The following is a 57,671-nucleotide window of genomic DNA, read 5'->3' on the forward strand; positions in this document are numbered from 1 at the left end:
CCTCCTATGTCATCGAGTACGGCAACGGCGATACAGATACCAACTACACTGCGGGCAAACCGGTCACCACCTACCCTCGTGAGCGTCCGCGGCAGACGGATACCAGCTACGCTTACCAGCGTTCCGGTAATTTCCATGCGTATGCGACCGTGCATTACACGGCTCGTTTCCGTGTGGACGGCGGCCCCTGGCAAATGATGGAGGTGACTCCGCAGGCGACCAGTGATCCGTTGCTGGTGCGTGTGTGGTGGGTTGATGTGGGACGCGTCGGCGGCACCTGCGATGAAGACGACACTCGCTGGGGCTGCAAGAATGACCCAACGATGGGCAAGAAGGATAACCCGAACCCGCGCCTACGCAAGGCCGATATTCGTACCGGTCAGCGCTGGCATCTAAACGACAGCGGTGACGGGGACACGGAGTATTCGTTGCACCGTGACTGGCCCGACATGTAAACCACTTCTAACCCAACATATAAATAACCGCAGCAGGCGGCCCCGGATACGGAAGTGTTCAGGGCCGCCCGCTTTTTAGACCGAGGTTTTCGATAGGTTAGTGCCTTCACCGTGGGTCTTTAACCCGCGGTGAAGACACTAACCTATCGACGAAAAGGCTAAGTCATAACCCATAACCGGCTCTCATCTACCTGGCGCAGCCGGAGATCCGGTCATGGGTTTACGGATTTGTGCCATAGGTTAGCGTCTTTGGTCGTAGCTAAAAGCCATGGCAGAAGATACTAAACCATGGCACAAATTCTGTACGGGTTACAGCCCCATAGCGAAAATTCTCGGCGCAAAAAGTCTCGGCATGAAAACCCATACCGCGTAACAACCCGTAATAATCCGTAACACCCCCTTGCGGCATACCCCCCTAGGGTATAGACTGGAGTCATGGAAACCACCAGCAACCAGTGCTGCCACAGCACATCCGACCAGGTCAGCACCGCATCCGGCACACCCGCCGAAAAACCCACTGAGGCGCACACTGGCGCATGCTGCAGTGGCGAGGCGCCCGAAACCCAGTACGGTTACACCTCCAACAAAGAGGCGCACCTCAAGCGCCTGCGCCGCATCGAAGGGCAGGTTCGCGGCATCGCCCGCATGGTCGATGAAGACAAGTACTGCATCGACATCCTCACCCAGGTTGCCGCGGTCTCCAAGGCGCTCCACGCCGTCTCCCTGAACCTGCTCGAAGAGCACATCGGCCACTGCGTGACCGGCGCCGCCGTCGAATCCGAACGCACCGGCGACCCGACCATCGCAGAGGCCAAGGTCAAAGAGGCAACCGCCGCGATCTCGCGCCTCATGCGCAGCTAAACACGCTGCCCCTAAACACCGGGCGGACCCAAGTTTTCAACCCATTACCGAAAGGAAATCATCATGAGCACCACCACCGTTAAGGCAACCGGCCTGACCTGCAACCACTGCGCTATGAGCGTCAGCGAAGAGGTCAGCGAAGTTCCCGGCGTGACCGGCGTGACCGTGGACGTCGTCAAGGACGGCGTCTCCACCGTGACCATTGAGCACGAGGGCACCCTCAACACTCAGGCTGTCGCAGACGCCATCGTCGAGGCTGGCTTCACCCCCGCCGTCTAGCACGGCAGCCGGCTCGATTAGGAGTCATCATGGCTTACCCTCCGCAGTACATTGCGATGGTTGTTGGCGCGGTCCGCACCCTTGTCGGCGCCGAAAACATGCACCTGCGCGACGCGATTGCCCGCGTTGCCAGGCAGATGAATCTGGATGCGGCGCTGGTCGATTCGTGGGTGAAGCAGAGCCCCGAATATACGGCGCGTGAAGATGCGTCCGGCGCCGCGCGACGTAGCGGCACGAGCGCGAATAAGCGTTCCGCCGAGCACGAGCAGGGCGTGAAGGCGCGCGAGAAGGCGAACGCTTCGCCGTTCCCGCGGGCTACCGTGAAACGTGCCTACGGTGTGTCTGATCGTGGCGCGAAGGTGACCGGTATTCGCCCGCATACGAGCAGGCCGGATGGGCTGCCCGGCGACCACTAAGCCGCCGCTTTCACAGCCGCAACCCTACGCTCGCCGCCGCGTTTACCGCCTCGCGGTTTTACCCGTGGCTTCACCCTCGCGCGCTCTCGACGCTGCACCCCTGATACTGCACCAAACACCGCCCGGGGCGGGGTCCTTCGAGGCCCCTCCCCCGGCTTGGTGTGTACCTTTTTCTACCCTCCCGTTTTTGAGTTTTGAGGAAGTATTGTGTCTTCTACACTCCAGAAGCCCTCATCACAGAGTGAGCGCTCTCTTTTTAATGCCGCCGGAACGACCGCAAAATCAACGGAGTCGACCCGAATTATCCACGTGGATATTCAGGGCATGACCTGCGCATCCTGCGTGGGTCGCGTGGAGCGTAAGCTCCGCAAAATCCCCGGCGTTGACCCGGCGGTGAACCTGCCCCTGGAGTCCGCGCGCGTCATCGTACCCGAGGGCGTGAGCGACGACCAGATCGTTGAGACCATCAACAACGCCGGCTACACGGCGCACCTCAAGAACGGGCCACGCGCGGGCGCTGGAACGAACGCGAGCGCATCCGGCGGCGGCAACCAGCACAGCACCCCGAGCATGAACGGCGGCTTCACTGACCGCATTATTTATGCGGCGATTTTGGGTGTGCCCATCTTCCTGATTTCCATGTTCCCGGCGTTCCAGTTCCCGAACTGGGGCTGGGTCGTGGCGATTCTGACCGCGCCGGTCGCGTTCTGGTGCGCCGCGCCGTTCCACCGCGCCGCGCTCATCAATGCCCGTCACGGCTCCTCCACGATGGATACGCTCGTGTCCCTCGGCGTGGTCGTGGCGTACTTCTATTCGCTGGCGCAGCTGCTCATGAACCCGGCGTTGACGGCGCACGTGCACCATGCGGGCGGCAGCTTCTGGTCGATGTTTACCGGCCACCATGCGCCGCTGTACTTCGATTCGGCGTCCATGGTGACGCTGTTCCTGCTGATTGGCCGCGCAATTGAGCACCGCACCCGCCACCGCTCCTCGGATGCGCTGCGCACCCTGCTGAGCATGGGCGCGAAGGAGGCGACCCTGCTGCGCACCGATAAGCAGGGCGTGACCAAGCAGGTGCAGGTTCCGGTGGAGGACCTCATGCCGGATGACCTGTTCCTGGTGCGCCCGGGCGAGAAGATTGCCACGGACGGCGTGGTGGTCGAGGGTACCTCCGCGGTGGATGCGTCCCTGCTGACCGGCGAGTCCGTGCCGGTTGAGGTGCATCCGGGTGATGCGGTCACGGGTGCCACGGTGAACACTTCGGGTTCGTTGACGGTGCGCGCCACCCGCGTGGGCGCCGAGACGACCCTGGCGAAGATGGGTGAGCTGGTGGCCAGCGCCCAGGAGACGAAGGCTCCTATTGCTCGCCTGGCGGACCGTGTTTCTGCGGTGTTTGTGCCGGTGATTTTGACGATTTCGGCGCTGACTCTGATCGGCTGGTGGCTGATTTCCGGTGACGGTGCGGCGGCGTTCAACGCGGCGGTGTCGGTGCTGGTGGTGGCGTGCCCGTGCGCCCTGGGCTTGGCGACTCCGACGGCTCTGCTGGCGGGTACGGGTCGCGGCTGGCAGTTGGGCATTTTGATTCGTAATGCGCAGGTGCTGGAGGCGACGAGCACGGTTGATCGTGTGGTTCTGGATAAGACCGGTACCGTGACGACTGGTGAGATGTCTGTGGCGTTCTACGGCACTTTTGACGACTATGAGTCGGCGGGTGACCTGGCCGGTATTTCGCCGGATTCCGCCGGTTCCAAGAACGAGCGTTCCCTGTCTGTTCTGCGTGATGCAGCCGCCGTGGAGGCGCTGAGCGAGCACCCGATTGCCCGCGCAATTGCCGGTTTTGCCCGCGAACAGGGCGTACTTGCTGAGGGTGCTTCGGCGCCGAGTGTGAGCGGCTTTGAGGGTGTTCCCGGAGGCGTGCGCGGCGTGCTGAGCGGCGCGGGTGACGGTGCCGAGAACGGCGCCTCCCGACTGGTTGTTGTGGGTACTCCCGAGTACCTGCAGGCGGCGGGTGCGCAGCTGAGCGAGGGCCAGTTGGCGCTGCTGGATCAGGCTCGCCGGGCGGGTCTGACGACCGTGGTCGTCGCCCGCGGCGAGGCTCCGAACGGTGAAGCCCCGAACAGCACCCCCGACCCGCAGCCGGTCGGCATGATTTCGGTTGCCGATACCCCCAAGCCGGAGGCTGCAGAGACCATGGCACAGCTGCGTGAGCTCGGCCTGGAGCCGATCCTGCTCACCGGTGACGCCCCGCAGGTTGCGCAGGCGGTCGCCTCGCAGGTCGGCATTTCGGCCGATAACGTGTACGCCGGCGTGACCCCCGAGGGTAAGTCGCAGGTGGTGCGCCAGCTGCAGGAGGCCGGTCACCGCGTGGCAATGGTCGGCGACGGCGTGAATGACGCCCCGGCGCTGGCTCTTGCGGAGCTGGGCATTGCGATGGGTTCGGGCACGGACGTTGCCGCGGAGGCTGCCGATATTGTGCTGACCCGCTCGGATATTGCCTCGGTGGTGACGGCGCTGCGCCTCTCCCGCGCTACGCTGCGCACCATTAAGTCGAACCTATTCTGGGCGTTCGCCTACAATACGGTGGCTATTCCGGTCGCCGTGGCGGGCCTGCTGAACCCGATGATTGCGGGTGCGGCAATGGCGTTTAGTTCGGTGTTTGTGGTGCTGAATTCTATGCGTCTGACGGCGTTTAGGAAGTAGCGAAACATAACGCGAAATTGCCCAAACATTAGCTATTGAAATAGCCTGAACGAAAAATTCAAAAGCATATCTCGCCGTGCTTTTCGCACGGTAAAAGATATAAAGAAATGCACCGCCCGTGTAAAGGCGGTGCATTTCTTTATATTCAGTTTTCACGGGCGGCGGCTTGAACGCCTAGCTTGAACAACGAGCTCAAAAGCCTGGCTCAAACGCCTCGCCCGAAAGCCCGAGCTCAACAGCACGAGCTCAGCAGCCCGGCAAAACCTCGCCGAGAACCGGGCAGAACCTTAGGCCCAGGTGACCAGGTCCTCGATGGAGCGGCGGCTCTTCGGGGCAATCTCGCGGGCACGGTAACCGAAGGTCACAGCCACGGACACGCCGTATTCCTCCGGGTCGAACAGGCCGGCAGAGACGAGCAGCTCGTTCACTGCTTCGTAGTTCATACCCTCAATGGGGCAGGAGTCGATGCCGAGCATTGCGGCGCCGGTCATCATGTTGCCCAGGGCGATGTAGGTCTGCTTGGATGCCCAGTCGAAGAGCGCGCGGTCGCTTTCCAGGACCTTCATGTCGTTCTTCTGGAAGTTGCCGTAGCGCTCGAGTGCGGCCTCCATCTGCTCCTCGGTGAGGTTGCGGCTTTCGAGAGTGCGGCGCATCCACGGGGTGTCGTAGCGCAGACCCTTCTTCGCCAGCAGTACGACCAGGTGGCTTGCGTCGTCGAGGGCACCCGCCATACCCCAGGCAATCGGCTTGAGCTTTTCACGCAGTTCGGGGTCCTGGATGACCAGGAACTTCCATGGCTCGGTGCCGACGGAGCTGGGCGACAGGCGCGCAAATTCGAGGATTGCGGCGAAGTCTTCGTCGCTGATGCGGCGGTCGGGGTCGTAGGCGCGGGTTGCGCGGCGGCGGGCGAAAATTTCGAGAGCTTCTTCGCGGGTTACGGTCACGGTTTCATCCTTTGCATGAGGGTTTCATTACCCTGTCATGCTACACCCGCGGAGGGTGCGGGCGGCGGAAAATGTGATTAGTTACGCCCGCAGGAAATACGCCCGCGAGCGGCGGGACCGTATTGCCGGTGTCGTATTACAGGGTGTACGAAGCCGGTGGGCTGGTACCCAAGGCGCCCAGAGCGCACCTGCCCAGCACCTCCTATGATGCCCCTACTCGGCACCGGCTTTCATCCACACATCCGAGCGGGCGCGGCGACCGAAAATGACCGCGCGGATTCCCTGGAAGTACAGAATATACGCGGCCCACAAGCCGCAATACCCGGCGAGCGCATCCATGGCACCGGCGCCGACCGCCCAGTGCAGGCCGAGCATGACCGGTACGTACATAACCAGCATGATGAAGCAGCCGATTGCCAGGTATTTCACGTCCTGCGCGCCCATGAGGATGCCGTCCAGGGCGAACACGTACGCGGCGATGGGCTGGCCGAGGGCAATGATGACGGTGGCGATGGTGAAGAGGAACGCCACCTGCGCGTCCTGCGTGAAAATCCAGGAGCCGAAGAAGCCGATGAGCGGGCAGATCAGGCCGGTGATGACGCCGTAGATGAGGCTCATGCGGAGCAGCCGGTTTTTCAGCTGGCGCACCTTTGCACGTTCGGATTCTACGTTGAGGTCGCGTTCGCCGAGTTCCTTGCCGAGTAGCGCCTGGGCGGCGATGGCGAGGGAGTCCAGGGCGTAGAGGAAGAGGTTAAATACGCCCATACCGAGCTGGTAGGCGGCGGTGTGTTCGGTGCCGAATCGTGCCACGACGAACACGGTCAGCAGGGAGGCGATGCGCATGGACAGGGTGCGCAGCATGAGCCAGGAGCCGAGCGAGAGCACCGAACGCATGCCGGCGACGTCGGGTGCCCAGCGGACGGCGTGTTCGCGGGTGCCGCGCATCATGACCACACCGAGCGCGGCCGCCATGCCCCACTGGGTGAGGGAGGTGCCGGTCGCCGAACCGGCGACACCCCAGCCGACCGGGTAGATGAGTAGCCAGTTCAGCACAATGTTTACGAGCGTGCCGACCGTGGCGACTTTGAGCGGGGTGACGGTGTCTTGCAGTCCGCGGAGCGTGCCGACCTGCGCGAGGATAATCATCATCGGCGGAATACCCCACAGCGAGTGGTGCAGGTAGTCGAGGGCGTAGCTCATGGTTTCGTCGGTCGCGCCGAGGCCGCGCAGCAGCGGGTCTGCGAAGGCGTATCCGGCGATCATAAGGAGCATGCCGAGGCCGAAGGCGACCCACACGCCGTCCACACCGATCTGCCAGGCGCGGCGCAGGTTCTTCTCGCCGAAGGCGCGCGCCACGGCGGGCGTGACGGAGTAGGCGAGGAAGTTCATGAGGCCCACGACCGTGGTGACGAGCGTGGCGGCGATGCTCATGCCGGCGAGTTCCGCTTTGCCGAGTTGACCGATGAGGGCGGAGTCGGTGAGCACGAAGATGGGTTCGGCGATGAGCGCGCCGAAGGCGGGTACGGCGAGCGCGAGGATGCGCCGGTTCAGTGAAGGCTCAGCGGCGTTGGCGCTGGGGCTCGCGGCGTTCTTTGCGGGCGCGCCGGACGCAGTGCTACCGGGTTCAGTATCGCCGGGTTCAGTATTCGGGTGCTTCTGTGTGCTCATCCTTCTAGGCTACTCCCCGCCGCCGCGGCGGGTGCCTGCGCGCGGGGCGGGGTGCACTCTGCGAGATGGGCGCGGTTAGGCGCCTCGGCCGCGCAGTTCGTCGAGGGCGCGGCGCTCCTTCTTGGTGGGGCGGCCGCTGCCTCGTTCACGTTTGGCGACCGGAGGCATGGAGAGGTAGGCGGGGCGCGGTCCGGAGAGGTCTTCGTAGCAGGTGACGGCGATGGGGGCGCCTACGCGTTTGACGAGGAGTTTTTCGACTTTGAAGACGCGTTCCCAGCCGGGGTAGCGCACGCGCACCACGTCGCCCTTCTTGAGTTTTTGGGAGGGTTTGGCGGGGGCGTCGTTGACGCGTACGTGGCCGCCTTTACATTCGTCGGCGGCGAGGGAGTGGGTTTTAAAGATGCGCACTGACCAGAGCCAGAGGTCGAGCCTGGCGCTGGTTAGTGCGTTGGTGTCTTCTGCGGTCATGTGTTCATTGTGGCGCGAGGCGGGCGGGGCACCAAATCAGGTGCGCCCGCCTATCCTGCGCAATCTCACCGTAATCTCACCAGGCAAATCCGCAACCGGCGCCAAACCCGCCCTGCGGCAGAAATTTTCTGCTGCACGCACCAGCCTATTGAACGCAAAACCGCATCTACTAGGGGTATTGTTAAGTCACCTTCTCAAGAAGTGTTCTCAAGGCCACATCGTTCGCGTGGTCTACGGGGGGGTGTGGCCGCGACGCCACGGGCTCCCTGTAACAGATTGGATATACACCATGTCAGCTTTGAAAAAGCTTCTGGCGGCTGCCCTCATCAGCACTGTGCTGTCCTCTTGCTCTTTCGGTCCCACGTTGGAGAAAGATGAAAGCGCCCGCGCGATTTTCGACGTAGAAAATGATCGGGTGATTCTACCCTTGGACGCATACGACACCACCGGCAAGGACGAATACTATACCAAGGCCCTTGAGCTCGCCCGCAAAAAGTGCTTTGCCGAACACGGGCAGCATTACGAGATGTTTGTCCGCACCGAGGGGGCCGGCAGGAACTTCGGCAGGACCTACGGAATCTGGAATGTTGAGCGCGCCCAAAAATATGGTCTCCACGAGCCCAATGACTCGAATACGCTGGACCTGTCCTCCCCTGCACCCACATCCGACCCTGGGAAGGATGTCAGCACCGAATGCTATCAGCGCGCCCACAATGAGATGAAGCAAATTGGAGAGTCACCAGGCGGCTCCACCACGTATACACGTTTGGAGACCGACGTTCGAAACGCCGCTGGGGATAGACAGCTCAAAAAGTCCCTCGACGACGAATGGAAGCGATGCGTCAAGGATAAAGGCCTCACCCCCGATAGTGAGATGACCGTCAAGGAAGAAAAGAACATTCCTCATAGCACCACCCCCTCAGAAGAGGAAATTCGAATCGCCGTCATCCAGGCGCAATGCAATCAGGATGTAGGCCGTTCGCAGAAGCTCTACGACCTGGAGGCGCAGTACCAGAAGCCGCTCGTCGCCAAGAACCAGGCAGCCCTGGAGAATGAGCTCAAAGAATTCAAGCGCCGGGACGAGAAGTTCAAACAGTACGTCCTCGACAACCAGTAACAGCGAATAGCAGTCGGTAGTCCGACAGAAAAGGGTGTGTGCCGTGTTCAGTGAACACGGCGCACACCCTTCTTACCTTGTACCGGCCATATTGTGCCGGCTACGTTGCGCCGGTTATCCAACCCGCGGTGGTTATGCCTCCACCGTTGCGGTGCGGCGCTCCTTGAGAGCCCAGCCAATCACGCCGGTCAGCAGACCGAACGCAATCCAGGAACCAAGCACCAGCCACTGGTCGCTCGTTGCAACCTCCGGGAAGTACGCAATCGAACGCAGCAGAGTCGAGGAAGCACCCGGCACGAACATCTGACCAATCTGACCCCACACACCGGGCAGGAACGCGCTCGGCATGCTTGCACCGGAAATCGGGTTGCCGATGAACATGGTGACGACGGCGCCCAGGCCCAGGCCTGCGGCGGGGACGAGCAGGCTACCGAAGCCAATCATGAAGGATGCGGTGGCAAGGTAGGTGGCGCCGAACGCTGCCCACAGGGTTGCGAAATCACCGGGAATGAAACCGAACCAGGTGCTCAGAATCAGGGCGGTCAGTGCGCCACCGATGACCGCGTACAGGGTTGCGGTGGCGAAGCGGCGCCAGGTGCCGTTAATCAGGGTCAAGGAAAGCATGCCGCCGATGATTCCACCCATGACCAGGGGGAATGCGGCAATAGCCAGACCGGTACCGGAGGAGTCACTCTCGCTCAGGGGCACCACTGCGGTGGTCTTCACCGCCATTGCGGATGCCTGCTCGGACTGCACCTTCATCTGCTCCAGCTGGGCGGCAGCCTGCGCACCCTGCTCGCCTCCCGCCTGCACCGCCTGGGTGAGGGCTTCCGTCTTAGCGGCGAGTGCCTTCTGCTGAATCTGCGCGTTCAGCTGGGTGGCAACACCGTTGAGCATCTGGGTTGATGCGGTGTTGGCGGCGGGGGCGGTCAGCACCTCGGGAGCAGCGCCTTCGGTGAAGATAATTGCGCCGTAGGTTTCGCGCTGCTTGATTTGCTGTTCAGCCTCTTCGCGGGAGGATGCCTGCTTCAGCTCAAAGGTCTCAATGCCCTTATCTTTGAGGGACTGTTCAAACTGGCTGACGGTCACCTCGGGGCCTGCGATAGAGACGGGCAGGTTCTTTGCCTCCATGGTCTTGGTGGGCCAGGTGAAAGCTAGGACGACGAGTGCTACCACCAAGGATGCTAGTACGGAGGTGCTGCTGACCTTAATCCAGGAGGAGCGCTCGGGGGCTGCGGCGGTCACTGCTTCTGCGGTGACTGCGGTGGCGGTTTCGTTGTTCATGACAATCTCCAAACAAAATGCATATTTCGTTTACGAGTCAGAACTCTACTCTCGGTTTTTACCAAGCGCAAACGAAATAGCTATTTTGTTTATGAAGTCACAAAAAGAATCAGTGTTGTGTTTACGCGTTCTTTAGCCTCACCCCCTAGACTGGAACCATGCCCCGACTAACAGATGCCACCAAAGCCGCACGCCGAGCCCAAATCATCGAAGCCGCCGTTAGCTGCTTCCTCGAAAAGGGCTACACCAACACCTCCATGAGCGACATCATCAAAGCCTCCGGGCTGTCCTCCGGGTCCATCTACTCGCATTTCTCCGGCAAAGAAGACATCCTCATCACCGCCATCAACGAGCGCCTCGAAAACGTCAAAAATCTCTACGCCGCACTCCCCGAAGGCGCCGGCCCCCAGGACATTCTCGAAACCATCTACACCAACCAGATGGCGAACGAGAATTTCTCTGCCATGCTGCGCATCCGCGCCGGATCGCTCCACGCACCCGAAATCGCCAGGGCAACCGCAGACACCATGCCTCTATTGCAGGGCATCATCGTAAAGACCCTCACCCCCTGGGCAGCCGAACAGCTCAGCGTTCTACACGAAATCAACCCCAATTCAGCGCAGCGCACCCCCGAACAGGAGGCGCTCATCGCCGACTACGCCCGCGACACTGCAGACGCCTTCATGATGGTCTTCCAGGGGTACATGCTCCGCTCCTTCTTCGGCACCCCCAAGGAAAAGGACCGCCTCTACCGCGTCGCCTCAGCACTTCTTCCTGAGTAGTTGACCGCCCGATAGTCCCCAAAAATCACCCTTGAGCGGTTGTTTTTCAGCATTTAGACTATACAGGGGCAACATAGGTCATTCACATCCTGCAGGCGTAGAATCAAGGAACCATGACTGAATCCTGCACCCCCGCAACCCCCGAGCCGCGCGCCACCAACCCCACCGAGCTGAACAACCTGCGTGCCGCACACGCCGATGAGCTCTCTTCACGCACCCGCGCCACGAGCATCCCGACGGATTCCTGCTCCCTCTACGACGACGAGGCGCTCGGCGGCACCGCCGGACGCGCCACCGCCTGGCTGGCGCTCGAGCACGTGGGTCACTGGGGCCGCGACGTGCTGGACGGCTCCGCCCTCGGTGAGGAGCTTTCGGAGGCGTTGGGCGAGGCAGTCTCGCAGGCGGGTTTGAAGTTCCTGCTGATCCGCCAGACGGGCAAGGCGGGGCGTGTACTGCACGGCGCGCCGGATGCATCCGGCAACCCGACCCACCGGGTACTCTACGCGCTCTGCACTCCGGGCGAGGAGAAGCTCTACTCGTTCAGCGTGAGCACCCCCGAGCAGCTCCTCGAACTGCCCCTGGGCAACCCGCAGGAGTTGATTCAGGCGACCGGCGCGGAGCTCATGGATTCCCCCGCCATTCTCGTGTGCACCCACTCCAAGCGTGACCGCTGCTGTGCCCTGCGCGGTCGCCCCATTGCGGCGCACCTGGCGGATATCCTGCCGGGTAATGCGGTCTGGGAGTGCTCGCATACGGGCGGTCACCGCTTTGCCCCGGTCGGCATTATGCTGCCCACCGGCTACACCTACGGTCGCCTCTCGGAGCCTTCGGCACTGGCGGCGTACCTGTCGCTGGCGGGTCGTTCCATTCCGTCGTTGCACGGTCTGCGAGGCCGCAGCACGGATACTCCGGTGGAGCAGGCGGCGGAGGTTGCCGTACGCCTCGAACTGGAGAAAAAGGGTGAAGAAGTAACCTCTGGAGGTTTGGTTTCACGTGAAACATCGGGGCGGGAGGCGTTCATTGCGCTCCGCGAGGCGGGCATCGACTCCGCGGTAGACACCGCCGAACACCCCACCCTGGAGGCGGCACTCACCTCCCACACCGACGGACGCTCCTGGGTCACCTTCTTCGAGCGGGTCGCCCTTGAGCCGCGCCCCAACTCGTGCGGCAAGGGTCCCGCAGATGCTTTCAGTCGCGAGCTGCTCGCACTGCATCAGCTCTAGCACCCGCGCATGATGTAGACAGCGCGAAGCCCCGGCGGGCACCTTCTCGGGTGCCCGCCGGGGCTTCGCTGTATTCAGGGTTCGGCGTATCCAGGGTTCACCGTAACCGATATTTCAACCTTATCCGACAAGCAGGCTTATCCGGCGAACGGGTTCGGCGCGCCGATGTACTGCAGCTCGGTGTACTCCTCCAGACCCTCGGGGCCGCCCTCACGACCCATACCGGACTGCTTCACACCGCCAAAGGGGGCTGCCGCGTTCGAGATAACGCCGGAGTTGTAGCCGATCAGGCCGAACTCCAGACCCGCAGCCATGCGCGTAAAGCGCGGGTGGTTGCTCGTGTACACGTACGCTGCCAGGCCGTACTCGGTGTCGTTGGCGAGCTTCAGGGCGGTGCGTTCACCCTCCTCACCGTAGCCGCTGAACGTGGCAATCGGGGCGACGGGGCCGAAAATTTCTTCACGCCACACGCGCATCGAATCAGTCACGCCGGTCAGCACGGTGGGGGTCACGAAGTTGCCCTTGTTCAGGTTCTTGGGCATGCCGCCGGTATCGCTCGGAACGTTCTCCTCAAGCTCGGGAATGTACCCGCCGCAGGCGAGGAGCGCGCCCTTACCCAGGGCGTCTTCGACCATAAAAAGTATGGATTCAACCGCTGAAGGTTGAATTAGCGGCCCACATTCGGTTCCGTCGACGGTTCCGTCACCCACGACGGTCGCCTCCATGCGCTCCACGAAGGCGCGGGTGAACTCTTCGGCAACGTCCTCATGCACAATGAATCGGTTGGCGGCGGTACACGCCTCGCCCATGTTCCTCATCTTCGCCGCGTAGGCGCCCTCCACGGCGGCGGGAATATCCGCGTCCTCAAAGACGATGAACGGTGCGTTACCGCCCAGCTCCATGGAGGTGCGCAGAACATTCTGCGAGGCCTGCGCGAGCAGGGTGCGGCCCACGGCGGTGGAGCCGGTGAACGATACCTTCCGCAGGCGCTCATCAGCCATCAGCGCCGAGACAACCTCCCCGGTGCGGGAGGTGGTCACCACGTTCAGCACGCCGTCCGGCAGTCCCGCTTCACGCATCAGGTCCGCGAAGTATAGGGAGCTGAGCGGAGTCAGGGAGGCGGGCTTGAGCACCGCGGTGCAGCCCGCCGCGAGCGCCGGGGCGACCTTGCGTGCCGCCATGGCGAGCGGGAAGTTCCAGGGGGTGATGAGCAGGCAGGGGCCGACGGGGCGGCGCACGGTGGTGATCTGCAGCCCGGATTCGGGGGCGATGCCGGTGCGGCCGAAGTTGCGGGCGGCTTCTTCGGCGTACCAGCGCAGATAGTTCGCGGCGTAGGCGACTTCGCCGCGGGACTGGTCGAGGGGCTTGCCCATTTCGAGGGTCATGAGCCGGGCGATGACTTCGGTGCGCTGCGTCATGAGCGTGTAGGCGCGGTTGAGGATGTCGGCGCGTTCGCGGACGCTGGTTGCCGCCCATGAGGTGCGGGCGTCGCAGGCGGCGTCGAGTGCTTCGATGCCCTGTTCGACGCTGGCGTCGGCGACGTGCGCGAGGATTTGGCCGCAGGAGGGGTTGTGCACGGGGAAGGAGCCGTTGTCGCCGGTGACCCAGCTGCCGCCGATAAGCAGGTCGGTGGGCACGTAGAAGAAGGGGTAGGAGGGCCGCTCGTAGGGGTCGATGGGTTCGCGCTGCGGCATGTTGATGCTTTGCATGTGCGGTTCGGTGCGGCCTCGTAGCTGGGCGGATTTCGCGGCGGGCTTTGCGGCGGGACTCTCGGCGGAGCTTTCGGGTGAGGTGGTCATGGCGTGCCTTTCGGGTTGGGGCGGCCGGTGCGGTCGACTCTGACGCTTTTAATTCTAGTACCGCGCACTCCCCTACCCCTCGAACCGACCCGGCGGCTCTCTCCCCTGCCCCGCTCGCCCTATACACCCTTACGCGCCTACACGTCCCCGCTCGCACTCTCCCCACCCTGAGAAGGCCGCGGGCACGCCGAAGGGGGCCGCATCCGCTGTGGATGCGACCCCCTTCGGGGTGGATTCCCGCTCGGTGCGCGAGGGTCCTAGCTGGGGATTATGGAAAGCGTTGCCCGGAAGGGATGCTCGGTGTTGCATCCGCTCTGCCCGGTACCCGTGTTCTCACCGCTGAGCGGCGGTGAGGCGGGCCCCTAGGTGGACTAGGCCCACCGGTCCTCTCAAATCCAGGACTGACGTGCCTCGATTCGAGTCAGCTCCAGAGGACCGCCATCGTTGGTGCCGTGGAAGCGGCCGAAGTGTACGTACGGGCCGCGGTAGGCGCTGTGGTTGATGGGGCTGGAGTATTGGCCGTTGACCGTGTAGTAGAAGCTGTTCTTGTTCACCACAATCTTGCAGTTCAGTGCCTGGCCGGTGGTGACCTTCTGGCGCAGCTTCATGGTGTGCAGCACGCGCGGGCTGGTCTGCTTGGGTTCGAAGCAGAGAATCTGCGCTACGGAGTTGCCGCGGTAGTTGGGGCGGATGGCGAGCACGTAGGTGCCGTCTTCCTGGTTTGCGGCGAACTTCTTGCCGATGCCGAAGGGGCCGTCGTGTTCGCGACCGAAAGCGACGTAGCCGTAGTGGCCGTCCTGCTGCGGCAGTGCACCGGTCCACTTCATGGAGAAGTCGAGGGTGTACTTTTCGCGGGTGGTGTAGTTCGCCAGCGGGCCGAGCAGTACGGATTCGTCGTAGCGCTGGTTGTGCACGATGGCTACGCCGGTCAGGTCGGGCATGTCCGCTGCGACGGAGGGGTCGGCGGGCAGCATGCCGTGGGGACGCTTGCCGGTCTTGATCTTGACGCTGGAGTCGAAGGGGTCACCGATTACCCAGTAGGGGTCGGGGCACATGAAGCCCTTCACGCCCAGTGCCTTGTACTTTTCGTAGGCGGAGCGGCGGTGGATTTCCCAGACGATGACTGCCTTGCCGAGGCCGGTGAGGGCGCGTACGTTCTCTTCGCTCATGGAGCCCTGGGAAGCGCCGGTCGGCTTCTCGTAGTAGGGTACGCCGATGGCGTCCACGTTTTCGTGGCGTGCCATTGCGGAAATCTTATCGATGGGGTCGCCGCCGTCGAAGTAGCACCAGGTGGCACAGCCTGCGGAGTTGGCAAGCTTCAGGTAGCGGGAGGTGGGCTTGAAGCCGCCGCTGCCGTCACGGTACATCTTGATGACGGTGCGGCGCTGCAGGCCGCGTTCGGTGATGAACTTGACGAGGCCTGCCTGTGCGGGGCCGTCCTTCGCTTCGAGGAACAGTACGACCTTCTTGCCGCCGACGGAGGCATATTCGCCGCCTGCGGGTACGGCGTCAACGGCTGCGATGGCTTCTTCGAGGGTGGGGATGTCGTACAGGTCGGTCTTCTCACCCAGGTTCTTGCGCATGTTGACCTTGTACCGGCGCAGTTCGGCGAGGGTGTGGCCGCGCACGTCCATGGACGCACCGGTGGTGCGCTTGATGTTGGTGTCGTGCATGCAGACGAACTGGCCGTCGCTGGTGGTGCGTACGGAAATTTCGACGGCGAGGGCGCCTCGGCGTACGGATTCTGCGTAGGCGTAGGCGGTGTGTTCGGGGCTGATGTTGCCGGCGCCGCGGTGGGCGATGAAGAATTCATCGGTCTTGTAGAGCAGCTGATGTGCGGGGGAGCCGCTGTGTACTGCCGCGAGCTGTGCGCGGGTGTTGGCTGCGGCGTGGGCTTCGCCTGCCTGGAGCATGAGGGCGGCGGGCGCCAGAGTGGAGGCGCCAATGAAGCCGCGGCGGCTCAGATTCTTGGAGATCTTCGGGAATGCAGTCACCGTAGTGGTCCTTTTTTCGTTTATGAGTTGAGCGTAATGTGTGTGGTTGGTCATTGAAGTTTTGGTTTATAGCTGAGGGTCCGGATTCTCTCAACTCAAACTGCAACTTCTATGTAGGATAACGATTTTTTATCGGTGATTCACTGCGTTCACAAGCAAATAGGGTATTATGTGCGCCTCATTCTTACCCGCTGTGCAATGCGGGTGAATGTGTTCCTCCTTTTCCGCCGCTTTTAATAGCGGCATTTCATGCGGCGTTAAAAAATTTCTCGTGTAACGAAAAAAGCCGCGCCTGTAGCCCGATTGAGCCTGCAGGACGCGACCTTTTGCGTTAAGTATTTTCGCGGGTTTTCACCGCTGTTGAAGCTGAGCTATTTTCGCTGGTTCAGCTTACTTCTTGGATGCCTGAGCGACGCGGTCACCGGCTGCAACGGGGCGGCGGGACTCAGAGTCCTTGGAGATGTTGAACTTTGCGGTGTTGGTAATCATCACCATGGTTTCCTTGGAGGGGATGCGACCCTCGATAGCTGCCCAGTCGACCTCGATAATGGGTGCGCCTGCCTCAACCTTGTCACCTACGTTAGCGAGCTTGGTGAAGCCGTCGCCGCCGAGCTCAACGGTGTCGATACCGATGTGGACCAGTACCTCACCGCCGTTTTCGGTGCGGAGCATGAATGCGTGCAGGGTGTCCTGAATCAGTGCAATGGTGCCTGCAACGGGTGCGACGATGGTGCCTGCGGTGGGGTTCACTGCGTAGCCGTCGCCCATAACGCCCTGAGAGAAAACGGGGTCGGAGACTTCGCTCAGCGGCAGGTACTCGCCGGTAGCAGGTGCGACGTAGACGTCTGCGGACGATGCTTCCTGTGCGGCAGCTTCCTTCTTCTTCTTGCCGAAACCGAACATGTATGCTCCTTCTGGTCGTGTTGCGCTATGAATAGCGTGTATTTGTAGCGCTGATGCGTCCGCGTCGGATGCGGGCGTCGTTGCCTTCTTGGTTTCACACCGGGCGGCGCCTGCCTGAATTGCAGGGTTCGCACACTCCGGTGCATATGCACTCAGAATACAACACCTAAACCCGTAGCTCACGAGCTGAGGGTCATTCGACTCGAATTCTGCAAATATTCCGCAAATCTGGAACTTCAACTCACACTTCTGCACTCTTGAGGTCGCGAGTACACTTAGTGAAGGACTGGCACCCCTCCCCCGAGCCGGTGCCCATAAGAGAGAAAAGGCTGAAACTGATGACTGAAGCGGCTGAGACCGTTCTTGAAGTATTTATTCCGGGTCCCGGCGAGAACCCGGAGGATCCGCAGGATATGGAGCGCTCCGAGTTCCTGGGTGCCGCGCAGGAGGCGCTGGATTCGGGCGTGGACATTGAGGTGTACTCCACCGACTCCTACCCTTCCGCATTTGAAGAGTGCGCCCCCGTGGCGGAGCAGATTGAGATGAACGGCCGCGAGGTTCTGCCGCTCATGCTCGTCAACGGTGAGGTGAAGGTGTCCTTCTCCTACCCGACCGCCGAGCAGATTAAGCGTTTTGCGCGCGCCCACCTGGTCGCCCAGCCGAAGGCTAACGCGGCAGCTGCTGCGTGCGGCCCCTCCGGCTCCCCGGCGGCGTCGATGATTCCGAACCTGAGCCCCCTGGCGGAGCCCGCCGGTTTCGCGGCAACCCTGGCGGGTAAGGCACCCCAGCCGGTCGGCGGCCCCGAAATCGGCAACCGCGTGAACCTCATGGGTGGCGACACTGGCGACGGTATCCCCACCTCCGGTTCGGTGGCTGTGAAGTCCGGCGGCTGCGGATGCGGTGGTTGCGGCTGCGGCGGCAAGTAAACCCGCCCGACTCTAGCTACATCAACAAAGAAGCGGTGCCCGCCTCCTCATGATGAGGAAGCGGGCACCGCTTTCGCTTAACGAAGCTTAGGTTCACACCCGGCAGCGGCTACAGGAGCCGCGGCGGGCGAACAGTACCTTACTTGATGGAGGTACCGACGGAACCGAGCTGCTGGCAAGCCTCGACCACGCGTGCGGCCATGCCTGCCTCTGCAGCTGCACCCCAAACGCGGGGGTCGTAGGTCTTCTTGTTGCCGACCTCGCCGTCAACCTTCAGCACACCGTCGTAGTTGCTGAACATGTGGCCAGCAACGGGGCGGGTGAATGCATACTGGGTGTCGGTGTCGATGTTCATCTTGATAACACCGTAGGACACTGCGTCTGCAATCTCCTGCTCGGTGGAGCCGGAGCCACCGTGGAAGACCAGGTAGAAGGGCTTGTCGCCCTTGCCGTACTTAGCGCCGACCTCGGTCTGGATTTCCTTGAGCAGCTCGGGGCGCAGGTGAACGTTACCGGGCTTGTACACGCCGTGAACGTTACCGAAGGTCAGAGCAGCCATGTAGGTGCCCTTCTCGCCCAGGCCGATTGCCTCAACGGTCTTGATTGCGTCTGCAACGGTGGTGTACAGGGAGTCGTCGATAGCGCCTTCAACGCCGTCTTCCTCGCCACCAACGGCACCAATCTCAACCTCGAGAACGAGCTTTGCCTTGGAGGTACGCTCGATCAGCTCAGCAGCAATCTTCAGGTTCTCGTCCAGGTCGATTGCGGAGCCGTCCCACATGTGGGAGTTGAAGATGGGGTCTTCACCGCGAGCAACAGCCTTCTCGGACTCTGCCAGCAGGGGCAGGACGAAGCCTTCCAGCTTGTCCTTGGGGCAGTGGTCGGTGTGCAGTGCAATGTTCACGTCGTACTGCTTAGCAACTTCGCGTGCGTATGCTGCGAAGGCCAGGGAGCCAACGACCATGTCCTTCTTGGAAGCGCCGGACCAGTATGCTGCACCACCGGTGGATGCCTGGATGATGCCGTCCGAGCCAGCCTCTGCGAAGCCGCGGATTGCAGCATTCAGGGTCTGGGAGGAGGTCACGTTCACTGCGGGGTACGCGAAGCCCTTTTCCTTCGCGGTCTGCAGCATTTCTGCGTAAACTTCGGGGGTTGCAATAGCCATATGCTGACTCCTTGGATAGATGCGACCGGTTACCGATGCTGGGCCGGTTCACCATATTTTGTTGGCGCGCGAGACGCCTCCTACTCGCACTATTTTACCAAGATACGACTTATTTATCGTTAATTTTTTGTGGGTTTTTTTGGGTTTACTGCAGCGAAATTTCCGCGAATTACCGCGGTAAAGTAGAGGTGTTAATGACTTGATGTCTTCTGTGCGTGCAGGGCAGCGTACACATCACCCGGACGCGATGAAAGGAACCTCCCATGAGCAAGGCGAGCGCTAAAAATAATCCAAAACAGCTCGACGCGAAACGTGAGAAGCGTGCCCGCCAGGCGCAGCGTCGTGCTGAGCGTGAGCATCCGAATGCGGCGGCTATTGCCCCGGTGCGCGCCCAGTTGGATGAGATTCTGGAGCGTAAGAGTCGGCATGTTTTGGGGCATGGCGATATGGCGAAATCCCTTGAGTTGATGGAGAAAATGCGTGATGAGGGTGCGAGTGACCACGAGATTGATGTGGCGCTTGCGGAGGCGAAGCTCCCCTCGGTGGTGCAGGTGGGCCGTAAGTCGTTGATGCGTTGGCCAAGCTGGTGGTGGTTGAATCGTCGCGAGCGTGCGTTGCGGGCGAAGATTGATCGCCTGATGGAGGGCTAAGTCCCCGTTTTGAATAGGTTGTGAGAGCACCCCGTTGTGGGTGCTCTTGTGCTGTGCGGTGGTGGGGTAATTGATTTTTGGACTCAGGGTTCAATTAATCTATTTCACAAAACAATGAAAACCACACAATACAACATGAACCAAATATATTCATAAGATATGCATTATATGTATATAAATTATTACGTGATGTGAGTTATATTTACCTAAATTACCGTGCTATAGTCGTTACAACCCGCAGACGTGTTCCCAACCACATTTCGTGTAGCACGTGCTTCAGACGTAACTATCCAAGGAGGCATAGCGTGAGCACCTCACCGAACAAGAACCCGCAGACTTCTGCAGCGAATCAATACACTAAGCCCCCCACAGACGACCCGTTCGCACACGAACAGGAAGGCTTCCACAAGGGGCTTGGCGCACGTCAGCTCCAGATGATCGCCATCGGTTCCGCTATTGGTACCGGCCTGTTCCTGGGCACCGGTAGCCGCCTGCAGGACGCAGGCCCCATGCTCGCCGTCATCTACGCCGTCATCGGCTTCTTCGGCTACCTGATCCTTCGAGCCCTCGGCGAGCTGATCCTTCACCGCCCCTCCTCGGGCTCCTTCGTCTCCTACACCCGCGAATTCTACGGCGAAAAGGCCGCATTCGTATCCGGATGGCTGTACTGGCTGAACTGGGCAATGACCGCCGTTGCAGACGCCACCGCTATCGCCATCTACATCAGCTGGTTCGGTCGATACAACCAGTTCTTCGCAGACATTCCCCAGTGGCTTAGCGCATTCATCGTCGTTATCATCACCGTGGCTCTAAACCTCATCTCCGTGAAGCTCTTTGGTGAGCTGGAATTCTGGTTCGCACTCATTAAGATTCTTGCCCTGCTGTCCTTCATGGCGGTAGGTATCTGGTACCTGGTCTTCGGTGAACCCATCAACGGCGTCCGCCCCGGTCTGGAACTCATTGCAGCCAATGACGGCTTCTTCCCCAACGGTATTCTTCCCGCTCTTATCGTGGTTCAGGGCGTTGTGTTCGCCTACGCCGGTATTGAGCTGGTCGGCACCACCAGTGGTGAAACCAAGAACGTTGAGAAGGTTATCCCCCGCGCTATCAACACCGTGATCTGGCGTATCGCGATCTTCTACGTTGGTTCCGTGGTTCTGCTCTGCCTGCTCATGCCCTACACCGCATACAAGGATGCAGAGTCGCCGTTCGTGACCTTCTTCGACGCTATCGGCATTGACGGTACCGCACCGATTATGCAGCTGGTCGTTATTACCGCGGCTGCTTCCTCGCTGAACGCTGGACTGTACTCCACCGGCCGTATCCTTCACTCGATGGGTGTTGCAGGTTCGGCACCGAAGTTCACCACCAAGGTGTCCCGCTCCGGTGTTCCGGTGGCAGGTATTCTGCTGACCGGTGTGATTGGCCTCTTCGGCGTTGTGCTGAACTTCTTCGTTCCCGAGCAGGCGTTCGAGGTCGTGCTGAACATCGCATCTGTGGGCACCATGGCTAGCTGGGCGGCTATCGCAATGTCGCACCAGAAGTACCTGAAGCTGGTCGGTGAGGGCAAGTACAAGCGCCCCAACTATCGCGCACCCGGCGGTCGTTTCAGCGACTGGGCTGTGATGGTGTTCCTCGCTGTTGTGCTGGTGCTGATGGCTCTGGATTACCCGGTGGGTACCTACACCCTGGCATCGCTGCTGGTGGTTATTCCGCTGCTGATTATCGGCTGGTACACGGTTCGTGACCGCGTCAACGAGATTGCTCGCGTCCGTGAAGGCTACACCGGTTCCGTGCCCGTGATTGCTGCCCGCCCCGTGGTGAAGAAGCTCGTTTCGGAGCCTCGTACCCACATTGACCTGGGTGACCTTGAGGACGAGGACAACCCGAAGGGTAGCTAACCCGACCGGTTGCCTGTAATCCCGGTAATATCCCGGCGAAGGCGAATGAGGGGGTTCTAGACCCTAGCCCTAGACTCTAGGAGGTCTAGGCTCTAGGAGCTCTAGACTCTAGAACCCCCCTCCCTGCACGTCTTTTCGTGTTCGTTCCGTATTACATCCGTGTAATACATAAAGCAAAGTACATATCTACAGCATTTCTAATACGGTGTGTCCTGCAATATATTTTGAGATAATAGATATCCGCAGTGACCACCAGATGCACAAAGAAGTTTTGTGCAGATATTCAAAGGAGAAAATCATGACTGAACGTCCTAGCGCACACGCGGTGGAATTTGTTGACGTCGCCTCGATGGCGAAGTGGATTCAGAAGGACGGCGTAGGCAACATCATTGCCGGCATGGTCGACTTCCTCGAAGAAGACTTCAAGAAGTGGCAGAGCTTCGACAAGATTCCGCGCGTCGCCTCCCACACCCCCTTCGGTGTGATTGAGCTGATGCCCACCTCCGACAACATCACCTACTCCTTCAAGTACGTGAACGGCCACCCGTCGAACCCGGCACGCGGCTTCCAGACCGTGACCGCATTCGGTCTGCTCGCTGACGTGGACAACGGCTACCCGGTGTTCCTGGCTGAGATGACCCTGCTGACCGCGCTGCGTACCGCTGGCGTGTCCGCCATGGTTGCTAAGCACCTGGCACGCAAGGATTCGAAGAAGATGGCAATGATTGGTACCGGCTCGCAGTCTGAGTTCCAGGCGCTGGGTATGCGCGCTGTGCTCGGCATTGAGGACCTGTCCGTCTACGACGTTGATCCGCACGCGATGGAGAAGTTCCGCCGTAACCTGGAGCCGCTGGGCTTCCGCATCCACCTGGCTAAGGACGTGGACGAGGCTGTTGAGGGTGCAGACATTATTACCACCTGCACCGCCGATAAGCAGCAGGCGAAGGTTCTGCTGGACCGCCAGGTGAAGCCCGGCGTGCACCTGAACGCTATTGGTGGCGACTGCCCCGGCAAGACTGAGCTGGAAAGCGAAATTCTGGACCGCTCCACCGTGTTTGTTGAGTTCCCGCCGCAGACCCGCATTGAGGGCGAGATTCAGCAGAAGGACCCGGACTTCCCGGTGGTGGAGTTCTGGAAGGTTCTGACCGGTGAGGAGCCCGGCCGCGTGTCGGATGAGCAGATTACCCTGTTCGACTCGGTGGGCTTCGCGATTGCTGACTTCTCGGGTCTGCGTTATGCCCGTGCGGCCACGCAGGACACCGACCTGCAGCAGTTCATTGACCTGGTTGCTAGCCCGGATGATCCGAAGGATCTGTACTCGCTGGTGAACGTTAACGTTCCGGTGGGCTAAAGGACTAAGCAGCCTGACGCTGAGTGGCCTTGAGCTGGCGGGCCTGTAGGTGCGCCAGCATGGGCTGCGAGGTTGAGAGTGAATAAAGTGAGGGCTGGGGAGTGGTGACACTCCCCGGCTCCTTCTTGTGAAATTTTCGTATGCACGGATTTTCTAGGGGCAACTTGTGAGCATTCTGCGGCTGGTTCACCCGTTCTGCCCTTCAGCGGGTGTGGCTACTGGTGGGTGGCGATAATTTCGCGCGCCTTCGCTATCTTCGCATCACGATAGGCCTTCAAATCATTCAGCAACGCCTGATTCTTCTCAATCAAAGGACCCTGATAGGACGCCTCAATATCACCCAAACGCTGAGCCAACCTCACCTTCTCACTACATTGAGCTTCAATGGTGGCCAGGCGGATAACCTCCTCCAACACTTTGGGATCATCAGCATTCAGACTGGCCAGTTCTTTGCTCGTCCATTCACCGTCCCCGGTGCGAGGCGTCAACCCTTCCTGACGCTGACAGTCCCACCAATCTGAGCGGGCTTTCTTCCATTCAGGGTCACCCTGCGCGCGCTGGTACGCTTCGCTACGGATACGACCGACGGGGCGGTACTTTTCCTCATCAGCCACATCAAAATAGAGCATATCCAGTTCTTCCCGATGCTCTTCGCGGCAGCTGGCCCTGACGTCTTCAGGGATGCTCTTATAAATCCTATCCTGCTCTTCTCCGACTTTGAGGAACGTAAAATGATTCGCCACATGCTTCACATTCCAGAGGCCATACTGGGCGGCCTTGCCAGAAACCCAGCCGTTTTCTAGAATTTCAAAATCGTATCCTTTTTTCGCGTAGCACTCTTTACGAATCAACAAATGCGCCCTATATGTTATATCTTGGGCCTGGTCACTCATGTCGTATTCATCGAGCGGAAGAGTAATATAGTTATTTTCAAAATCCAGCTGGGCTTTGAGGCCAGTATCTTTAGGCGCAGCGGCACAGGAACTTAAAGCTAAAGCAAAGCAGGCGAGTAGGGCAGCAGATTTCTTCATTGTTACCGACTCCTTTCAGGGGAATGACGCCGCGGTCATTCATATCCACAACTCGCAACCATTGGCGAGCCGAAGCCAGGAAATCCATCGCACACCCCAAACCGAAATTGAGAGTGCAATTCTCACATCTCCTGTGACTTGCATTAACACTAACACCCCTAGGTAATTCCATGCGTGGTTTAAGCCACCCCAACCCCCAACAGAAAGGTTCCGACGCGCACACAACACATCGAAACCTTTAAACACCTCATAAACAGCCACCGAACTACGACGGAATCTGGCCAAACACATGACGGCGAACCCACGCATGCATCGCAATACCCGCAGCCGTCGCCGCATTCATCGAACGCGTCGACCCAAACTGCTCAATCGACAGAGTATCCCTAGCCGCCGCATGCAACTCCTCCGACAAGCCCGGGCCCTCCTGACCAAAAACCAGCACACACTTCTTCGGCAGATCATACGTCTCCAGCGGCACCGAATCCGGAAAAATATCAATACCAATAATCTCCAGACCCTCACCCTGCGCCCACGCCACAAAATCCTCAATCGTCGGATGATGACGCACATGCTGATAACGATCCGTCACCATCGCACCACGACGATTCCAGCGGCGACGCCCAATAATATGGACCTCCTTCGCCAACATCGCATTCGCAGTACGCACCACCGTGCCAATATTCAAATCATGCTGCCAATTCTCAATCGCCACATGAAAATCATGGCGGCGCGTATCCAGGTCAGCAATAATCGCGTCCATCGACCAGTAACGGTACTTATCCACCACGTTACGGCGGTCGCCCTCACGCAGCAGCTCCTCATCCCAATGGTCGCCTTCAGGCCACGGGCCCTCCCACGGGCCCACACCCACCTCAAAACGGGCAGTACCCTGCTCAGTACCCTCAACAGCCTCAGCTACAGCCGCCTCCGCAGGCACAGCCTCAGCAGGTACAGCCTCAGCCGCCTCACGATTCTCAACCATCACAACCACCTTCACGCCAACAACCAGCGCCACTCCGGCGCCCACAGAGCCATCTTACAGACAAAAACCCGCACCACCAGCCACACACAGTAGCCAGCGGCACGGGTTCACCCGCCGCAACGGGAACGTCTTAAAAATTCACGAGATCCTAGTCCAAGCCAGTAGAGACTAGTCCAGGCCCAGCTCATCCTTCGAGTACGCGTACAGGCACGGAACGCCCGCAACCTCTTCCACATGCTCCTTAGCGCCGGTCGCACGGTCAACAATCACAGCAACCGCCACAACCTCAGCGCCAGCCTTACGCAGCGCCTCAACAGCGGTCAGCGCAGAACCACCGGTCGTGGAGGTGTCCTCAACAGCAACCACGCGGCGACCCTCAACGCTCGGGCCCTCCACCTGACGGCCCATGCCGTAAGACTTCTGAGCCTTACGCACCACAAACGCGTCAATCGCACGGTCCTGATCACCAGCGGCACGCATAATCGCGGTACCCACCGGGTCAGCACCCATGGTCAGGCCGCCAGCAGCCTCAAACTCGATGCCGTTCTTATCCAGCAGGTCCAGCATGACCTGACCCACCAGGCGAGAAGCCTCGTGGTGCAGAGTGATGCGGCGCAGGTCAACGTAGTAGTCGGCTTCCTTGCCGGAGGCGAGGACCACGTGCCCGCGCACCACAGCCAGCTCCATAATCAGCTGGCGCAGGCGTTCACGGGCTTCTTCAATGGGGAGGTTTTCAGAAAGCTTAGTCATAGTTCAAGTGTAGCGGCTCACGTGCAGGCGGTGCAGGCTATTCCCTGTGCTATTCCAGCGCTAGGCTATTCCACCACGCGACCCACCGACGGCGGCAACGCGGCACGCAGCTTCGTCAGCATCTCCTCATACTCGGCGGTCGGGTCGGAATCAGCCACGATAGCGCCACCCGCGGCAAGAGTCACCGCGCCCTCATCGTGCGCCACGAGCGTGCGAATCACAATCGACAGGTTCGCCGAACCATCCACCGACACAAAGCCCAGAGCACCCGAATACACGCCGCGAGCGCGACCCTCCAGGCCCTCAATAATCTGCATGGTCGAAGGCTTCGGGGCACCCGTCATCGAACCGCCCGGGAAGCACGCCCGCGCGGCAGCCACCGCACTCACGCCCTCACGCAGACGCGAACTGACCGTAGACACCAGCTGATGCACCGTCGAATAGCTCTCCACGCCCATGAGCACGGGCACGCGCACAGACGCCGGGTCAGACACCGTGGACAGGTCATTACGCAGCAGATCCACGATCATGAGGTTCTCGGCACGGGTCTTCTCATCGGTACGCAACCATGCCGCCGCCGCGGCGTCTTCTTCCGGAGTAACGCCACGAGCGATCGTGCCCTTAATCGGCTTCGTCTGGGCGTTACGCTGCTCATCCACGCTCAAAAAACGCTCCGGCGAAGAAGAAAGCACCGAAAAATCACCGCACCGCAGATACGCCGCATACGGCGCCGCATTGTGGGCGCGCTGGCGGCGGTACAGCTCAAAGAAAAGCTCCGGGCTCGGATTGGGGATGCGCGCGACCGTCTGCGCGGTCAGGCACACCTCGTAGCTGTTACCCTCGTAGATTTCGTGCTGACTAGTACGAACGGCATCCATGTAGGCTTCCGCGGCGGGTGCCGGGAAGAGCAGGAGCTCGGCGAGCTCAGGGGCATTTTCAGGGGCGTTGACGGGAGCATTTTCGGAGGCGCACTCCCCTGCCGCACTCAGCGCCGCATTCAGCACCGGAGTCAGCGCCGCGCTCAGCAGCCGCTCCGCCGCCTCACACCACGACTCATCGCCCACCAGCCAGCTACGCGCTGCAACCCCCGGGCGGGCATGCTCATGCACCAGGTAGCGAACCGCCGGCAACCACAGAGAATCCGGGGTCGGCGCCTCATGCGCCGGCAGGTAGCCCGGCACCGGGTGGCCGTGCTCCATGCCCATGGCGGCACGCGCCTCATAGCCGAAATAGCCCACGTAACCGCCACGCAAACCCGCAGGCAGACCGGTTGCCGCCGCGGTATCCGGGTGCACGCGCGGTGCGCAGGCGAGCGCCGCCTCCAGCTGGGCGAAGGGGTCTTTCCCGCCAGACTCAGCCGCCGCACGCGCCGAATCCACGCGCAGGGGCGACAGCTGCGGCGGGACCACGCCCACATACGAGGCAACCGACATGGGCGACTCCTCGCGCGCGGAATCCAGCCAGAAGGAATACTCGGCACCACCGGTCAGCAGCGGGTACGCCTCCTCGCAGTTCACCGCGAAAGGAAGCGGGCGCACGATAAGCTCCCGCGTCTGCGCATCCCACGGGATGCTCTGCAGAATACTCGGCAGGGCATGAGGGGACGCAGAAGCGGGAGCGTTCGAGGTAGAAAAAATACGGTCCGCGGAAGTTTCAGTCACGGACTCCATTGTATGGCTGTATGGTGTGCAGGCGAACTGGCGGTTTAGTGAACGACTGCGGGTGCTTCGCCGTTTTCGCTGGTCATCGGCAGACCGGCAGCGAACCATGCGCTGGTGCCGCCCGCAATGTTGTGTGCGGCGTAGCCGTGCTCGCGCAGGAAGGTTGCAGCGCGGTTCGAACGGCCGCCACCGTGGCAGATGACGTAGAAGTCTTCGCCGGGTGCGGGCAGTTCAGCCAGACGCTCAGCGATGGTACCGAGGGTGATGTGCTTGGCGCCGGTGGCGTGGCCGCCCTCCCATTCGTAGTCTTCACGCACGTCGATGATGGTTGCGCCTGCGGGAACGTCGCGGGGGTCAATCTGGGGTACAGCAGTCATGGGGTTCTCCTTTGAATTGAATGAGGACGGGCCGGTCGGCACGGTGGGGTGCCGGGTGGGCATAATTGTGGTTCCACTCTATCGCGTTGGGGGTGTGCGGCGCATCTAGCCCGGTATTTGGGGGTTTGTGAGACTCGGAAATGATGCATACGAAAAAATCGAAATGATTTTTCATGCACTGATTGATAGTTCAATCTTTGAAATATATGAACAAAATATGTATACATATGCACCCACAAGGGTATAGACTTAAACACATATTGCCCGGGTCACACAGAACCCCGGGCTTGCACAGAAAAGAATTACCACCATGTCCAACACCATCACAGGTGCCGAACCCAAGGACACCAAGACCTTCTTCGGCCACCCGAGCATGCTCGCGAACCTGTTCACCGTAGAAATGTGGGAGCGCTTCTCCTTCTACGGCATGCAGGGCATCATGATCTACTACCTGTACTACACCGCCGACAAGGGCGGCCTGGGCCTCGACAAGGACCTCGCCACCGGCGTTATCGGCGCGTACGGTGCAGTCGTGTACCTCATGGCAATCCTCGGCGGTATCCTCGGTGACCGCCTCCTCGGCCCCGAGCGTACCCTCTTCTACTCCGCTATCGGCATCATGGCGGGCCACATCTCCCTCTCCCTCATCCCCGGCATTCCGGGTGTGGTGATTGGTCTGCTGCTGGTCGCTATCGGCTCCGGTGGTCTGAAGAGTAATGCCTCCGTGCTGGTCGGCTCCCTCTACTCGGACAACGACCACCGCCGCGACGCGGGCTTCACCATCTTCTACATCGGCGTGAACACCGGTGCACTCATCGGCCCGATTCTGACCGGTTGGGGCTGGAGCACCGGCGGTTTCCACCTCGGCTTTGGCCTGGCTGCTATCGGTATGGCTGCCGGCCTGATTCAGTACTCGCTGACCCGCAAGAACCTGCCCGCCTCCGTACACCACGTGGGCACCCCCTTCACCAGCGCTCAGAAGCGTAACTTCTTCCTGGCACTGGTCGGTATCGTGGTCGTTCTCGGTATCCTGCTGGCAACCGGCCTGATGACCGCAGACAACCTCAAGAACTGGGTCATGGGCTTCATCTTCATCGGCGCTATCGCCCTGTTCGCTCAGCTGCTGACCGCTAAGGACGTCACCGCGGATGAGCGTTCCCGCGTCACCGCATTCATTCCCCTGTGGATTGCAAACGCCGTGTTCTGGGCACTGTACCAGCAGCAGTTCACCGTCATGGCGGTGTACTCGGATGAGCGCCTCAACTGGAACATCCTGGGCATGGAACTGAGCCCGAACCTGGTCAACTCCATCAACCCGATTTTCATCATCGTCTTCGGCATGATGTTCTCCGCCCTGTGGACCAAGTGGGGTGACCGCCAGCCGGTCACCACCGTGAAGTTCTCCGCAGCGCTGATTATTATTGGCCTGGCGTTCTGGATCTTCCTCGCTCAGGCGGGTGTTCAGAGCGTGAACGTCGGCTGGATTGTGCTGATTCTATTCGTCTGCACCATCGCTGAGCTGATTATTTCCCCGGTGGGCATTTCGCTGGCGACCAAGCTCGCACCGAAGGCGCACCGCGTGAACATGATGGCGCTGTACTTCACCTCCGTGGCAATGGGTACCGTGCTGTCGGGTTGGTTGGCTCAGTTCTACAGCATGGAAACTGAAGTTCCCTACTTCACCTGGATGGGTATTATCACCATCGCGACCGGTGTGCTGCTGTTCCTGGTGCACAAGCCGGTTCAGAAGATGATGCGCGGCGTGAAGTAGCCACAAAGTTGCTTATCTACACTGCCAACTCGCTGCTTCGGGCAGCGTGAGCGTGTAGATGTGAGGGCCCAGAATCCTTGAATTACCAAGGGTTCGGGGCCCTTACTATACGCCCTGGTACATGCTCCAGTGTATGCCCCGGTGTATGCTCCCGGCAGTCGGAGCCCCGGAATGTCGAGGGGGGTTCAGGAGGGGCGTTCGGAGCATGTTCCTTAATGAGACAATCCGCGCAGATTTTCTTATTAAGCGCCTTAATAAGAAAATTGAAGTGTATTGTCTTATTAAGACCCCTCAAGCACGACCAGCATTAACGACACCCAGGAGGAGGAACCATGCCCTCAGCCACCACCTGGCCCGCCCTCACATGGGAGCCGCAAACCCCCTGGGTTCACCGGGACGCCCTCGCCTCCCGACGCGCAACGCGCCGCAACTCCGGCACCTTCTCCAGCGCCGTACCCGCTTCCATTGCCGCACTCAACGTCGAACTCAGCCCCGCACTGCGAGCGCGCCTCCAGGAGAACGCCACCGCAATGACCCGCTTCGATGAGCGGCTCCACCACATCGGCGGCATCCCCTTCTCTGCGGTTCTTCTGCGTGGCGAATCCGCCTCCAGCTCGCAGATCGAAAACCTCACCGTTAGTGCCCGCAAGCTCTCACTGGCTGTCCTGGGTGCAAGCGGGTCGAAAGTTGGCGTTAACGCCGAGCTGGTGGCACGCAACGTTCACGCCATGCGTGCAGCCTTGAACACCGCAGAAAACATTAGCGTCGATAACATCCTCGCGATGCACCGCGAACTGACCCGCGGCCTACAGCAGGACTCCGGCGTACTCCGCACCCAGTGGGTGTGGATTAAGGGCGATTCGCCGGTAACCGCCGACTATGTGGCGCCGCATCACGAGAGGGTTCCTGCCGCCCTCGAAGACCTTGTAGCCTTCATGAACCGCCGCGATATTGACCCCCTCGCGCAGGCGGCTATCGCGCACGCCCAATTTGAAACGATTCACCCTTTCACTGACGGCAACGGCAGAACCGGGCGAGCCCTCATCTCCGCGCTCCTGCTCGCCTGCGGCGTCACCCGCCACGTGATTCTGCCCGTCTCCTCCGGGCTGTTGCACGATACCGATGGGTACATTCAGGCGCTCACCGACTACCGTGCAGGCGATGCCGAGCCCATCATCGAGCTCTTCATCGACGCCACACAGAAGGCAATTACCAACGCAGAAATCCTGGCGCAAGACATTGAAACCCTGCGCGATGAGGTGCTGTCCATTGCCCAGCGTAAAACCCCTCTCCTGCGTTCCCTCACCGACCTGTGCTGTACCGAGCCCGCCTTCACCGCACGCATGGTGGAGGAACACACGCGGGGGTCCCGGGCTAGTGTGTATCGCCTCCTCAACCGCATGGTGGAGTTGCAAATTCTGCGTGAAGAACGCGTCAAAATTCAGGGGCAAAAAGTGTGGACTGTCCCCGCTCTCAACCGCGCCCTCGACGACTTTGCAGCACGAGCGGGACGGCGCGGATAGATGCGCCTCCGGGTTCGATAACCCACGCGAAAATTCTGCGGCTGTAGGCGGGTTCCCATGCACGGAACTGTGACGATTTATGTCTCCGCATGAACACACATGACGAACATTAGAGTCAAAAAGGACGTATTAAGCCACGAACAGAAATCTACTAGACAGCCCTCAACCACGGGTCTAAGGTGAATCCATAACAAACCGGAAGGCCCCTTCCGGAACAACCCTTCAACCCTAAGCCGAGGAGAACATCATGGCACTTTACCTGGTAGAACTGACCCCCGCACAGCCGTCCAAGGACGAAGCAACCGCACTCATCGAGACCGTCAACTCGTCCCTGAGCCACGGCGCCGAGCTCATCGAAACCCAGGTCTCCGCAGACCACAAGATTGTCTTCGTCATCGTCGAAGCTGAGAGCACCGCATTCGGCCCCGACCTCACCGCAGCCATCGGTGAGCGCGCAGCCGTCGCAGGCCCCGACGCAGTCCGCCTGGTCGGCGCAGAGCTCGAAGACATCAAGAAGCTCAAGAAGGACGCAGACTACCTGGTTGAGTGGGACATCCCCGCAGAAATCACCATGGAACAGTACCTGACCCGCAAGAAGGCAAACGCCCCCAAGTACGCTGAAGTACCCGAGGTTTCCTTCCTGCGCACCTACGTTCGCGAAGACACCGCAAAGTGCCTCTGCTTCTACGACGCACCCGACGAAGAAGCTGTTGTTCGCGCCCGTAAGGCCGTCAGCACCCCCATTGACCGACTGTTCAAGCTGCACGCATAGATGTGACACTCCCCGCTTAGGAGAAACCCCATGTCCGAGTTCACTCTCGAACCCCTCTACGACTACCCCCAGCGCGAGCAGGTGCTCGCACTCGCCCGAACCCACGCTAGCGCGGTTGACCGTGGCGAGCGTTCCCCCTTCGAGAACCTGCGCGAAATCGCTAAGGACGGCCTGATTACCCTGGGCCGTGACGGCGACTCCCTGGTCCCCCAGGTTTCGGTAGCGTTCGACCTTGCCACCGAGGATGCCTCCACGGCGTTCTCCCTGTGGGCTCACCGCTCCACCATCGCGTTCTTTGACGCTGTGGGCCGCGAGCTGCCCGAGGGTCTGGCGGATGCAACCGTCAGCGGCACCACCGCGATGGCGGCAGCGTACAAGGAGGCTTCGGGCCTGGCACCGATTAAGGTTGAGGGCACTCTCGTTGAGGGCGGTCTGAAGCTGAACGGTTCCGTGTCGTGGGCGTCGAACCTGTACCCGGGCGGCGTGATTGTTCTTCCGGTGGCTGTGCAGAACGCCCCGGAGAGCCACCCGAACCGCTACATCGTGACGGTTCGCCAGAACGTTGAGGGTCTGAGCGTTGACTACCACCGCAACCTGCTGGCACTGAACGGCACCGAGTCTGGCACTCTGAAGTTCGAGGACGTTTTCGTTCCGAGCGAGGACATTCTGAGCGATAACATTGAGGCGTTCTTGCACGATGTGACCGCGCCGTTCCTGCTGGTTCAGTCGTCGTTCTGCTTGGGTCTTGCCGCTGGTGCTCTACAGGAGGCTGCTAAGCATCTGGACGTCTCCCAGGGTGTGTTCCGTCCTGAGTTCCCGCTGATTCTGACGGAGTACCAGAGCCTGCGTGAGGAACTGGTTCGCCTGGCGTCTGAGCCGGAGCGTGCTGAGCGTCGTGACCTGCTGAGCTTGCGTTTGGGTGTTTCGCACTTTGCAACCATTGCTACTCACTTTGAGCTGCAGGTTGTTGGAGGCGCCGGTTACGTGGCTACTTCCCCGACTGCTCGTCGCCTGCGTGAGGCGTCGTTCCTGCCGGTTCAGTCGCCGACCGAAGGTCACCTGCGATATGAGTTGGCGCGTTACGATCACCTGGAGAACCTGCGTGACGCTCTCTAAGCTAATGAGCTACGTATAGCGAGTGTTTTTATTCGCTCTTTGCATCAATACCCCGTATATGCTTTGAATTGCATATACGGGGTATTGATGCATTCTGGGCTATATACGGGATATGGAGCCCACAATAAAAGAAGACTATGCCCTAATTAACGTATCCCTGCTCATATTTATAGGCGTTTAGCTGTGACCTACACCCATATGCGCGTAGAATTATGTGGAATTTTATACACCACCACATTCACCTCAGGAGCTCCCTTTGAGCATCTCTAAAATTCTCGGCTTTGACTGGTCGATTCACGGCGACGGTCGAAGCATTCAGCCCGGTTCCTTCGTCGCCCCGAACGAGCGCCTCGCCTGGCCGATTACTATCGGCATTGGCGCGCAGCACGTGGTTGCAATGTTCGGCGCAACCTTCCTCGTGCCGATTATTACCGGCTTCCCGCCGGCAACCACCCTGTTCTTCTCGGGTCTCGGCACGGTCCTGTTCCTGCTCATTACTCGCGGACGCGTCCCCTCCTACTTGGGTTCTTCGTTTGCGTTCATTGCGCCTCTGGCGGCTGCCATGAACTCGCACGGCCCCGCTGGCGCCCTCGGCGGCATCGTCATGGCGGGTATCGCCCTGTTCCTGGTCGGCCTGATCGTTCAGTTTGCTGGCACCGGCTGGCTCACCAAGCTCATGCCGCCAGTTGTCACCGGCTCGATTGTGGCGCTGATTGGTTTCAACCTGGCAAAGAGCGCTAAGGACAACTTCATGGTGGCACCGGTGACCGCACTGGTGACCCTGTGCTCCATCATCCTGATTTCGGTGCTCTTCAAGGGCATTATTGGTCGCCTGTCTATCCTGCTGGGTGTGGGCATCGGCTACATTACCGCTGTCATTCGCGGCGAGGTGGACTTTTCTAAGATTGACACGGCTGTGCAGACTCAGGGCATTATTGGCCTGCCGCAGTTCCAGACCCCCGAGTTCCACTGGGAGCTCGCTGGCCTGTTCATCCCCGTGATCCTGGTGCTCGTGGCTGAGAACATCGGCCACGTGAAGTCTGTTGCTCTGATGAGCGGCAAGAACCTGGACGACTACTCGGGCCGTGCCCTCATGGCGGACGGTCTGGCAACCACCATCGCCGGGTTCGGCGGAGGTTCGGGTACCACCACCTACGCTGAGAACATCGGTGTGATGGCTGCGACCAAGGTGTACTCCACCGCGGCGTACTGGGTGGCTGCTATTTTCGCGATTGCGCTGTCCATGTTCCCCGCGTTCGGTGCGGCAATTGCGACCGTTCCTGCGGGTGTTCTGGGCGGTGCCGCAACCGTGCTGTACGGCATGATCGGTATGCTCGGTGCCCGTATTTGGAGCGAGAACCGCGTGAACTTCTCGAACCAGATTAACCTGACTACCGCCGCTGTGGCGCTGATTGTGGGTATTGCGGACTACACCTGGACCTTCGGTGAGCTGTCTTTCGCCGGTATTGCTCTGGGTACCGCTGCGACCCTGATTATCTTCCACCTGATGACCTTCATCGCGAAGTACACGAAGGCTGCTGGCGACCCGTTGGAGCCCTTCGATCCTGAGAAGAGCACTGAGGTGCACTAGGCGCCTGACCGCCCGTTGGAGTAATACTCCTGAGGCGTAGGCTGCAGAAAAGCGGCCCGGATGGAAACCAATCCATCCGGGCCGCTTTTGTTGTTAGCCCGATGTTCGATTAGGCCAGGCGGTATGTCGTATTGCGGTTGCCTCGACCACCTTCACGCACGATTACGCCCTCTTGAAGAAGCTTTGTCAGAACGTACCGGACCTGCGGCTTCCGCAGCTCAGCAAAAGGCCCGGGAAGAGCACCCATGATGTCGTCGATACCGGCGGGGTGACGTAGCGAGCGCAGAGCGAGGAGCACCGCCTCCTGACGGCTGCTGGGAACCGTAGGTGACGATTGGCGCGGGCCTGCTTCCGACTTCTGCTTCGGTGAACCGACGTCGGCGGCACGAGCACCAACCAGAGGCTCCCGGCTAATAATCGCGGTAAAACGAATGACCCCATCAATGAATTGGATGGGTTTCAGCCCTGCCTGACGCACCGCCTCCTGGGCAGTGTAGATGCCGCTACCCTCGCCCTCGATGACTCGGTATCCGTCGTCGGGGGTTGTTACGTGCGTGCAGACGTCATACAGGCGGTCGTTCACGCGGGAACGTTCTCCATACTCTTGCAGGCGCTGGAGAGTGATTCCGTATAGACCACCGGGGTTCTCTACAGAGATTCGGTCGGGGAAAATCCTGACGCGCACCTCTTCGGTATCTGCTTTGGGGTTGAGGCTGCGGTGTACGAGTGCATTCGACAGAATCTCACGAAGGGCAATATCGGGTACTTCCTGCCCGTTGATGAGATGCCCATTGGACAGCTCGACAACCGGGTGTGCCAGGTTCCGATTGATCCATGCCAGAGTCTCTTCGAGCATGGCGGGGGTGGGGCCGTCCGCCTCGAATTTGTCGAGGTTGCGAGCTTTACCGTTTGGGTCGATGACGACTCCAGTGACTTTGAGCGAGGGCCTGAACTCTTGGGGGTAAGAACCCAAGGCGTACAGGCCGGCAAGGGAAAGGTTGTCGGTTCCGAGGGCAATAATTCCCTTGCGGCGGAGCACTTCTTCATCGGAGCTTCCAGCAAGGCGGCGTGATTTAGCGCGTACGTCTCGCAGATAAGCAGTTTTGAGGCCTTCGTCTAGGTCAGCTATGGAGGTGTATTCCACCGGCTCCTCATCGAATCCGGTGCGTGTCCGCTGAGCCACCATCAGGTCGGTTTCGTGGCGGCTCATTTCGTGGTCACCGTCGCCGGAACGCACGTACGCTTTACCGCCAATGTAGGCGGGTCGTTCGTAGGGAGGCAGCGGAGGAATTGTGGCAACAAAGATTTTGGTGCCTTCATAGAGGATAGTGCCAGATTCCATGGTGTTCGGCGGCTTGAGGCCCCTGCGGAGCTTGTTGCCGAGGGTTTTTTCTAGGTCTGCAGGGTCGTATACGCCTACAGGTGCAAAGTCATTATTCTCATCGAGTCCACAGATAATGATTCCGCCCGTGGAACTATTGGAGAAGCTACTAAGGGTTGCGTCTAGGCTTCCGGGGTAGCCTCCGTGGGCTTTTTTAACCTCGATAAACTGCGTATCGCTACCGTGAGTACGCAGTAGTTTGATGGTTTCAGTAAGCCATTCGGGGGTCCATTCCACGTTGTTCATACAAAAATTTTAGTCTAGACACAAATCAGATGTAAATCAGACACAAAAATTTGAGTCTAGACATAAATTTTTATGTCTAGACTCAAATTTTTTATGTGTAGACATAAAAGTTTATGTCTGAGTTATGTCTGCGGAGGCTGACCCAGCCGCTAGTGCTGGATAGCAGTGCTAGGCGGCTAGGACCGTTCGGCGAGCATCGCCTCAATCGTCTGCGCCACACCGTCCTCATGGAAGGCCGGGCAGGTGCGCCCCACCTTCGCAATGAGCGCCGGCTGACCCGAGGCCATAGCGAAGCCTTCCCCCGCCCAGCAGAGCATCTCAGCATCGTTCGGCATGTCACCGAACGCCATCACCTCGTGCGCCTCAATGCCGTGGCGTGCCGCGAACTTCTCCAAGATCCGCCCCTTATTCACAGTCTTAGAACCCATCTCAACGAGCGGTTCACCAACTACGCCGCGGGTCACCGACACCAGCGAACCCACCGCCTGATGCACGCGCGCCTGCAGAATATCCGGGTCCATGCCGGGCACACGGATCAGGTACTTAATGACCGGGGTTGAGCCAATTCGTTCCAGGGAATCAGCAATACTCGACTCAATAACGCGGGCGCCCTCAAGCACCTCACCGCCGTCGTGAGGCCCCTGAATATAGACGGTGTCTACGGTTTCCAGGGTGTAGGTGGCGTCGGGGAACATGGGTTCTAGGAGTTCGTGGGTGCGGGCAATCACCGCGGGATCTGCGCCGTTGATCTCTTCTACCTCGTTCGCGCCCAGGTGGTACACCACGGCACCGTTGGAGCAGATGGCGTAGGAGTCGAAGTCGGTCTGCTCGCGCAGGGGCGTGAGCCAGCGGCTCGGGCGGCCGGTAACGAAGACGATATCGATCCCGGCGGCGCGGGCAGCCTCAAGGGCGCGCAGGGTCCGCGGACGGAACCGGAAGTCGTGCCCGATGAGGGTGCCGTCCAGGTCGCTGGCGATGAGTTTAATCATGCAGATATGCCTTCAATGGTGGGGTGTATCGGTGCTGGTCAGTGTACGGTACTGGTCAGGGCGCGGGTCTGGTGGCGCGGGGCTCGTTAGACTGTGCCAGCGAGCCGGTGTGCCGCTATGCCGCCGGTTCCGCGTAGGTGACGGTCAGGAACGCGCGACCCAGACCGTGGCCGAGCAGGTTAAAGTTCACGACGGCGGGGCTGGCATTCTCGTCAATGTCGAGCTTCTCCACATCCACGGCGGTGACGCAGAAGATGTAGCGGTGCGGGCCGTGACCAGCCGGAGGCGCAGCACCCAGGAAGCCCGCCACACCGGCGTCGTTGCGGTGCGTCAGAGCGCCGGCGGGTGCATCCGCGCCAGTGTCAATGCTGGTCACGTTGGCGGGAATGTTGGAGACAGTCCAGTGCCAGAAGCCGCTGGGGACCGGCGCATCCGGGTCGAAGCAGGTCAGCACGAAGGACTTGGTGCCCTCGGGGAATCCGCTCCAGGACAGCTGCGGGGAGCGGTCCTGACCGCCCGCCACGCCGAAGAGGGCGGAGCGCATCCATTCGGGGGCGGTGCCGCCGTCCTGAATGTCGGTGGAGGTCAGGGTGAATTCGGGCAGTTCGGGCATGCCCGCGTAGGGTTCGCGGGGCAGGGGTGCGGTGCCGATGTTGGTCATGGTGCTCCTCAGCGTTGGGGTGCGGGTGGATATGGCGACGCCGGCGGACAGAGTGAGCTATCCGCCGGCGAGGCGTAGATTATTTAGCCGTTGAGTACGGCGGTCAGTTCTTCGCGGGTGGGCGGGTTAGCGCCCGCGCGGGAGACAGTGATGCCGGCTGCGGTCGCGGAGAAACGCAGCAGGTCGACGATGTCTTCGGCGGTCAGTGCGGCAACCTTGGCGCGCGCCTCAGCACCGGCGATACCGCGGTCGAGCAGGCCCGCGATGAGTGCCGCCATGAGGGAGTCACCGGCACCGACGGTGTCCGCAACCTCAACGCGGTGTGCGGGCTGGCTGATGCCCTCGGGGTACTTCTTGGTGAAGGCGATGGGGCCGTCCTCGCCGCGAGTGATGACCATCAGCTCAGCGCCGAGGTCAAGCCACGCGCGTGCGGTGTCGTCGAGGGAGCGGTCGGGGTAGAGCCACTGCAGGTCCTCGTCAGAGGCCTTGACGACGCTGGAGAGGGACACGAACTTTTCAGCCCAGGCGCGGCCCTCATCAACGTTGTGGATGAGGGTGGGGCGGCAGTTCGGGTCGTAGCTGAGCAGGGCACTGTCGCGGGCGGCTTCAAAAGCTGCGGCGACTACGTGCGCGCCGGGTTCGAGCATGGCGGCGATGGAGCCGGTGTGCACTGCATCGGAGGTGCGTGCCAGTTCGGTGAGCTTCTCGGCGACGGATTCAAGAGACCAGGTGATGTCGAATTCGTACTCTGCTGCGCCGTCTTCACCGATGGTGGCCTGGGCGACGGAGGTGCGTTCAGCACTGTGCTCGAAGGGCAGGTTCACCTGGGATGCTTCCAGGTGTGCGTCAATGCTCTTGCCGTAGGCGTCGGGGCCGTAGTGGCCGACGAAGTTGGTGGGGTGGCCGAGGCGGCGTGCGCCAACGGCTACGTTCATGGGCGATCCGCCGGGGTAGGCGCGGGTTTCTCCGTCGTGCTGGTGGACGACGTCTACGAGTGCTTCACCGATTACAGTCAACATGGTTTCAATTCTACTCATGTTTTCCGGGTCGTGACGTGTGTTTTTGTGGGTATTTAAAGTGGTTTTGCTTTCCCTTTTGAGGGCTTATGTTGGCTTGCCGTGTGGGTTCACAAACTGCCTTCTGTCTCTTCTGACTTTTAGCCTCAATATCGCTAATTTTGAGGCTCTGAAGGGGTCCGCACGGGTTAGACTTAAACCGACGCCGGGTCTTAACGCCCGGCACGGTATTGACGCGACAGCATCGTCGCGCCTACCCTCCAACGACGAAGTTAGGAAGAAGGTCATACGTGACGACTGCAACCGCTACCTGGGTTAACCGTGAGGCTACCGCAGAGGAGCTGATCCCCCTCATCGGTAAGCTGCACCGCGAGAACGGCGTGGTGCTGAGCATTCACGGCCGCAGCCTGGTCAACAAGTCTGTCATTGAGCTGCTGAAGCTGCACGATTTCGTATCCCACATCGACGGTGCGCCCCTGAACCCCGCGCACTCCCTCGAGCTGGTTCGCGCCCTGGTTGAGCTGAACCTGGGCGCGTGCTCGATTAACATTGCTGCTCTGCACAAGGCACACCACGAGGCCGGCTCCCCCGAGCTGTCCATGTGGCTGCCCGAGCAGCTGGGTTCCTCCGTGAACCACCAGGGTGACCAGCCGAAGGAGCAGGACGTTGTGCTGTACGGCTTCGGTCGTATTGGTCGCCTGCTGGCTCGTATTCTGCTGGAGCGCTCCTCCTCGCCGCTGGGTTCTGGCCTGAACCTGCGCGCTGTTGTGGTGCGTAAGAACGGCGATAAGGACCTGGTCAAGCGCGCATCCCTGCTGGAGCGCGACTCGGTTCACGGCCCCTTCAAGGGCGTTATTGAGGTGGACGAGGAGAACAGCACCATCATCGCTAACGGTGTTCCGGTTCGCTTCATTTACTCCTCCGACCCGACCACTGTCGACTACACCGAGTACGGCATCAAGGACGCTCTGCTGGTGGACAACACCGGCCGCTGGCGCGACGTTCCGGGCCTTGAGCAGCACCTGAACCGCCCCGGCATTTCTCGTGTTCTGCTGACCGCTCCCGGTAAGGGCGACATGAAGAACATCGTGTTCGGCGTGAACGACAACGTCATCACCGATGAGGACAAGATCCTCTCCGCAGCATCCTGCACCACCAACGCGATCACTCCGGCACTGAAGGTTCTGGATGACGCATACGGTGTTGAGCGCGGTCACGTTGAGACCGTTCACGCATTCACCAACGATCAGAACCTGATCGACAACTTCCACAAGGGTGACCGCCGCGGTCGCTCCGCTGTGCTGAACATGGTCATCACCGAGACCGGTGCAGCGAAGGCTGTTTCGAAGGCTCTGCCGCAGCTGGAAGGCAAGCTGACCGGTAACGCAATCCGCGTTCCCACCCCGGACGTCTCCATGGCAATCCTGAACGTGAAGCTGACCAAGCCCGCAGGTTCCGCTGAGGAACTGAACGAGCTGTTCCGCCGCGAGTCCATCGACGGCGAGCTGCGCCGCCAGGTGGGCTACTCGGATTCCCCCGAGGCTGTTTCCACCGACTTCGTGGGTTCCCGCACCGCAGGTGTTGTGGACTCGCTGGCTACCGTGGTGACCGATGACTCCGCAATTGTCTACGTCTGGTACGACAACGAGTTTGGTTACTCCTGCCAGGTGATTCGCGTTCTTGAGCGCATGGGCGGCTACGAAGTGCCCTCCTACCCCGCTAAGTAAGCTACCCCAGCTCATCTAGCACACATATAACAAACCCACCGGTACATATAGCCATTTGGCTATATTGCCGGTGGGTTTGTTTATGAGGTTATATGCGCAAATAAGGGGTGTCGCACAGAAGCTCAGAAGAGCTACGCGAGCGGTGAATTACGCCTTACGGCGGTACACCACACCCTGATGCGCCCGCAGCGTGAAGCTCGAAGGCACCGGGCGGTTTGCCGCATCCACCAGATTAGAGGGAACCGTCACGGTCACATCCTTCGAGCCGGTGTTCAGAGCAGCCCAACCACGAGTAAAGGCACGAGTCTGAGCGGTCTTCTGAGCGATAATACCGCCGACCGGATCTCCCAGGTCGTAGGAGAGCTCCGGGGCGTGCGGGATCTCGTCGTAGGCGTCGTGGTGGGTTGCACTGATGCCGGTGAAGGCACCTCCACCGAACACCCAGAAGCCCGCCAAACCGTAGAGGAAATTCTCATCCGTGCCGGTAATCGGAGCCTTGCGGTCGCTGAGCGGGGTACGCAGAATCGTCACCTTCTTCTGCGAGGCGGCGCTACGGCCACCCAGACCCGCAAAAGTAGCCCCCAGGTTCACGTCGCCCGCCGAGCCGTTCGCAATCTCACGACCCTGCATCACGGCATAGGGCGAAGACAGGTAGTCGTTCGGACCCCAGCCGAGCCACACCTCCTCAAAGCCGCCACCGTAGGCGCTGTGACGCTCCCACTTACCGTAACGCAGACGAGACTCAGCAATATTGGGCACCAGAATCTTGCCGATCTTATTCAGCTCAATACCGGCGTAGGCGACCAGAAAATCCAGGTGCTCACGGATCTTCGTCATAGACTCCACGCCCTGAATGGGCAGGTCCAGACCGTAGTAGTCGTTCTCCACGTCGTTATCAGCCATGACCCCGTCGAAGGGTGAGTCGCGCATTTCGCGCACCACAGCATCCACCCAGTGCCAACGGTAGTCAGCGTTCCACACCTGCATCTGGAAGTGCTTGGGGTAGCCCTTCCACTCGATACGGTCGCCGTTGAGGCGGTGGGCGAAGAAATCCTTACCGGAGTTCGCCATCGACTGCGCCAGCGGGTAAGACACACCCGACGAGTAAATCGGGCCGGGCTCATAAGAGCGGGTGGAGGACAGGCACTTGTACGCCAGCACCACCATTTGAGGTGCACGCTTCTTCAGGTAGCGTGCCGCGTCCAGTTCCCAGGGCTGCAGGATTGCGACAGAGTAGTTCTTGACCGCAAAATCGAGCTGCTGCTGGGTAATGGGCTTACCGCCGTAGCGGACCCAGGCACCAAATTTGCCGGGTCCGCCCAAGCGGGTGAGTTTATTCGCCATCGTACTCCGGGTCGAATTCGGGGGCGCGAGGGGGCAGCTTGCCCAGCTCGCGGTAGATCGTGTTGTAGCGGTCCATGACCAGTCGCAGCTGGAAGAAGCTGACGATACGGTCGTAGGCGTTCACACAGTAGCGTTCGTAGATGCTGGGCTCCTCCATAAGGGTGCGCAGCGCCGCCGCGAAGCCGTGAATATCGCCGGGGATGGTCAAGATACCGCAGTTACCGATTTCGTGGCCGTCGGGGGCGACCAGCACATCGTCGATGAGCTGGGACATACCGCCCACGTCGGTGCTGACCAGCGGGATGGACGCAGCCATCGCCTCGAGCGCCACAATCGGCTGACCCTCATTGTAGCTGGGCATGAGCAGCAGGTCGAAGCGGTCGAGCATCGCACGCACGTTCACGGTGCCGTGGAAGGTGATGTACTCGCCCATGTTGAGCTCTTCGATGGTGCGCAGGCACAGTTCGTAGTACTCGGGCAGGTGGTCCTTGGGGCCGAGCACGTCCAGGTGGAAGTTCACCAGGCCCTGATCGCGCAGCACCGCGAGGGAGCGAATCAGGTCGGTCAGGCCCTTAATGGGCACCACGCGGGCAATGAACACGAAGCGCCACACGTGGCCGCGGCCCTCAGCGAGGATGCGGGCACGCGCCGCCTGGCGGGCGTAGTAGGCTTCCGCCACGGACTCGATGAGCATGCCGTTGGGCAGAATGATTGCGCGGTCCTTCTCACCCTCGTTCATCTGGTCGATGGGCGCGCCAATACCGCGTGCCTCTTCCAGAGCCTTGGGGTACAGGTAGGTTGCCATGTCGGCGCTGGGGTAGCAGAAGCGTCCCATTTCGACGAACCAGACGGACCAGGCACGCTCGTCGAGGGTGACCGGGCCTAGGCCGGGGTGCTCACGCTCCTCGTGGAGGAAGGCGTAGTCGGTGGTGACGGGCTTCGCCATGTTGCGTTCGAGCTTGGTGTTCACGGTGTCGCGAATGTACAGGTTGTGCTCAGTCAGCAGGAAACTGGTGCCGTGGTCGCGTGCGGCTGCGGCGGCGATGAGTGCCGCGTAGCCGGTGGTGTGGGCGTGGTAGACGCGGGCGTGCGGCATCCGCTCGTGCAGGATCGCAAAGAGGATGGAGACGAAGTCGCGCACCTTCCAGAAGAGCTCGCCGAAGGGCACCTCGGAGAAGAAGCCCAGACCCGCAATCGCCTGCATGAACTCGCGGGTTCCGAAGAGGCCGAAGAGGTTGTAGCTGCGGGTTGCGGGGTTGATGCCCTCGTCGTAGAGCTTCCAGAGGGGGTTCACGTCGCCGGCGATGAGGGCACTGAAGCCATCCATGAGGCGGTTAGTGAGCGCCTGACGCTCCGCAAAGCTCATGCGCAGTGCGGAGGGGTCGCAGGCTTCCGCAAAGGCCTCGCGGTTGACTTCCAGGCTCAGGTACAGCACCTTGACCCACTTGACGTTCTCGGGCATGCCGTAGAGGTCTTCGTGGGGGGAGTTCTTATCCCAGGCGATGTGAATAATGCCGTAGGTCAGATCCGGGTTTTCGCAGACGATATCGTGCACCACCGCGGACACACCACCCTTGAGGTAGGGGTAGGTGGATTCCATGATGATGGCGACGTCAACGTCCGGGTATTCGGGGTCGCTGTAGTGGGGGCCGGGAGCCGGAAGCTGCAGCGGCGCATAGTGGTTTCGGTACATCTGTTCAGTCATTGTCGTGTGTATCTTTCGCGGACCGTGCGGTTCTTACCAGGCGAGGGCTCGACGCCAGAAGAGGGAGTACTCGGGTGCTGCCCACGCCTGACGGTAGACGCGGTAGCATGCGAAGGCGAGCACTGTCTCGCCCACGATGATGGGCAGGTAGCCGGTCTCGTTGGGCAGGATCATGAAGGAGATGAAGAGCAGCACCAGGTGCGCTGCGGAGAGCAGCTGCACGGTGACGTACATGGTCATGTACTCGATCTGGTAAATCAGCAGTGCCACTGCAACGAAGAGGAACGCCACGACCAGGCCGGAGAGCGCCAGCGGGTAGGACTGCGGCAGGAAGATGAACATCAGGATGCCGGTGACGATAGCACTGGCGATGTAAATCAGCAGGGAGTTGCGGATAGCGTGGTTGGAGGTGCGCAGAGCCTTGGATGACTCCGCCTGAACACCCTTGTAGGGCAGGCGGTCGAAGATGGTCCACAGGTGCTGGATGCTTGCGTTGACGCGGTCTGCCTCCACCACGAAGAAGTAGTTGTAGGCGATAACGCAGGGGATCAAGCTCAGGTAGATTGCCACAACGTTGATTTCACCGCCGGTGACCAGGAAGAGCATGTACTTATCAGCCCAGATGATGGAGCCGGTGAAGAAGCCGCGCAGGGCGTCGAGCGCAATGTCCTTGAGCGGGATGCGCGCGAAGTGCAGCAGGTGCACCAGGTCCTTACCGAGGCTCACCAGCAGGATGAGCGAACCGACCAGCGGCGGCAGGAACCAGATGACGGGGTAGCAGTACAAGGCAAGAGTGTAGCCAAGCCACGCGATGAACCAGATGATGCGGTTCTTCGCGAGGTTCGGGATGACCAGCAGCTGCGCGAACGCAATGTTGAGAACGCCCAGGACGAAGAACGCACCGAATGCAGTCGGGCTCCAGTGAAGAACGAGGGCGACCGGAATTGCGAAGAGCAGCACCAGCGGCATGGTCATGAAGAAGAGATAGAGCCAGTTGCGGGTGAACGCGGTCAGGTCGGTAATGTCCTGGAACTGCGGCTCGGACATGCGTGCGCGTACGGCTCGTGCTTCGGCACGCTTGAGCTGGTGCTCAAGGGTTTCAGCGTGAATACGCAGGCCTTCGCGGGCGTCCGCAATCTTCTTGTGCTCCATCTGGATAGCACGGTAAAGGGGCAGGCAGGCTGCCTGGCTGAGCCAAGGAACGGTAATGGACGCCGCCAGAATCACCTGAATCAGGGGTACACCATCAAGGTTGTACCGGTTAATGGTCGGGGTGACCATGGGGAAGACGGTGGTCAGCAGGGCGACCGGAGAGACGTAAAGCAGAAAGTTAATGAGGAGGCGCCATGCGCTGTTGCTTTTTTCCTCAGTACCGTGGTTGGTAGACAATCTTGCAGACTTTCAGTCGATAATCGTAAAGATTAGGGGCAGTGTGTTTGAACAGCACCGTGTGACGCGCCAGGGGAAAGAGTCGTCGTACCGAGAAGTGCCGGGTCCCCATGGCTTGCGCTGATGCCGCCGTGAATCAATATACGGCATATATCAACTAAAACCTTTGGTTTCCTTAACCCTCTACTTGATATTTGGAGGGATTTAGGACACACCCATATAATGCGCGTCACACAAGAATGCAAAACATCTAGTGAGAGCAATATTCTATGCAATATACGCGGGGTGCAACAACCTTGATTTGGGTGCTCCACGCGAGGTGCTGACGCGCTGGCACACCGGCACAAGGTTCACCCAACCAAGGATCCCCCGCACTACCTGTGCATGCACCATGTGTCCCTGCGCAAAAGCATCCCGGCTCCTCCCACAGGGAGGGAACCGGGATGCTCTAAGCGACCCTAACGGGCCTTAGCTATTTAGGATGCACTCGAGAGAGTACGCAGTGCCACGGACACTACAGCCAGACGCGGGTGACCCGTGACGTCCAGAGCGGCCTCGCCAATCTCCTTCAGGATGCGGTCGATGTTACCCACGCGGGTCGGGTGCTCTTCAATCCAGGTAGCCAGTGCCTTCTGCGCACCGTCCACGGTGGAGAAGTCACCCTTCGCGCCCTCTGCCACAGACAGTGCCAGACCTGCAGCGGTCTCGTAGAGGCTGCCGCGCAGTGCCTGACGTGCCAGGATCTCCCAGCGGTCGCTGCGGGGCAGGTCGGAGATGAGGCCGAGCAGCTCGTCCACCTTGAAGCGGTCGTAGGTTGCGAAGTAGACCGGTGCCAGCGAGGTTGCCTCGAAGTCGTGGTCGCGTGCCGAACGGATGACGTCCAGCAGGGCGTAACCCTCGAAACCGCGAATCCAGATGACGATGAGTTCCTCGGGCAGGCCCCATGCCTCGCCTGCGTCGCGCTTTGCACGAACACGCTCGCGGGAGGTACCGGAGAGGTACTCGGGCAGGTTATGGCGCATCTCGACGACGGAACCGAAGGTCTCCAGCAGCTCAGAGATGCTGGTGCCAGCAACCACGCCACGCTCGGTGATGAACCAGCGGACAGCACGATCCAGAACGCGCTGGTTGTCGCGCAGAACGGTGAACCATGCGTCCAGCGGGGTCTTCGGGGGCAGTTCGCGGTGCAGCTTAGCTGCGGTGCCCAGCTCGAAGAGCTCGCGAGCGACGATGAAGGCGCGTGCGACGGAATCGATACCGACGTTGAACTCCTCCATCACGCGGTATGCGAAGGTGATACCGCCAATGTTGACCAGCTCGTTAGCGACGCGGGTGCAAATGATTTCCTTACGCAGCGGGTGCGAGTCCAGGTGCTGACCGAAACGCTCGACCAGTGCTGCCGGGAAGTAGCTGCGCAGAACGCCTTCCAGGTAGGGGTCGTCCGCGAAGTCGGTCTGCTCCAGTGCGTGGGTGAGGTAAATCTTCACGTACGCAGCCAGGACGGACAGCTCGGGGCGGGTCAGGCGGTCGCCGGTGGTCTCCAGACGCTCGTCCAGCTCCTCGTCGGTGGGCAGGAACTCGACGGCGCGGTTCAGGCCGGCGTGCTCTTCCAGGTCGTGCATGAGGCGCTTGTACAGGTTGGTGCCCAGGAAGGAGCCGTGGAACTCACCCTGCAGCAGAACGTTCTGCTCAACGTTGGTCTCGAGGACCTTGCCGCCGACCTCGTCCTGCAGGGACTCGATGAAGGAAGCACGCTCTTCGCTGGACAGCTCGCCGTGTGCCACGAGGCGGTCCACCAGAATCTTGATGTTGACCTCGCGGTCACTGGTTTCCACACCTGCGGAGTTGTCGATTGCGTCGGTGTTGAGGATGACGCCGTTGAGCGCAGCCTCAATACGACCCAGCTGGGTGAAGCCGAGGTTACCGCCCTCGCCAACAATCTTGGCGCGCAGGTCCTTACCGTTGACGCGCAGTGCGTCGTTAGCCTTGTCGCCAACCTGTGCGTTGGTCTCGGTGGATGCCTTCACGTAGGTACCGATACCGCCGTTGTAGATCAGGTCGACCGGTGCCTTGAGGATTGCGGAAATCAGCTCGGTCGGTGCCAGCTCGGTGACGGACTCATCCAGGCCCAGAACCTCGCGCACCTCGGGGGTGATCTCGATGGACTTCAGACCGCGAGAGTACACGCCACCACCGGCGGAAATCAGGTCGCGGTTGTAGTCCTGCCAGGAGGAACGGGGCAGGTTGTACAGGCGCTGACGCTCGTCGAAGGACACTGCCGCGTTCGGGTTCGGGTCCAGGAAGATGTCGCGGTGGTCGAATGCTGCGACCAGGCGGGTTGCCTTGGAGCGGAGCAGACCGTTACCGAACACGTCACCGGACATGTCGCCGATGCCGACTGCGGTGAACTCTTCGGTCTGAGCGTCGTGGCCGAGCTCAGCGAAGTGACGCTTGACGGACTCCCATGCACCACGTGCGGTGATGCCCATAGCCTTGTGGTCGTAGCCGACGGAGCCGCCGGATGCGAAGGCGTCGCCCAGCCAGAAGCCGCGCTCCAGGCTGATTGCGTTTGCGGTGTCGGAGAATGCTGCGGTGCCCTTATCCGCTGCAACCACCAGGTAGTAGTCGTCAGCGTCGCGTGCTACAACACCTTCGGGGCGGACAACGGTCTCGGAGCCGTCGGTGCCAACTGCGAGGTTGTCGGTGACATCCAGCAGGGAGCCGATGAAGACCTTGTAGGACTCGCGGCCCTCGGTGATCCATGCGTCACGATCCACTGCGGGGTCGGGCAACTGCTTGGGGTAGAAGCCACCCTTCGCGCCGGTGGGGATAATGACGGCGTTCTTCACCATCTGGGCCTTGACCAGGCCGAGCACCTCGGTGCGGAAGTCGTCACGGCGATCCGACCAGCGCAGGCCACCACGTGCGACGCTACCGAAGCGCAGGTGAACACCCTCAACGCGCGGGGAGTAGACGAAAATCTCGAACTTGGGGCGGGGCAGGGGTGCGAAGTCAATCTCCTGCGGTGCCACCTTGAACGCGAGTGCGGGGCGGTCAGCAAGGTATGCGTTGGTGCGCAGGATAGCGCGGATGACCTTGCCGAGGGAACGCAGGTAGCGGTCAGCGTCCAGGGTGGGGATCTGGTTCAGTTCCTCAACCAGGGCTGCTTCGATTTCGTCACGGCGTGCGTTGCGCTGCTCATCGTTGAGACCGTTGTTCGGGTCGAAGCTGACCTCGAAGAACTCGACCAGGTGCTTGGTGATGGCCGGGTTTGCGAGCAGGGTGTTCGACATGAAGGACGGGGTGTAGCCCAGGCCCAGCTGAATCAGGTAGTGGTTCAGGGCACGGAACAGACGTACTTCCTGCCAGGTCAGGCCCTCAGCCAGGATCAGGCGGTCCAGGGTATCGGACTCGCGCTCACCGAGCAGGTAGGCGTTCAGGGCATCCTCGTACAGGGAAGCCACAGCGTTTGCGTCCACGCCCTCGGGGAATTCAACTCCGAAGTCGTAGAGGTAGCCGTAGTCTTCGCCATCCTCAGGCTTGAACTCGTAGGGCTTCTGATCAACAACGACCAGGCCCATATTCTGCATAACCGGCAGAAGCTCGGTGAGGGTGTGAGGTGCGGACAGGTAGGTCTTCAGTCGGGTGGTGTTGGCTTCGCCGGCTTCAACCTTGATTGCGGCGGGCTTCTGGCCCGAGAGAGATTCAAGAATCACGATATCCTCGATTGCTTGTTCTACTGTGTAATCGGCTCGGTAGGCTGCGCTAGTCGCATCTGCCCAGGCTGATGCGAGTCGGCGGCCTGCCGCTCCGGGTTTCCATGCCTCAATAGCAGCTGCGGTTGCTTCCACCCAGGAGCGGGCGGCTTCTTGCAGTCGCTTTTCGAGAGCTTGATGATCCGTCTTCGGCACATCGTTGGGGTTGGTGAGCCGAATGCGGAAAAATAGACGCGCCAACGATGAGGAGGACAGGTACACCTCATGGTCGATGGCACTAAGATCAAATTCCTGTTGGAACACCCGCTGGATACGGGAGCACACGTTCGTGTTGTAACGATCCCGAGGCAGGTACACCACGGCGGAAATAAACCGGTTGAACCGGTCAGCGCGCAGGAACAGGCGGGTCTTGCGGCGCTCCTCCAGGCCCATGATGCCGCCGAACGTATCGGTCAGATCATTAGCGGAAGCGTGCAGCAGCTCCAGGCGCGGGTAATCCTCCAAGGCACCCAGAAGCGCCTTGTCAGAGTAAGAACCGGGGTGGTAGCCGAGGCGGCGGCGCACCATCGCGATACGCTCACGCACCAGCGGAGTCTCAATAGCGGGCAGTGCGTACGCCTGGCGGGTGAACAGGCCCAGAATGACGTACTCACCAATCACGCGGCCATTCAGGTCGAAGCGGCGCACACCAATGTAGTCCAGGTAGTCGTTCCGTGCGACAGTGGAGCGGGAATTCGCCTTCGTGATGTACAGGGGGCGCGGGAACAGGGCACGCTCCAGGGTCTCACCCGAAAGGGGGATGCGGCTCCTACCCTCCGTGGTGCGCAGAATACCGAGCGCCGAACCGGGGCGGTCCACCAGCGAAATAGCGCCGGAGGTGCCATCCAGCACACGCTCCTTAACACCCATGAACACGAAGTTGCCGCGGGTCAGCCAGCGCAGGAAGTCCTGTGCCACCTCCACCCGGGATGCAGGCTCCACACCGCGCGGGTTGGCGGCATAGGATTCCTCGCCGTGACCCAGGGTTGCGCCGCGCAGGTCGTACATGGACTGCGCCAGGTCAAAAACGCGGGCGACCATGGCATCCAGGTCGGTGTGACAGGCGCGAACATCAGCGAGGACGCGCTCAACTTCCTTCTCGCAGCGGCGCTGCTCTTCCTCAGTGAGGTAGCGGGTCAGGCGAACCGCAATCCAGGATTCAATAGCGACAGTGGTACCCGCCGGGGCGTTCTCGCTGAGCTTGAGGGAGGGCACGCCAAGAGTGGCGGTATCACCGCTGGCAAGGTTGCCGCGCATGCCGGTGCCGCGCAGGCTCAGGAGGGTACCGTCCGGGCCGCGTTCAGCGAGGAAGGTAGGGTGAAGAATGGTGACGAAACCACCAAAGTGCGCGGCAAGGCATGCGGTCAGGGAGCTGACGATGTGCGGCATGTCGTCGGTCGCGACGTATAGGGTGGTGTTGTACTCGTCGTTGCGTGCGGCAACGACAGCGGTCTTGGGCAGGCGGATTTGAGCCAGCGCACGGTGGGTGCGAGCCAAATCCTCTAACTCTGCCGGGGTGAACTCTTCACGCTCATCTTCGGGGCTGTTCAGGAAATACTGCTCGACCCATGCATCGGCGCCAGCGAAGTGTGCCATAGCCTTGTCAGTCATTGACAATCTATCCTCCGAATATCGGTATCACTTCACTGTGACGGTGTCTGTGTGGTCTCATGTGCGCGCCGTGGCGCGCGAGCACTTATACCAAGCTTATACCTTCGAGGTGTTTCTGTCAGACATATCGCTCTTGTGGGCGTAGAAATTATTTTTATCTTCTTCCCAACTCCAGCGCGCATTTGGTACGGGTTCAAGAAAGTAGGTGCATCTTACGAGGCGGACACGTACAGTGAAACTATGAGTTTGCGTACTGAATCTTTCCTGATGGGCCTCATTGGTGATGGCATCACCTCTTCCCTGACCCCTCCCATGCATGAGGCGGAGGCGGACGCGCACGGGGTGCGCTACCTGTACCGCCCCGTCGACCTGGACGCCCTGAACCTGGATGGCGCCTCCGCCCCGGCGCTTCTGGATGCGGCGGCACTGCTCGGCTTTAACGCTTTCAACATCACGCACCCGTGCAAGCAGTCGGTCATGGAGCACCTGCACGAGCTTTCGGATGCGGCACGTGCCCTCGGCGCAGTCAATTGCGTGGTGATTCGCGAGGACGGCAGCTTCTACGGCGATAACACGGACTACTCCGGGTTCATTGCGGGATTGAAGCGCGGCCTGCCACAGGTGGCGGAGGATCCGGCGTGCCTGGAGCACGTGGTGCAGCTGGGTGCCGGCGGTGCCGGTAGCGCCACGGCGTACGCACTGTGCCGTCTGGGGGTGCGCCGCCTGAGCCTCTTCGAGCGTGACGCGGCGAAGGCGCAGGGGCTTGCGGAGCAGCTGGGCGAGCTTTTCCCGCAGACTCGGATCGAGGTGCTGACCGACGATGAGCGCTTGATTGAAGCTCTACTACAAGCTCAGGGTTTGGTGAACGCAACCCCGGTGGGTATGCACGTGCATCCGGGTATGCCGTTGAGCGAGTCGGCGCTGAGCGCCGGGGTGTTGCGTGAGGGCCTGTGGGTTGCGGACGTCATCTACCTGCCGCAACAGACGCAGCTGGTGCGCGCGGCGCGTGCCGCCGGGTGCGAGGTGCTGACGGGCGGCTACATGGCGGTGGGTCAGGCGGTGGATGCGTTCCGCCTCTTCACCGGACTGGAACCGAACGCTGAGCGTATGGCGGTGCATTTTGAGGTGCTGATTGCGGCTCAGCAGGGGGCTTAGAAGGTTAAACATACAGGTGGGGTTGGATAGATATCTATCCAACCCCACCTGTATTTATTCTATATACAGAATATATTGTTCGGGTTATGCATCCAGCTCAGCCAGGGACTTCTTGTACCCTTCACGAGCCGTCAGCGCGCCCAACGCCACGAGCGCGCACATGGCGACCGTGAACACGGCGGGCAGCACCGCGTTATGCAGGTCGGCACCGGCGAGGCTCGTTGCCACGGCGGGCGCCACGCCTCCAGAAATTGCGAAGCCAATCTGGGTGCCCAGCGCCAGGCCGGTCACGCGCACGCGGGTCGGGAACATCTCCGCGTAGAAAGCGGGCCACACGCCGTTCGCCATGGAGTACAGCGCACCGTGCATGAGCACGCCGTAGGCGAAGATACCCACCCAGTTACCCTCGGTAATCGCGCCGAGGTACGGGAACATCAGCAGGGACGAAGCAACCGCACCGATAATGAACACGGGCTTACGACCGATCCGGTCGGCAAGCATGGCGGCGAGCGGAATCGCAATCAGGCCGAGGGTGTTGGAGGCGACCGGCACCAGCAGCATGGTGCTGCGATCAAGGCCGTATCCCTTGGTGGCGAAGGAGAGCGCGAAGGTCGTGAAGACCATGTTCACGGTGTTGACCATGGCGCACACGGCAATGGTGAGCACGGCGCGCTTGTGGTGCTTGAAGACCAGCATGAGCGGGGATTCAGTGAGCTTTTCGCGCTGCAGGTAGGCGGGCGGCTCGGAGAGGGTGCGGCGAATCAGCCAGGCGGTCACCACCACGAAGGCGGAGAGCCAGAAGGGTACGCGCCAGCCCCAGCTGAGCAGGTGCTCGTCCGGCAAGGCGGCGAAGGGAATGAACACGGCGGTTGCCAGCAGCGAGCCGAACTGGGTGCCTTGCAGGGTCCAGCTGGTCGTGAAGGCGCGCTGATGCTCGTTGGCGTGCTCCAGGGAGATGGAGATGGAGCTTGCCTGCTCACCGGCGGCGGAGAGGCCCTGAATCATGCGGCAGATGACCAGCAGGGTGGGGGCGAGGATACCCGCCTCGCTGTAGGTCGGCAGGCAACCGATTGCGAAGGTGGCAAAGCCCATCAGGAAGAGCGTGAGCATCAGGACAAATCGGCGGCCGTAGCGGTCACCGAGGGGTCCAACAATCATGGCGCCGAAGGGGCGCACAACGTAGGCGACGCCCACAACCACCATGGACTTGAGGATGCCGATGGCGGCAGTGTCTTCGGGGAAGAAAATACGGTTGAGCACGATGGCGGCGGCGGTGCCGTAGACGGCGAAGTCGTAGTATTCGAGGGCGGAGCCTATCCAGCTGGCGAGGGCGGCTCGTCGTGGTGATCGGGCGGGCGCGTCGGTGCGTCGGCTCATGGGTGGCTCCTTCGGTGCTATACCCGTTGGGAGGGGCGGGGCCGCGGTGTGGGCGGCCCGTGCGGTTTGTCAATGTGCCCTTCCAGTCTAGGGAGCGCACCGCCTGTTTTCCATAGGTTAACCTAAGTTCCCAGAGTGTGAAGTAAGAAGAAATACGGAGACGGAGTGAACGGTAAAGAAATTTGTAATTTCAAAAATACGCGACAGGACTTTCGCACCCCAACCCACGTAAAGTGAATATCACCTCGGCAGGAGTGTGCCTACCGAGCAGTCAAGCCGACCAAGATAAAGCTGGTCGGCATTTTTAGTGTCCAATTCATTTTGCGGTAGCCCCGCACTATGGACTTCCCGGGAGGTTCATAGTGCGGGGCTACCGCCTTTCCGAAAGGATTTTATTATGTCCAAGATTGATCAGGCGATTGCATGGATGGAGCAGCGTAAGGGCAAGGTGACCTATTCGATGGATTATCGAACTGGCCCGCATTCTTACGATTGTTCTTCGGCTGTCTATTCGGCCCTGCATGAGGCGGGACTTCTTCCGAAGAGTACGGGACTTGGTAGTACAGAGTCTCTGTTTAATGATTTGGAGAAGTACGGCTGGACTCAGGTTCGACCAGATGCATCGGGTAATTACCCGGCACGACGTGGTGATGTGTTTATTTGGGGTAAGCGTGGACAGAGTTATGGTGCTGCCGGTCATACTGGCATTTTCTATGATGATCACGACACGATTATCCATTGCAACGCTGGCCACAATGGTATTTCTATTAATCCGCACGACACGATTTGGTCGTACAACGGTGGTCCGGCGATCACGATTTATCGTCCCCCGGCAGAAGTAAACGAAGAAGAGGTTATCTACCGCGCGGCTAAGAATGCGATGAATGCAATCTATGATGAAGGTTTCATCCGCAAGGGAGAGCTCGCAGAAAAGGCATTCGGCAACCGCCTCACTGGCCTGCGCGGCGTGATTCACTGGTTCGACAACTCCATGTTGTACCTTCAGCAGCGTCTCGACGAGGCAGAAAAAGCCGTGCGTGCGCTCTAGTTAGATTTATCTACTGGAACAAAAGAGATAACCATCAGGGTGTTTGAGGTAGGGTCTCTAGGCCCTACCCCAAACACCCATAAAACTTTAAATATAACGCATTCAATAAATCATAAAATTTCACCTAATGAATATTTATCGATAAATAAACCAATATAAGTTGATTTACGGATTAAATAGCCTCATCTACCTTCAAATACACCCCCCTAACCTAAATATTAAAGGGCGATTTAGAACACTGAAAAGTATCTTCTTACTCTTTTGACTAGGCATAATATTCAGGAGAAACCATGAAACACCTACCCCGTCCCTGCGCAGGGTGCAGGGAGCCAACCAGTTCCTATAGAGAGGATTGCCGCACCTGTCAGGCGCGACGCCGTGCTATACAGACCCACGATAGTCCCTATCTAATGCAGGGGCACTCAATATGCCCCCGGTGTTGGCGTACAGCAGGTCTCTCCTTACCAGCAAGTAGCGTACGCCCGGAGAACTACGGGCAACCGCTCGTGATAGAGAATCAGTGGAATCCCATCTATTCCATCTGCCGTGCATGTATCCACGCACCAGAGGGTACCGTCCCTCTTGATTCACCGCGGGTCTATCTTCCTGTCAACCCTCGAGCTCGACGAACTTCAAAGCAGCGAATTTACCCTTCGCGAGCAAATCCGGTTCTTTTTCTTGCACTTTCTCATTGCACGCGTTGTGAGAAGCCAATAGATGCGGATTCTCGACATGCCGGGCACCCCTTATGCCGCAAGCACTACCGGCAACTGAAGCGACAGAATGCGCACCAGGATACTGAAGCTCCAATCGGCAAGAAGAGCGGACAGGATGAATGGGTCGTTCATGATACTGGCCTAGTGTCATTCCTACGCGCACGGAGAAAACGCCTGTCACATGCTTCAACTTCGCTGCCAAGAAGCAGAAGCAGGGCAACTCTTTGTAGAGCCAACACTATGGTTCACACACCTTCCGCACTGTAGCGGATATCAATAATTCACTCATTTAGCAGAGAGGCTACATCATATGGCTACCATTTCGTCTGGCGAGCAACTGCAGCAGCATCTAATCGCTCTAACCGTGGGCACGCCAGTGAAGGACGCAGACCGTCAATGTCTGCACCGCGCAAAGTTCCGTATTCCACGGCATCAGGCATTATTGGATGAGCTGGCAGATTATGTCGCCGGTGGTTCACGTACCGGAGGAGCATCTAGCGCCAGCCGCTTTGGATGTCGCATACCTATTTCTGCTAATGCGTTAGAAGTTCAAGAGTCTATTCGTTCCGTTGTTATGCCCTCATTCCCAGGTGCACCGCTGAAAAATCAGGTTTCTGCATGGATTCGCAATCACCTACATCAGGAGCTTCATGATGAGGCGTTGGCAACAACGACCAGTTGGATTCGGGCCATTGTTGCGTTGCGCCATCCCAGTCATGATTTGCAGGGATTTTGTCCTAACTGCGGGGAGCAGGAAGTCATGAAAACAAGCTGCGACGGTTCAACATCAATACGCCGATCCGCACTGTATTACACCACTGAAAGGGCATCTTGTCGTTCTTGCTCTGCTGTGTGGGAAGGGCTAGAAAGCATGAAGGCCCTAGCCCTGCTACTTCATAGCCAGGACTAATATCGTCCCCATTAAACTTCTGCCTGTGAAAATAGGTAACCGTTCCAGTAGGATTACATCATTTTCCCGGGCAGATAAAGCTACCGCAGGAAGCTGTTATTTCACTGCTGTAGTTCACCCCGTCGGGTTTATCCTGGCGGGGTTTTCTGTTAAACCGCGGCCATCATAGCCGCCCAACCGCCAAGGAGATTATCATGGCACCTATTTCTGAAGCATCCGCCTACCGCGCAGCGCATCGAGCCCTAACCGATGTGTACAACGAGCCCTTTGTTCGAGAAGGTAATCTTGCGGTTGCTAAATTTGGCAACGCTACTGTCAACACTCGAACCGTTGTGGAATGGTTCGATCATCAGATGATTCTCATTGCTAAGCGTATTGAAGATATCGAGAAGCTCGCAAAGTCAAAGCGCCATGCTTAGACACCGTCCAGGATGGCGTAAGCAACTATACGCGGTTATTCCGGCTACCACTGCCGTCCTGCAGACATACGGAATCCTTACGCAGGAGCAGGCAAGTGTGTGGGCTGGTCTCGCGATAGCCCTCTGGGGTTTGTGGATGGCTTGGGCTAACACCGACCATACTCGCAAGCCCCACAATACTACGCATATTCCTCCCCACCAGTAGGTCCGTCATATATCGTGGGGGTGGTGGAACATATTTCGATTACCCACCACCCCCACCGTATGATGTACCTGTATGTAGTTCCATCCGCCGCATTTCGAAGAGGTACTATGCCGTCACCCCGCACCAGCATTATCATGCCGGTCTACAACACCGCAAACACTGTAGTTCGGGCTATCGACTCCGTACTCTCTCAAACCGACCCGGATTTTGAACTCATCATCATCAACGATCAAAGCCCAGATGATTCTCACCGTGTAATTCAGGAGTATCTCCAGAAACTCCAGGACCCACGCATCTCGTACCACCTTAATGAAAAAAATCTTGGGCTGGCCGGTGCACGCAACGTTGGAATTAGCCATGCGACCGGCGAATGGCTCGCTTACCTCGACTCTGACGACGCATACAAGCCCAACTTCCTAGAAGTCATGCACGCTGCAGCTACCGACGATGTCGATGTCGTCGGTTGTGCCCACGACATCTACTACCCTGACGGATCAACCCAGTACCGTCTCATGGGCGAGGTAGGCACCTTTAGCGGTGATGACGCGCTAGCACGGGTTCTTAGCAGCCGCATCGCGCCCTTTGCATGGGACAAAATTTTTCGTCGTGCCCCTCTCAAAGACATCCAATTTCCTCTCTTTAACCGAGTGGAAGACGCCGGATACAGCATTGCAGCCTGTACCGTAGCCCGCGCATTGAAGGTTATCCCCGATTCCCTCAACCTCTACTCTGTGAACCCCGAATCTATCACTTGGGGTTCAACTCCTCCCTTCGAAGATTTAGTCGCCTTCATGGATTACGTGGATGCAACGGTAGGCTTCCCCCACGTTAGTAGGAAGATCCAGTCCGCCCTCGCGATTTCGCGCATCATTAATTTTGTCAATAGCGGCAATAGCGTTCTACGTCAGAACCCTTCAGGCGGTCAGGAATTCCTACGTCAATGCCGTCAAGAAATCACGCCCCGCACCCTGTATTTGGCGATTTCCTCCGGGTCTGTTTTTGGGATTGCGGGAGCACTCTTCAAGTACCTACCCGCAATCTATTACCCCATTTATCGGGCCTATATTAAACGCACCTACGGAATGTAATACTCGTTCTCTTATCGTTCTCTCAAAAGGTCTTAGCTCTTGATGACTTCTGTCCCCCGCACTAGCGTTATCATGCCGGTCTACAACACCGCTTCCACCGTCATTGCGGCGATTAAGTCGGTGCTGGCGCAGACCGACCCCGACTTTGAGCTGCTGGTCATGATTGACGGCTCCCCGGACAATTCAGTGCAACTGATTGCCGAGTACCTGCAGCAGAACCCGGATGAGCGCGTGCGCGTGTTCAATAACCCCAAGAATCAGGGTCTGTCCGCGATGCGTAACCAAGGCCTGGACGAGGCGCGTGGCGAGTGGGTGACGTTCCCCGATTCTGATGATGCTCTCTACCCGACTTTCCTGGAGCGCCTGCACTACCACGCGGAGCGTACGGGGGCGCAGGTGGTCAATTGCGCCCACAACATGGTGGCGACCGACGGTTCGACTACGCAGCGCCTGAAGGGCGCCCCCGGCA

General features: G+C 59.9%; 45 protein-coding genes and 1 pseudogene (1 of these 46 running past the window's edge). 24 read left to right on the forward strand and 22 right to left on the reverse strand.

All coding sequences use genetic code 11. The features are described 5' to 3' along the window. The 5 genes and pseudogenes from HMPREF2527_RS07060 to HMPREF2527_RS07080 form a co-directional block, all read left to right on the forward strand. Window positions 1-455 (forward strand): annotated as a pseudogene (locus tag HMPREF2527_RS07060) (peptide ABC transporter ATPase); the annotation flags it as partial. Window positions 456-890: 435 nt separating this feature from the next. After that, a complete protein-coding gene (locus HMPREF2527_RS09960) occupies window positions 891-1,316 on the forward strand; it encodes a metal-sensitive transcriptional regulator (protein ID WP_049360050.1) in 426 nt (141 codons plus the stop codon). Window positions 1,317-1,379: 63 nt separating this feature from the next. After that, the gene (locus HMPREF2527_RS07070) at window positions 1,380-1,595 is read left to right on the forward strand and encodes a heavy-metal-associated domain-containing protein (RefSeq protein ID WP_044150011.1); all 216 of its coding nucleotides are present in this window, start codon (window positions 1,380-1,382) and stop codon (window positions 1,593-1,595) included. Between the two features lie 29 nt (window positions 1,596-1,624). Continuing rightward, entirely contained in the window at window positions 1,625-2,011 is a 387-nt protein-coding gene (locus HMPREF2527_RS07075) for a hypothetical protein (protein ID WP_049341993.1), read from the forward strand. A gap of 207 nt (window positions 2,012-2,218) precedes the next feature. Continuing rightward, window positions 2,219-4,711 (forward strand): heavy metal translocating P-type ATPase, encoded by a 2,493-nt coding sequence (locus HMPREF2527_RS07080; protein ID WP_070507383.1) that lies wholly within the window; start codon window positions 2,219-2,221, stop codon window positions 4,709-4,711. A 287-nt stretch (window positions 4,712-4,998) separates the two neighbouring features. Here HMPREF2527_RS07080 and HMPREF2527_RS07085 read toward each other — a convergent pair whose 3' ends face one another. The 3 genes from HMPREF2527_RS07085 to HMPREF2527_RS09620 all read right to left on the reverse strand — a co-directional run bounded on the left by HMPREF2527_RS07085 (window position 4,999) and on the right by HMPREF2527_RS09620 (window position 7,791). Next, window positions 4,999-5,655 (reverse strand): NAD(P)H-dependent oxidoreductase, encoded by a 657-nt coding sequence (locus HMPREF2527_RS07085; RefSeq protein WP_060824179.1) that lies wholly within the window; start codon window positions 5,653-5,655, stop codon window positions 4,999-5,001. A gap of 213 nt (window positions 5,656-5,868) precedes the next feature. Next, on the reverse strand, window positions 5,869-7,323 hold the full coding sequence (locus HMPREF2527_RS07090) for an MATE family efflux transporter (protein WP_083294468.1): 1,455 nt from the start codon (window positions 7,321-7,323) through the stop codon (window positions 5,869-5,871). A gap of 75 nt (window positions 7,324-7,398) precedes the next feature. Further along, window positions 7,399-7,791: an RNA-binding S4 domain-containing protein gene (locus HMPREF2527_RS09620; protein ID WP_083294469.1), complete on the reverse strand. Its 393-nt coding sequence runs from the start codon at window positions 7,789-7,791 to the stop codon at window positions 7,399-7,401. A 289-nt stretch (window positions 7,792-8,080) separates the two neighbouring features. On the opposite strand from HMPREF2527_RS09620, the gene HMPREF2527_RS07100 reads away from it, so the two are divergent. Beyond that, the gene (locus tag HMPREF2527_RS07100) at window positions 8,081-8,908 is read left to right on the forward strand and encodes a UDP pyrophosphate synthase (RefSeq protein ID WP_070507530.1); all 828 of its coding nucleotides are present in this window, start codon (window positions 8,081-8,083) and stop codon (window positions 8,906-8,908) included. A 132-nt stretch (window positions 8,909-9,040) separates the two neighbouring features. On the opposite strand, the gene HMPREF2527_RS07105 is transcribed toward HMPREF2527_RS07100, so the two are convergent. Further along, entirely contained in the window at window positions 9,041-10,192 is a 1,152-nt protein-coding gene (locus HMPREF2527_RS07105; protein WP_246824522.1) for an ABC transporter permease, read from the reverse strand. Between the two features lie 158 nt (window positions 10,193-10,350). Between HMPREF2527_RS07105 and HMPREF2527_RS07110 the strand changes: the two genes are divergently transcribed. Further along, complete coding sequence (locus HMPREF2527_RS07110; protein ID WP_070507389.1) at window positions 10,351-10,974, forward strand: TetR/AcrR family transcriptional regulator; 624 nt, start codon at window positions 10,351-10,353, stop codon at window positions 10,972-10,974. A gap of 113 nt (window positions 10,975-11,087) precedes the next feature. Next, on the forward strand, window positions 11,088-12,197 hold the full coding sequence (locus tag HMPREF2527_RS07115; RefSeq protein WP_070507391.1) for a sucrase ferredoxin: 1,110 nt from the start codon (window positions 11,088-11,090) through the stop codon (window positions 12,195-12,197). Between the two features lie 137 nt (window positions 12,198-12,334). On the opposite strand, the gene HMPREF2527_RS07120 is transcribed toward HMPREF2527_RS07115, so the two are convergent. The 3 genes from HMPREF2527_RS07120 to HMPREF2527_RS07130 all read right to left on the reverse strand — a co-directional run bounded on the left by HMPREF2527_RS07120 (window position 12,335) and on the right by HMPREF2527_RS07130 (window position 16,893). After that, the gene (locus HMPREF2527_RS07120) at window positions 12,335-13,996 is read right to left on the reverse strand and encodes an NAD-dependent succinate-semialdehyde dehydrogenase (RefSeq protein WP_070507394.1); all 1,662 of its coding nucleotides are present in this window, start codon (window positions 13,994-13,996) and stop codon (window positions 12,335-12,337) included. A 389-nt stretch (window positions 13,997-14,385) separates the two neighbouring features. Then, window positions 14,386-15,990 (reverse strand): glycerophosphodiester phosphodiesterase, encoded by a 1,605-nt coding sequence (locus HMPREF2527_RS07125; protein ID WP_070507396.1) that lies wholly within the window; start codon window positions 15,988-15,990, stop codon window positions 14,386-14,388. Window positions 15,991-16,380: 390 nt separating this feature from the next. Further along, a complete protein-coding gene (locus tag HMPREF2527_RS07130; RefSeq protein WP_044150002.1) occupies window positions 16,381-16,893 on the reverse strand; it encodes a PTS sugar transporter subunit IIA in 513 nt (170 codons plus the stop codon). 338 nt (window positions 16,894-17,231) lie between these two features. On the opposite strand from HMPREF2527_RS07130, the gene HMPREF2527_RS07135 reads away from it, so the two are divergent. Beyond that, on the forward strand, window positions 17,232-17,819 hold the full coding sequence (locus tag HMPREF2527_RS07135; RefSeq protein WP_070507398.1) for an arsenic metallochaperone ArsD family protein: 588 nt from the start codon (window positions 17,232-17,234) through the stop codon (window positions 17,817-17,819). 139 nt (window positions 17,820-17,958) lie between these two features. Here the strand turns inward: HMPREF2527_RS07135 and fbaA are convergent, their stop codons facing one another. Next, window positions 17,959-18,984 (reverse strand): class II fructose-bisphosphate aldolase, encoded by a 1,026-nt coding sequence (gene fbaA / locus HMPREF2527_RS07140; protein ID WP_012902702.1) that lies wholly within the window; start codon window positions 18,982-18,984, stop codon window positions 17,959-17,961. A 263-nt stretch (window positions 18,985-19,247) separates the two neighbouring features. Between fbaA and HMPREF2527_RS07145 the strand changes: the two genes are divergently transcribed. The 3 genes from HMPREF2527_RS07145 to HMPREF2527_RS07155 all read left to right on the forward strand — a co-directional run bounded on the left by HMPREF2527_RS07145 (window position 19,248) and on the right by HMPREF2527_RS07155 (window position 22,886). Then, on the forward strand, window positions 19,248-19,634 hold the full coding sequence (locus HMPREF2527_RS07145; RefSeq protein ID WP_012902700.1) for a hypothetical protein: 387 nt from the start codon (window positions 19,248-19,250) through the stop codon (window positions 19,632-19,634). 305 nt (window positions 19,635-19,939) lie between these two features. Beyond that, window positions 19,940-21,535 carry an amino acid permease gene (locus tag HMPREF2527_RS07150; RefSeq protein WP_070507400.1) on the forward strand — a complete coding sequence of 532 codons (1,596 nt, stop codon included), beginning with the start codon at window positions 19,940-19,942 and terminating at the stop codon, window positions 21,533-21,535. 298 nt (window positions 21,536-21,833) lie between these two features. Beyond that, window positions 21,834-22,886 carry an ornithine cyclodeaminase gene (locus HMPREF2527_RS07155; protein WP_005504242.1) on the forward strand — a complete coding sequence of 351 codons (1,053 nt, stop codon included), beginning with the start codon at window positions 21,834-21,836 and terminating at the stop codon, window positions 22,884-22,886. A gap of 215 nt (window positions 22,887-23,101) precedes the next feature. Here the strand turns inward: HMPREF2527_RS07155 and HMPREF2527_RS07160 are convergent, their stop codons facing one another. The 5 genes from HMPREF2527_RS07160 to HMPREF2527_RS07180 form a co-directional block, all read right to left on the reverse strand. Next, window positions 23,102-23,917: a hypothetical protein gene (locus HMPREF2527_RS07160; protein WP_070507402.1), complete on the reverse strand. Its 816-nt coding sequence runs from the start codon at window positions 23,915-23,917 to the stop codon at window positions 23,102-23,104. Window positions 23,918-24,182: 265 nt separating this feature from the next. Beyond that, the gene (locus tag HMPREF2527_RS07165; protein ID WP_012902696.1) at window positions 24,183-24,944 is read right to left on the reverse strand and encodes a TrmH family RNA methyltransferase; all 762 of its coding nucleotides are present in this window, start codon (window positions 24,942-24,944) and stop codon (window positions 24,183-24,185) included. 123 nt (window positions 24,945-25,067) lie between these two features. Continuing rightward, the gene (gene pyrE, locus HMPREF2527_RS07170) at window positions 25,068-25,649 is read right to left on the reverse strand and encodes an orotate phosphoribosyltransferase (protein WP_005504234.1); all 582 of its coding nucleotides are present in this window, start codon (window positions 25,647-25,649) and stop codon (window positions 25,068-25,070) included. A 65-nt stretch (window positions 25,650-25,714) separates the two neighbouring features. Then, window positions 25,715-27,319 (reverse strand): anthranilate synthase component I family protein, encoded by a 1,605-nt coding sequence (locus HMPREF2527_RS07175; RefSeq protein WP_070507404.1) that lies wholly within the window; start codon window positions 27,317-27,319, stop codon window positions 25,715-25,717. Between the two features lie 35 nt (window positions 27,320-27,354). Beyond that, the gene (locus HMPREF2527_RS07180) at window positions 27,355-27,687 is read right to left on the reverse strand and encodes a rhodanese-like domain-containing protein (RefSeq protein ID WP_070507406.1); all 333 of its coding nucleotides are present in this window, start codon (window positions 27,685-27,687) and stop codon (window positions 27,355-27,357) included. A 310-nt stretch (window positions 27,688-27,997) separates the two neighbouring features. Between HMPREF2527_RS07180 and HMPREF2527_RS07185 the strand changes: the two genes are divergently transcribed. The 5 genes from HMPREF2527_RS07185 (at window position 27,998) to HMPREF2527_RS07205 (ending at window position 34,460) form a co-directional block, all read left to right on the forward strand. After that, on the forward strand, window positions 27,998-29,458 hold the full coding sequence (locus HMPREF2527_RS07185; RefSeq protein WP_070507408.1) for a peptide MFS transporter: 1,461 nt from the start codon (window positions 27,998-28,000) through the stop codon (window positions 29,456-29,458). Window positions 29,459-29,790: 332 nt separating this feature from the next. Next, window positions 29,791-30,981, forward strand: coding sequence for a Fic family protein (locus tag HMPREF2527_RS07190; RefSeq protein ID WP_070507411.1), 1,191 nt, complete (start codon window positions 29,791-29,793; stop codon window positions 30,979-30,981). 247 nt (window positions 30,982-31,228) lie between these two features. Continuing rightward, entirely contained in the window at window positions 31,229-31,753 is a 525-nt protein-coding gene (locus tag HMPREF2527_RS07195; RefSeq protein WP_049326806.1) for a DUF4242 domain-containing protein, read from the forward strand. 30 nt (window positions 31,754-31,783) lie between these two features. Further along, on the forward strand, window positions 31,784-32,869 hold the full coding sequence (locus HMPREF2527_RS07200) for an acyl-CoA dehydrogenase family protein (RefSeq protein ID WP_070507412.1): 1,086 nt from the start codon (window positions 31,784-31,786) through the stop codon (window positions 32,867-32,869). Window positions 32,870-33,125: 256 nt separating this feature from the next. Continuing rightward, complete coding sequence (locus HMPREF2527_RS07205) at window positions 33,126-34,460, forward strand: uracil-xanthine permease family protein (protein WP_070507415.1); 1,335 nt, start codon at window positions 33,126-33,128, stop codon at window positions 34,458-34,460. Between the two features lie 109 nt (window positions 34,461-34,569). Here HMPREF2527_RS07205 and HMPREF2527_RS07210 read toward each other — a convergent pair whose 3' ends face one another. The 4 genes from HMPREF2527_RS07210 to HMPREF2527_RS07225 all read right to left on the reverse strand — a co-directional run bounded on the left by HMPREF2527_RS07210 (window position 34,570) and on the right by HMPREF2527_RS07225 (window position 38,756). Next, window positions 34,570-36,087: an ATP-binding protein gene (locus HMPREF2527_RS07210; RefSeq protein WP_070507416.1), complete on the reverse strand. Its 1,518-nt coding sequence runs from the start codon at window positions 36,085-36,087 to the stop codon at window positions 34,570-34,572. Between the two features lie 176 nt (window positions 36,088-36,263). Next, entirely contained in the window at window positions 36,264-37,076 is an 813-nt protein-coding gene (locus tag HMPREF2527_RS07215) for an HAD-IIB family hydrolase (protein ID WP_049362455.1), read from the reverse strand. Window positions 37,077-37,191: 115 nt separating this feature from the next. Next, window positions 37,192-37,737 (reverse strand): YbhB/YbcL family Raf kinase inhibitor-like protein, encoded by a 546-nt coding sequence (locus tag HMPREF2527_RS07220; RefSeq protein ID WP_070507419.1) that lies wholly within the window; start codon window positions 37,735-37,737, stop codon window positions 37,192-37,194. Between the two features lie 83 nt (window positions 37,738-37,820). Continuing rightward, a complete protein-coding gene (locus HMPREF2527_RS07225; RefSeq protein WP_070507421.1) occupies window positions 37,821-38,756 on the reverse strand; it encodes a carbohydrate kinase family protein in 936 nt (311 codons plus the stop codon). Between the two features lie 287 nt (window positions 38,757-39,043). Here HMPREF2527_RS07225 and HMPREF2527_RS07230 point away from each other — a divergent pair, with 287 nt between their 5' ends. Next, window positions 39,044-40,480, forward strand: a complete 1,437-nt coding sequence (locus HMPREF2527_RS07230; RefSeq protein ID WP_070507423.1) for a glyceraldehyde-3-phosphate dehydrogenase — start codon at window positions 39,044-39,046, stop codon at window positions 40,478-40,480. A 147-nt stretch (window positions 40,481-40,627) separates the two neighbouring features. Here the strand turns inward: HMPREF2527_RS07230 and HMPREF2527_RS07235 are convergent, their stop codons facing one another. The 4 genes from HMPREF2527_RS07235 to HMPREF2527_RS07250 form a co-directional block, all read right to left on the reverse strand. Beyond that, entirely contained in the window at window positions 40,628-41,824 is a 1,197-nt protein-coding gene (locus tag HMPREF2527_RS07235) for a putative glycoside hydrolase family 15 protein (protein WP_070507425.1), read from the reverse strand. Continuing rightward, a complete protein-coding gene (gene pelF / locus HMPREF2527_RS07240; RefSeq protein WP_070507427.1) occupies window positions 41,814-43,529 on the reverse strand; it encodes a GT4 family glycosyltransferase PelF in 1,716 nt (571 codons plus the stop codon). Before pelF ends, HMPREF2527_RS07235 begins: the two co-directional genes overlap by 11 nt. 33 nt (window positions 43,530-43,562) lie before the next feature. Beyond that, the gene (locus tag HMPREF2527_RS07245; RefSeq protein WP_070507430.1) at window positions 43,563-44,918 is read right to left on the reverse strand and encodes a hypothetical protein; all 1,356 of its coding nucleotides are present in this window, start codon (window positions 44,916-44,918) and stop codon (window positions 43,563-43,565) included. 476 nt (window positions 44,919-45,394) lie between these two features. Next, entirely contained in the window at window positions 45,395-50,284 is a 4,890-nt protein-coding gene (locus HMPREF2527_RS07250) for an NAD-glutamate dehydrogenase (protein ID WP_070507432.1), read from the reverse strand. A gap of 240 nt (window positions 50,285-50,524) precedes the next feature. Between HMPREF2527_RS07250 and HMPREF2527_RS07255 the strand changes: the two genes are divergently transcribed. Further along, window positions 50,525-51,439, forward strand: a complete 915-nt coding sequence (locus HMPREF2527_RS07255) for a shikimate dehydrogenase (protein WP_070507434.1) — start codon at window positions 50,525-50,527, stop codon at window positions 51,437-51,439. An 84-nt stretch (window positions 51,440-51,523) separates the two neighbouring features. Here the strand turns inward: HMPREF2527_RS07255 and HMPREF2527_RS07260 are convergent, their stop codons facing one another. Further along, window positions 51,524-52,816: an MFS transporter gene (locus HMPREF2527_RS07260; RefSeq protein WP_070507436.1), complete on the reverse strand. Its 1,293-nt coding sequence runs from the start codon at window positions 52,814-52,816 to the stop codon at window positions 51,524-51,526. Window positions 52,817-53,213: 397 nt separating this feature from the next. Here HMPREF2527_RS07260 and HMPREF2527_RS07265 point away from each other — a divergent pair, with 397 nt between their 5' ends. From HMPREF2527_RS07265 to HMPREF2527_RS07280, 5 genes are all read left to right on the forward strand, one after another. Next, window positions 53,214-53,864: a peptidoglycan amidohydrolase family protein gene (locus HMPREF2527_RS07265; protein WP_070507438.1), complete on the forward strand. Its 651-nt coding sequence runs from the start codon at window positions 53,214-53,216 to the stop codon at window positions 53,862-53,864. A gap of 1,026 nt (window positions 53,865-54,890) precedes the next feature. Then, window positions 54,891-55,490 (forward strand): DUF7340 domain-containing protein, encoded by a 600-nt coding sequence (locus tag HMPREF2527_RS09695; RefSeq protein ID WP_141744460.1) that lies wholly within the window; start codon window positions 54,891-54,893, stop codon window positions 55,488-55,490. A 194-nt stretch (window positions 55,491-55,684) separates the two neighbouring features. Next, window positions 55,685-55,909 carry a hypothetical protein gene (locus HMPREF2527_RS07270; protein ID WP_070507441.1) on the forward strand — a complete coding sequence of 75 codons (225 nt, stop codon included), beginning with the start codon at window positions 55,685-55,687 and terminating at the stop codon, window positions 55,907-55,909. A 312-nt stretch (window positions 55,910-56,221) separates the two neighbouring features. Continuing rightward, on the forward strand, window positions 56,222-57,202 hold the full coding sequence (locus HMPREF2527_RS07275; RefSeq protein ID WP_070507443.1) for a glycosyltransferase family 2 protein: 981 nt from the start codon (window positions 56,222-56,224) through the stop codon (window positions 57,200-57,202). Between the two features lie 42 nt (window positions 57,203-57,244). Then, on the forward strand, window positions 57,245-57,671 hold the 5' end (the start) of the coding sequence (locus HMPREF2527_RS07280; RefSeq protein WP_070507445.1) for a glycosyltransferase family 2 protein. Its footprint extends 566 nt past the window's final position; the window shows 427 of its 993 coding nt (coding positions 1-427); it begins with the start codon at window positions 57,245-57,247; its stop codon lies off the right edge, out of view.

Source organism: Rothia sp. HMSC071B01, from assembly GCF_001808945.1.
Taxonomy (GTDB): domain Bacteria; phylum Actinomycetota; class Actinomycetes; order Actinomycetales; family Micrococcaceae; genus Rothia.

What these genes read in the sequence shown, in the direction of transcription:
- HMPREF2527_RS09960 (WP_049360050.1), top strand. Translation starts at nt 891, where the DNA reads ATGGAAACCACCAGCAACCAGTGCTGCCACAGCACATCCGACCAGGTC.
- HMPREF2527_RS07070 (WP_044150011.1), top strand. Translation starts at nt 1,380, where the DNA reads ATGAGCACCACCACCGTTAAGGCAACCGGCCTGACCTGCAACCACTGC.
- HMPREF2527_RS07075 (WP_049341993.1), top strand. Translation starts at nt 1,625, where the DNA reads ATGGCTTACCCTCCGCAGTACATTGCGATGGTTGTTGGCGCGGTCCGC.
- HMPREF2527_RS07090 (WP_083294468.1), bottom strand. Translation starts at nt 7,323, where the DNA reads ATGAGCACACAGAAGCACCCGAATACTGAACCCGGCGATACTGAACCC.
- HMPREF2527_RS09620 (WP_083294469.1), bottom strand. Translation starts at nt 7,791, where the DNA reads ATGACCGCAGAAGACACCAACGCACTAACCAGCGCCAGGCTCGACCTC.
- HMPREF2527_RS07100 (WP_070507530.1), top strand. Translation starts at nt 8,081, where the DNA reads ATGTCAGCTTTGAAAAAGCTTCTGGCGGCTGCCCTCATCAGCACTGTG.
- HMPREF2527_RS07105 (WP_246824522.1), bottom strand. Translation starts at nt 10,192, where the DNA reads ATGAACAACGAAACCGCCACCGCAGTCACCGCAGAAGCAGTGACCGCC.
- HMPREF2527_RS07110 (WP_070507389.1), top strand. Translation starts at nt 10,351, where the DNA reads ATGCCCCGACTAACAGATGCCACCAAAGCCGCACGCCGAGCCCAAATC.
- HMPREF2527_RS07115 (WP_070507391.1), top strand. Translation starts at nt 11,088, where the DNA reads ATGACTGAATCCTGCACCCCCGCAACCCCCGAGCCGCGCGCCACCAAC.
- HMPREF2527_RS07120 (WP_070507394.1), bottom strand. Translation starts at nt 13,996, where the DNA reads ATGACCACCTCACCCGAAAGCTCCGCCGAGAGTCCCGCCGCAAAGCCC.
- HMPREF2527_RS07130 (WP_044150002.1), bottom strand. Translation starts at nt 16,893, where the DNA reads ATGTTCGGTTTCGGCAAGAAGAAGAAGGAAGCTGCCGCACAGGAAGCA.
- HMPREF2527_RS07135 (WP_070507398.1), top strand. Translation starts at nt 17,232, where the DNA reads ATGACTGAAGCGGCTGAGACCGTTCTTGAAGTATTTATTCCGGGTCCC.
- fbaA (WP_012902702.1), bottom strand. Translation starts at nt 18,984, where the DNA reads ATGGCTATTGCAACCCCCGAAGTTTACGCAGAAATGCTGCAGACCGCG.
- HMPREF2527_RS07145 (WP_012902700.1), top strand. Translation starts at nt 19,248, where the DNA reads ATGAGCAAGGCGAGCGCTAAAAATAATCCAAAACAGCTCGACGCGAAA.
- HMPREF2527_RS07155 (WP_005504242.1), top strand. Translation starts at nt 21,834, where the DNA reads ATGACTGAACGTCCTAGCGCACACGCGGTGGAATTTGTTGACGTCGCC.
- HMPREF2527_RS07160 (WP_070507402.1), bottom strand. Translation starts at nt 23,917, where the DNA reads ATGAAGAAATCTGCTGCCCTACTCGCCTGCTTTGCTTTAGCTTTAAGT.
- pyrE (WP_005504234.1), bottom strand. Translation starts at nt 25,649, where the DNA reads ATGACTAAGCTTTCTGAAAACCTCCCCATTGAAGAAGCCCGTGAACGC.
- HMPREF2527_RS07175 (WP_070507404.1), bottom strand. Translation starts at nt 27,319, where the DNA reads ATGGAGTCCGTGACTGAAACTTCCGCGGACCGTATTTTTTCTACCTCG.
- HMPREF2527_RS07180 (WP_070507406.1), bottom strand. Translation starts at nt 27,687, where the DNA reads ATGACTGCTGTACCCCAGATTGACCCCCGCGACGTTCCCGCAGGCGCA.
- HMPREF2527_RS07185 (WP_070507408.1), top strand. Translation starts at nt 27,998, where the DNA reads ATGTCCAACACCATCACAGGTGCCGAACCCAAGGACACCAAGACCTTC.
- HMPREF2527_RS07190 (WP_070507411.1), top strand. Translation starts at nt 29,791, where the DNA reads ATGCCCTCAGCCACCACCTGGCCCGCCCTCACATGGGAGCCGCAAACC.
- HMPREF2527_RS07195 (WP_049326806.1), top strand. Translation starts at nt 31,229, where the DNA reads ATGGCACTTTACCTGGTAGAACTGACCCCCGCACAGCCGTCCAAGGAC.
- HMPREF2527_RS07200 (WP_070507412.1), top strand. Translation starts at nt 31,784, where the DNA reads ATGTCCGAGTTCACTCTCGAACCCCTCTACGACTACCCCCAGCGCGAG.
- HMPREF2527_RS07210 (WP_070507416.1), bottom strand. Translation starts at nt 36,087, where the DNA reads ATGAACAACGTGGAATGGACCCCCGAATGGCTTACTGAAACCATCAAA.
- HMPREF2527_RS07215 (WP_049362455.1), bottom strand. Translation starts at nt 37,076, where the DNA reads ATGATTAAACTCATCGCCAGCGACCTGGACGGCACCCTCATCGGGCAC.
- HMPREF2527_RS07220 (WP_070507419.1), bottom strand. Translation starts at nt 37,737, where the DNA reads ATGACCAACATCGGCACCGCACCCCTGCCCCGCGAACCCTACGCGGGC.
- HMPREF2527_RS07225 (WP_070507421.1), bottom strand. Translation starts at nt 38,756, where the DNA reads ATGTTGACTGTAATCGGTGAAGCACTCGTAGACGTCGTCCACCAGCAC.
- HMPREF2527_RS07235 (WP_070507425.1), bottom strand. Translation starts at nt 41,824, where the DNA reads ATGGCGAATAAACTCACCCGCTTGGGCGGACCCGGCAAATTTGGTGCC.
- pelF (WP_070507427.1), bottom strand. Translation starts at nt 43,529, where the DNA reads ATGACTGAACAGATGTACCGAAACCACTATGCGCCGCTGCAGCTTCCG.
- HMPREF2527_RS07250 (WP_070507432.1), bottom strand. Translation starts at nt 50,284, where the DNA reads ATGACTGACAAGGCTATGGCACACTTCGCTGGCGCCGATGCATGGGTC.
- HMPREF2527_RS07255 (WP_070507434.1), top strand. Translation starts at nt 50,525, where the DNA reads ATGAGTTTGCGTACTGAATCTTTCCTGATGGGCCTCATTGGTGATGGC.
- HMPREF2527_RS07260 (WP_070507436.1), bottom strand. Translation starts at nt 52,816, where the DNA reads ATGAGCCGACGCACCGACGCGCCCGCCCGATCACCACGACGAGCCGCC.
- HMPREF2527_RS07265 (WP_070507438.1), top strand. Translation starts at nt 53,214, where the DNA reads ATGTCCAAGATTGATCAGGCGATTGCATGGATGGAGCAGCGTAAGGGC.
- HMPREF2527_RS09695 (WP_141744460.1), top strand. Translation starts at nt 54,891, where the DNA reads ATGGCTACCATTTCGTCTGGCGAGCAACTGCAGCAGCATCTAATCGCT.
- HMPREF2527_RS07270 (WP_070507441.1), top strand. Translation starts at nt 55,685, where the DNA reads ATGGCACCTATTTCTGAAGCATCCGCCTACCGCGCAGCGCATCGAGCC.
- HMPREF2527_RS07275 (WP_070507443.1), top strand. Translation starts at nt 56,222, where the DNA reads ATGCCGTCACCCCGCACCAGCATTATCATGCCGGTCTACAACACCGCA.